The 55,444-nt window shown below is 74.1% G+C and carries 54 protein-coding genes and 6 pseudogenes (1 of these 60 cut by a window edge); 27 read left to right on the forward strand and 33 right to left on the reverse strand.

From position 1 onward, the window contains the following. Both ABZY20_RS29260 and ABZY20_RS29265 read right to left on the reverse strand, forming a co-directional pair. The coding region (locus ABZY20_RS29260) for a maltotransferase domain-containing protein (protein ID WP_356445246.1) at positions 1–746 on the reverse strand (746 nt) is incomplete at its 3' end. Between the two features lie 74 nt (positions 747–820). Continuing rightward, on the reverse strand, positions 821–1,213 hold the full coding sequence (locus tag ABZY20_RS29265) for a DUF5133 domain-containing protein (protein WP_356445248.1): 393 nt from the start codon (positions 1,211–1,213) through the stop codon (positions 821–823). Positions 1,214–1,574: 361 nt separating this feature from the next. On the opposite strand from ABZY20_RS29265, the gene ABZY20_RS29270 reads away from it, so the two are divergent. Further along, positions 1,575–2,087, forward strand: a complete 513-nt coding sequence (locus ABZY20_RS29270) for a pep a2 (RefSeq protein WP_356445250.1) — start codon at positions 1,575–1,577, stop codon at positions 2,085–2,087. Beyond that, complete coding sequence (glgX, locus tag ABZY20_RS29275) at positions 2,084–4,240, forward strand: glycogen debranching protein GlgX (protein ID WP_356445252.1); 2,157 nt, start codon at positions 2,084–2,086, stop codon at positions 4,238–4,240. The genes ABZY20_RS29270 and glgX overlap by 4 nt, the downstream gene beginning before the upstream one ends. Before the next feature lie 61 nt (positions 4,241–4,301). Here glgX and ABZY20_RS29280 read toward each other — a convergent pair whose 3' ends face one another. Then, positions 4,302–5,105 carry a VOC family protein gene (locus ABZY20_RS29280; protein WP_356445254.1) on the reverse strand — a complete coding sequence of 268 codons (804 nt, stop codon included), beginning with the start codon at positions 5,103–5,105 and terminating at the stop codon, positions 4,302–4,304. A 252-nt stretch (positions 5,106–5,357) separates the two neighbouring features. Here ABZY20_RS29280 and ABZY20_RS29285 point away from each other — a divergent pair, with 252 nt between their 5' ends. Then, a complete protein-coding gene (locus ABZY20_RS29285) occupies positions 5,358–5,696 on the forward strand; it encodes an ANTAR domain-containing protein (RefSeq protein WP_356445256.1) in 339 nt (112 codons plus the stop codon). 34 nt (positions 5,697–5,730) lie between these two features. Here ABZY20_RS29285 and ABZY20_RS29290 read toward each other — a convergent pair whose 3' ends face one another. Next, on the reverse strand, positions 5,731–6,522 hold the full coding sequence (locus ABZY20_RS29290; protein WP_356445258.1) for an RNA polymerase sigma factor SigF: 792 nt from the start codon (positions 6,520–6,522) through the stop codon (positions 5,731–5,733). 444 nt (positions 6,523–6,966) lie between these two features. Here ABZY20_RS29290 and ABZY20_RS29295 point away from each other — a divergent pair, with 444 nt between their 5' ends. Next, the gene (locus ABZY20_RS29295; RefSeq protein WP_356445260.1) at positions 6,967–7,488 is read left to right on the forward strand and encodes a hypothetical protein; all 522 of its coding nucleotides are present in this window, start codon (positions 6,967–6,969) and stop codon (positions 7,486–7,488) included. A gap of 24 nt (positions 7,489–7,512) precedes the next feature. Here the strand turns inward: ABZY20_RS29295 and hemC are convergent, their stop codons facing one another. Continuing rightward, a complete protein-coding gene (gene hemC, locus ABZY20_RS29300) occupies positions 7,513–8,448 on the reverse strand; it encodes a hydroxymethylbilane synthase (protein WP_356445262.1) in 936 nt (311 codons plus the stop codon). A 249-nt stretch (positions 8,449–8,697) separates the two neighbouring features. Here hemC and ABZY20_RS29305 point away from each other — a divergent pair, with 249 nt between their 5' ends. Continuing rightward, a complete protein-coding gene (locus ABZY20_RS29305; RefSeq protein WP_356445264.1) occupies positions 8,698–9,084 on the forward strand; it encodes a hypothetical protein in 387 nt (128 codons plus the stop codon). A gap of 80 nt (positions 9,085–9,164) precedes the next feature. On the opposite strand, the gene ABZY20_RS29310 is transcribed toward ABZY20_RS29305, so the two are convergent. The 3 genes from ABZY20_RS29310 to ABZY20_RS29320 all read right to left on the reverse strand — a co-directional run bounded on the left by ABZY20_RS29310 (position 9,165) and on the right by ABZY20_RS29320 (position 12,471). Next, entirely contained in the window at positions 9,165–9,938 is a 774-nt protein-coding gene (locus ABZY20_RS29310) for an NPP1 family protein (protein WP_356445266.1), read from the reverse strand. A gap of 143 nt (positions 9,939–10,081) precedes the next feature. Continuing rightward, positions 10,082–11,062 (reverse strand): non-homologous end-joining DNA ligase, encoded by a 981-nt coding sequence (gene ligD, locus ABZY20_RS29315; protein ID WP_356445268.1) that lies wholly within the window; start codon positions 11,060–11,062, stop codon positions 10,082–10,084. Between the two features lie 251 nt (positions 11,063–11,313). Beyond that, a complete protein-coding gene (locus tag ABZY20_RS29320; RefSeq protein WP_356445456.1) occupies positions 11,314–12,471 on the reverse strand; it encodes an MFS transporter in 1,158 nt (385 codons plus the stop codon). A gap of 90 nt (positions 12,472–12,561) precedes the next feature. On the opposite strand from ABZY20_RS29320, the gene ABZY20_RS29325 reads away from it, so the two are divergent. Genes ABZY20_RS29325 through ABZY20_RS29335 form a run of 3 tightly spaced genes read left to right on the forward strand, consistent with a single transcriptional unit; the run spans position 12,562 to position 14,215 of the window. Next, positions 12,562–13,320: a helix-turn-helix transcriptional regulator gene (locus tag ABZY20_RS29325; RefSeq protein ID WP_356445270.1), complete on the forward strand. Its 759-nt coding sequence runs from the start codon at positions 12,562–12,564 to the stop codon at positions 13,318–13,320. Positions 13,321–13,370: 50 nt separating this feature from the next. Further along, positions 13,371–13,751, forward strand: coding sequence for a DoxX family protein (locus ABZY20_RS29330; protein ID WP_356445272.1), 381 nt, complete (start codon positions 13,371–13,373; stop codon positions 13,749–13,751). After that, the gene (locus ABZY20_RS29335) at positions 13,748–14,215 is read left to right on the forward strand and encodes a peroxiredoxin (protein WP_356445274.1); all 468 of its coding nucleotides are present in this window, start codon (positions 13,748–13,750) and stop codon (positions 14,213–14,215) included. The genes ABZY20_RS29330 and ABZY20_RS29335 overlap by 4 nt, the downstream gene beginning before the upstream one ends. A 165-nt stretch (positions 14,216–14,380) precedes the next feature. On the opposite strand, the pseudogene ABZY20_RS29340 reads toward ABZY20_RS29335, so the two are convergent. Then, positions 14,381–14,603, reverse strand: a pseudogene (locus tag ABZY20_RS29340) (3'-phosphoesterase); the annotation flags it as partial. Positions 14,604–14,688: 85 nt separating this feature from the next. Further along, positions 14,689–15,519, reverse strand: a complete 831-nt coding sequence (locus ABZY20_RS29345; RefSeq protein ID WP_356445276.1) for an aldo/keto reductase — start codon at positions 15,517–15,519, stop codon at positions 14,689–14,691. Between the two features lie 163 nt (positions 15,520–15,682). Between ABZY20_RS29345 and ABZY20_RS29350 the strand changes: the two genes are divergently transcribed. Then, the gene (locus ABZY20_RS29350) at positions 15,683–16,657 is read left to right on the forward strand and encodes a TauD/TfdA family dioxygenase (RefSeq protein ID WP_356445278.1); all 975 of its coding nucleotides are present in this window, start codon (positions 15,683–15,685) and stop codon (positions 16,655–16,657) included. Positions 16,658–16,661: 4 nt separating this feature from the next. On the opposite strand, the gene ABZY20_RS29355 is transcribed toward ABZY20_RS29350, so the two are convergent. The 3 genes from ABZY20_RS29355 to ABZY20_RS29365 all read right to left on the reverse strand — a co-directional run bounded on the left by ABZY20_RS29355 (position 16,662) and on the right by ABZY20_RS29365 (position 19,766). Further along, positions 16,662–18,167: a metallophosphoesterase gene (locus tag ABZY20_RS29355; protein ID WP_356445280.1), complete on the reverse strand. Its 1,506-nt coding sequence runs from the start codon at positions 18,165–18,167 to the stop codon at positions 16,662–16,664. A 66-nt stretch (positions 18,168–18,233) separates the two neighbouring features. Continuing rightward, positions 18,234–19,001 carry a dienelactone hydrolase family protein gene (locus ABZY20_RS29360; RefSeq protein WP_356445281.1) on the reverse strand — a complete coding sequence of 256 codons (768 nt, stop codon included), beginning with the start codon at positions 18,999–19,001 and terminating at the stop codon, positions 18,234–18,236. Positions 19,002–19,145: 144 nt separating this feature from the next. Next, the gene (locus ABZY20_RS29365; RefSeq protein WP_356445283.1) at positions 19,146–19,766 is read right to left on the reverse strand and encodes an L-threonylcarbamoyladenylate synthase; all 621 of its coding nucleotides are present in this window, start codon (positions 19,764–19,766) and stop codon (positions 19,146–19,148) included. 139 nt (positions 19,767–19,905) lie between these two features. Between ABZY20_RS29365 and ABZY20_RS29370 the strand changes: the two genes are divergently transcribed. Beyond that, a complete protein-coding gene (locus ABZY20_RS29370; RefSeq protein WP_356445285.1) occupies positions 19,906–21,399 on the forward strand; it encodes a helix-turn-helix domain-containing protein in 1,494 nt (497 codons plus the stop codon). 225 nt (positions 21,400–21,624) lie between these two features. Here ABZY20_RS29370 and ABZY20_RS29375 read toward each other — a convergent pair whose 3' ends face one another. Genes ABZY20_RS29375 through ABZY20_RS29400 form a run of 6 tightly spaced genes read right to left on the reverse strand, consistent with a single transcriptional unit; the run spans position 21,625 to position 27,192 of the window. Next, positions 21,625–22,851, reverse strand: coding sequence for a cytochrome P450 (locus ABZY20_RS29375; protein ID WP_356445287.1), 1,227 nt, complete (start codon positions 22,849–22,851; stop codon positions 21,625–21,627). After that, the gene (locus tag ABZY20_RS29380) at positions 22,848–24,086 is read right to left on the reverse strand and encodes a cytochrome P450 (protein ID WP_356445289.1); all 1,239 of its coding nucleotides are present in this window, start codon (positions 24,084–24,086) and stop codon (positions 22,848–22,850) included. The genes ABZY20_RS29375 and ABZY20_RS29380 overlap by 4 nt, the downstream gene beginning before the upstream one ends. Then, entirely contained in the window at positions 24,083–24,709 is a 627-nt protein-coding gene (locus ABZY20_RS29385) for an ATP/GTP-binding protein (RefSeq protein ID WP_356445291.1), read from the reverse strand. Before ABZY20_RS29385 ends, ABZY20_RS29380 begins: the two co-directional genes overlap by 4 nt. Continuing rightward, a complete protein-coding gene (locus tag ABZY20_RS29390; RefSeq protein ID WP_356445293.1) occupies positions 24,681–25,043 on the reverse strand; it encodes a DUF742 domain-containing protein in 363 nt (120 codons plus the stop codon). The genes ABZY20_RS29385 and ABZY20_RS29390 overlap by 29 nt, the downstream gene beginning before the upstream one ends. Further along, positions 25,040–25,462 (reverse strand): roadblock/LC7 domain-containing protein, encoded by a 423-nt coding sequence (locus tag ABZY20_RS29395; protein WP_356445295.1) that lies wholly within the window; start codon positions 25,460–25,462, stop codon positions 25,040–25,042. The genes ABZY20_RS29390 and ABZY20_RS29395 overlap by 4 nt, the downstream gene beginning before the upstream one ends. Continuing rightward, positions 25,459–27,192: an ATP-binding protein gene (locus ABZY20_RS29400; RefSeq protein ID WP_356445297.1), complete on the reverse strand. Its 1,734-nt coding sequence runs from the start codon at positions 27,190–27,192 to the stop codon at positions 25,459–25,461. The genes ABZY20_RS29395 and ABZY20_RS29400 overlap by 4 nt, the downstream gene beginning before the upstream one ends. A gap of 341 nt (positions 27,193–27,533) precedes the next feature. Here ABZY20_RS29400 and ABZY20_RS29405 point away from each other — a divergent pair, with 341 nt between their 5' ends. Next, complete coding sequence (locus tag ABZY20_RS29405; protein WP_356445299.1) at positions 27,534–27,770, forward strand: hypothetical protein; 237 nt, start codon at positions 27,534–27,536, stop codon at positions 27,768–27,770. A gap of 141 nt (positions 27,771–27,911) precedes the next feature. Further along, positions 27,912–28,250: pseudogene (locus tag ABZY20_RS29410) on the forward strand (hypothetical protein); the annotation flags it as partial. 68 nt (positions 28,251–28,318) lie between these two features. Here the strand turns inward: ABZY20_RS29410 and ABZY20_RS29415 are convergent. The 6 genes and pseudogenes from ABZY20_RS29415 to ABZY20_RS29440 form a co-directional block, all read right to left on the reverse strand. Next, a pseudogene (locus ABZY20_RS29415) lies at positions 28,319–29,206 on the reverse strand (DUF3696 domain-containing protein); the annotation flags it as partial. Then, the gene (locus ABZY20_RS29420; RefSeq protein WP_356445300.1) at positions 29,199–29,552 is read right to left on the reverse strand and encodes a hypothetical protein; all 354 of its coding nucleotides are present in this window, start codon (positions 29,550–29,552) and stop codon (positions 29,199–29,201) included. The gene ABZY20_RS29420 and the pseudogene ABZY20_RS29415, both read right to left, overlap by 8 nt. A gap of 391 nt (positions 29,553–29,943) precedes the next feature. Beyond that, positions 29,944–30,168, reverse strand: coding sequence for a hypothetical protein (locus ABZY20_RS29425; protein WP_356445302.1), 225 nt, complete (start codon positions 30,166–30,168; stop codon positions 29,944–29,946). A gap of 27 nt (positions 30,169–30,195) precedes the next feature. Continuing rightward, positions 30,196–30,936, reverse strand: a complete 741-nt coding sequence (locus ABZY20_RS29430) for a hypothetical protein (protein ID WP_356445304.1) — start codon at positions 30,934–30,936, stop codon at positions 30,196–30,198. Then, positions 30,933–32,447, reverse strand: a complete 1,515-nt coding sequence (locus ABZY20_RS29435) for a hypothetical protein (RefSeq protein WP_356445306.1) — start codon at positions 32,445–32,447, stop codon at positions 30,933–30,935. Before ABZY20_RS29435 ends, ABZY20_RS29430 begins: the two co-directional genes overlap by 4 nt. An 8-nt stretch (positions 32,448–32,455) precedes the next feature. Continuing rightward, positions 32,456–32,920 (reverse strand): hypothetical protein, encoded by a 465-nt coding sequence (locus tag ABZY20_RS29440; RefSeq protein ID WP_356445308.1) that lies wholly within the window; start codon positions 32,918–32,920, stop codon positions 32,456–32,458. A gap of 325 nt (positions 32,921–33,245) precedes the next feature. On the opposite strand from ABZY20_RS29440, the pseudogene ABZY20_RS29445 reads away from it, so the two are divergent. Both ABZY20_RS29445 and ABZY20_RS29450 read left to right on the forward strand, forming a co-directional pair. Beyond that, a pseudogene (locus tag ABZY20_RS29445) lies at positions 33,246–33,416 on the forward strand (helix-turn-helix transcriptional regulator); the annotation flags it as partial. A gap of 2 nt (positions 33,417–33,418) precedes the next feature. Then, positions 33,419–34,033, forward strand: a pseudogene (locus tag ABZY20_RS29450) (phosphotransferase); the annotation flags it as partial. Between the two features lie 164 nt (positions 34,034–34,197). On the opposite strand, the gene ABZY20_RS29455 reads toward ABZY20_RS29450, so the two are convergent. Beyond that, complete coding sequence (locus ABZY20_RS29455; protein ID WP_356445309.1) at positions 34,198–34,812, reverse strand: hypothetical protein; 615 nt, start codon at positions 34,810–34,812, stop codon at positions 34,198–34,200. A gap of 94 nt (positions 34,813–34,906) precedes the next feature. Between ABZY20_RS29455 and ABZY20_RS29460 the strand changes: the two genes are divergently transcribed. Further along, positions 34,907–36,508: a hypothetical protein gene (locus ABZY20_RS29460; RefSeq protein ID WP_356445310.1), complete on the forward strand. Its 1,602-nt coding sequence runs from the start codon at positions 34,907–34,909 to the stop codon at positions 36,506–36,508. Between the two features lie 299 nt (positions 36,509–36,807). Next, the gene (locus ABZY20_RS29465; RefSeq protein WP_356445311.1) at positions 36,808–38,466 is read left to right on the forward strand and encodes a catalase; all 1,659 of its coding nucleotides are present in this window, start codon (positions 36,808–36,810) and stop codon (positions 38,464–38,466) included. Positions 38,467–38,469: 3 nt separating this feature from the next. Here the strand turns inward: ABZY20_RS29465 and ABZY20_RS29470 are convergent, their stop codons facing one another. Further along, complete coding sequence (locus ABZY20_RS29470) at positions 38,470–39,324, reverse strand: fructosamine kinase family protein (RefSeq protein ID WP_356445312.1); 855 nt, start codon at positions 39,322–39,324, stop codon at positions 38,470–38,472. Between the two features lie 172 nt (positions 39,325–39,496). Between ABZY20_RS29470 and ABZY20_RS29475 the strand changes: the two genes are divergently transcribed. Continuing rightward, entirely contained in the window at positions 39,497–39,820 is a 324-nt protein-coding gene (locus ABZY20_RS29475) for a hypothetical protein (protein WP_356445313.1), read from the forward strand. A 4-nt stretch (positions 39,821–39,824) separates the two neighbouring features. Here ABZY20_RS29475 and ABZY20_RS29480 read toward each other — a convergent pair whose 3' ends face one another. Both ABZY20_RS29480 and ABZY20_RS29485 read right to left on the reverse strand, forming a co-directional pair. Further along, positions 39,825–40,358 carry a hypothetical protein gene (locus ABZY20_RS29480; RefSeq protein WP_356445314.1) on the reverse strand — a complete coding sequence of 178 codons (534 nt, stop codon included), beginning with the start codon at positions 40,356–40,358 and terminating at the stop codon, positions 39,825–39,827. Beyond that, positions 40,355–40,987 carry a hypothetical protein gene (locus ABZY20_RS29485; RefSeq protein ID WP_356445315.1) on the reverse strand — a complete coding sequence of 211 codons (633 nt, stop codon included), beginning with the start codon at positions 40,985–40,987 and terminating at the stop codon, positions 40,355–40,357. The genes ABZY20_RS29480 and ABZY20_RS29485 overlap by 4 nt, the downstream gene beginning before the upstream one ends. A gap of 265 nt (positions 40,988–41,252) precedes the next feature. Here ABZY20_RS29485 and ABZY20_RS29490 point away from each other — a divergent pair, with 265 nt between their 5' ends. From ABZY20_RS29490 to rfaE2, 9 genes are all read left to right on the forward strand, one after another. Further along, positions 41,253–41,780 (forward strand): hypothetical protein, encoded by a 528-nt coding sequence (locus ABZY20_RS29490; RefSeq protein ID WP_356445316.1) that lies wholly within the window; start codon positions 41,253–41,255, stop codon positions 41,778–41,780. A gap of 190 nt (positions 41,781–41,970) precedes the next feature. Next, positions 41,971–42,936: an NAD-dependent epimerase/dehydratase family protein gene (locus ABZY20_RS29495; RefSeq protein WP_356445317.1), complete on the forward strand. Its 966-nt coding sequence runs from the start codon at positions 41,971–41,973 to the stop codon at positions 42,934–42,936. 53 nt (positions 42,937–42,989) lie between these two features. Further along, a complete protein-coding gene (locus ABZY20_RS29500; RefSeq protein ID WP_356445318.1) occupies positions 42,990–44,690 on the forward strand; it encodes a carbamoyltransferase C-terminal domain-containing protein in 1,701 nt (566 codons plus the stop codon). Next, complete coding sequence (locus ABZY20_RS29505) at positions 44,687–45,760, forward strand: glycosyltransferase (protein ID WP_356445320.1); 1,074 nt, start codon at positions 44,687–44,689, stop codon at positions 45,758–45,760. The genes ABZY20_RS29500 and ABZY20_RS29505 overlap by 4 nt, the downstream gene beginning before the upstream one ends. A gap of 94 nt (positions 45,761–45,854) precedes the next feature. Then, positions 45,855–46,928, forward strand: a complete 1,074-nt coding sequence (locus ABZY20_RS29510; protein WP_356445322.1) for a glycosyltransferase family 9 protein — start codon at positions 45,855–45,857, stop codon at positions 46,926–46,928. Further along, on the forward strand, positions 46,925–47,890 hold the full coding sequence (locus ABZY20_RS29515; protein ID WP_356445324.1) for a glycosyltransferase: 966 nt from the start codon (positions 46,925–46,927) through the stop codon (positions 47,888–47,890). The genes ABZY20_RS29510 and ABZY20_RS29515 overlap by 4 nt, the downstream gene beginning before the upstream one ends. Then, complete coding sequence (locus tag ABZY20_RS29520) at positions 47,887–49,164, forward strand: glycosyltransferase (protein WP_356445325.1); 1,278 nt, start codon at positions 47,887–47,889, stop codon at positions 49,162–49,164. The genes ABZY20_RS29515 and ABZY20_RS29520 overlap by 4 nt, the downstream gene beginning before the upstream one ends. A 93-nt stretch (positions 49,165–49,257) precedes the next feature. Continuing rightward, on the forward strand, positions 49,258–49,893 hold the full coding sequence (locus ABZY20_RS29525) for an SIS domain-containing protein (protein WP_356445327.1): 636 nt from the start codon (positions 49,258–49,260) through the stop codon (positions 49,891–49,893). Then, complete coding sequence (rfaE2, locus tag ABZY20_RS29530; protein ID WP_356445329.1) at positions 49,890–51,296, forward strand: D-glycero-beta-D-manno-heptose 1-phosphate adenylyltransferase; 1,407 nt, start codon at positions 49,890–49,892, stop codon at positions 51,294–51,296. Before ABZY20_RS29525 ends, rfaE2 begins: the two co-directional genes overlap by 4 nt. A gap of 91 nt (positions 51,297–51,387) precedes the next feature. On the opposite strand, the gene ABZY20_RS29535 is transcribed toward rfaE2, so the two are convergent. The 3 genes from ABZY20_RS29535 to ABZY20_RS29545 form a co-directional block, all read right to left on the reverse strand. Beyond that, positions 51,388–52,812 (reverse strand): MFS transporter, encoded by a 1,425-nt coding sequence (locus ABZY20_RS29535; protein WP_356445331.1) that lies wholly within the window; start codon positions 52,810–52,812, stop codon positions 51,388–51,390. A 337-nt stretch (positions 52,813–53,149) separates the two neighbouring features. Continuing rightward, positions 53,150–53,713: a hemerythrin domain-containing protein gene (locus ABZY20_RS29540; protein WP_356445333.1), complete on the reverse strand. Its 564-nt coding sequence runs from the start codon at positions 53,711–53,713 to the stop codon at positions 53,150–53,152. Between the two features lie 67 nt (positions 53,714–53,780). Continuing rightward, positions 53,781–54,314, reverse strand: a complete 534-nt coding sequence (locus tag ABZY20_RS29545; protein WP_356445335.1) for a DoxX family protein — start codon at positions 54,312–54,314, stop codon at positions 53,781–53,783. A 607-nt stretch (positions 54,315–54,921) separates the two neighbouring features. Between ABZY20_RS29545 and ABZY20_RS29550 the strand changes: the two are divergent. After that, a pseudogene (locus tag ABZY20_RS29550) lies at positions 54,922–55,239 on the forward strand (serine hydrolase); the annotation flags it as partial. 61 nt (positions 55,240–55,300) lie between these two features. Here the strand turns inward: ABZY20_RS29550 and ABZY20_RS29555 are convergent. Next, a protein-coding gene (locus tag ABZY20_RS29555) for an alpha-lytic protease prodomain-containing protein (RefSeq protein ID WP_356445337.1) crosses the window boundary here: on the reverse strand, positions 55,301–55,444 show its 3' portion. 1,224 nt of this gene lie beyond the right edge of the window; 144 of the gene's 1,368 nt are visible here — the last part of the coding sequence; the start codon falls outside the window, past its right edge — the gene reads right to left on this strand; the stop codon is at positions 55,301–55,303.

Raw genomic sequence — 55,444 nt, forward strand, 5'->3', positions numbered from 1 at the left:
GTGCCGATCGGGTGGATCGGCGGCAGGTACACCACGTCGAACCCCATCGCCGCGATCGCCGGCAACCGCCGGGCCGCCGTGCGAAAGGTGCCGTGGGGTTGCGCCGCGGTCCCCTCGGAGCGGGGGAAGAACTCGTACCAGCTGCCGTACAGTGCCCGCTCCCGCTCCACCAGCAGCGGCAGCGGCTCGGACGTGCTGACCAGGTCCCGCAGCGGGTGCAGGTCCAGGACCTCGTCCACCTCGGGCGCCAGCGCCGCCGCGAGCCGCACCGCCGGGGGCAGCGAGTCGTCGCGCAGCCGCCGCGCCGCGTCGAGCAGCACACCGCGGCCGGCGTCCCCCGGCACGCCGGCCGCCGCCCGCTCGAAGAGGTCGGCACCCTCCTCCAGGACCAGCCCGGGGTCGATTCCGGCCGGGACCTTGATGCCCGCCGCATGACGCCAGGTGGCCACCGGGTCGCTCCAGGCCTCCACCCGGAACGTCCACCGGCCGACGGCGTCCGGGGTGACCTTGGCGCCCCAGCGGTCGCTGCCGGGAGCCAGCTCCCGCATCGGCGTCCACGGACCGGGTCGGCCCTCGGGATCCTTGAGCACGACGTTGGCGGCCACCGCGTCGTGCCCCTCGCGGAACACGGTGGCGGTGACCTCGAACGTCTCTCCCACGACCGCCTTGGCCGGCCGGTTGCCGCTCTCCACGGCCGGGCGGACGTCCCGTACCGGGATACGGCCGATGGCCCGGGTCCTCGTCATGGTCCTCACCTCCACCGTGCTCGGGAACCGGGCCGCACGGCCCGGTTCGGGGACAGTTGCGTGCGGGAAGGGCGTCACCTTCCCGCAGGGGACCGCCGTTCCGCGGCCGGGGCCCTCCGCTCGGCCACCGGGGACAGGCGCTCCGCCGCCGGCGCTCTCCGGGCGATCGCGGCGGCCGCCGCGCGGGGCCGCTCGCCCGGTTCCTGCAGACGGGTGAGCTGCGGCTCCTGGAGGCGGGCGACCTGCGTCTCCGGCAGGGTGCCGGCCGGGTGGGAGCTCAGGTACCGCTCGGCCGCGTCCGCCGCCTCGCGGGCACAGCGCTTGCCCATCAGTACGCAGAGCGTGTAGCCGGAGTCCTCGAACGTGGTCCGCACCGTGCGGTCGTGCGGAGCGGCGAGCATCACGCGTTCCCAGGCCCGGTAACGCCGCAACTGCCGGGCGACTTCGGCTTTGGCGGGTAGCAGCATGGCGCCGATCACCTTTCGGGCTCGAGGGGCACGGTCTCCCGACGGTCGGACGGCATGCCGTGCGCGAACAGCGGCACGGACCCGTGACGGCGATCGAGTTCTTGACACATAGTGCACGGGTGACGACGCAGCGTCTTGTTGGAACTTCAACCATTGGTGGCAGCCGTGCGCCGTTCGGGGCCCGCCGGCCGCTCACCTGTGTGCTCAAGGGCCTCAGGCGTGCGCTCGTGTTGCACGAACGGGCTAGCACCCCCACTCTGAGGGTGACTCAGAAGCGATACACGCTCACGCTCTGTGTTCGGGGCTCGTTCCGCAGACCGCGGACGAGGAGGAGCTGAGCTTCGCGGTGAGGAGCCGACCGATGAAGACCGCAGTGCCCTGCTACTACCACCTCGACGTGGAAGTCAGCCCGGAACGGGTGGGACAGGTCAGCCGCATTCTGGCCGCTCACCTGAGGTTCTGGGACCTGGAGAACCTGGTCAAACCCGTCTGCGGCGGTGCCGAGATGCTGCTCAAGGCCATCGACGAGCACGCCACGGACAAGAACACGTCGATCGAGATGTGGTGGAACGGGCAGCACCTGATCACCGCCATCGGGGACAACGACCGGGCCCTGCGCCCCGACCAGGAGCTGCGCGGCTGCCTGGAGCACCTCGCCGCGATGAGCGACGGCTGGGGATGCTGCGCCACCGAGACGGGCAGCAAGATCATCTGGTTCTCCCAGCGTGCCCGGGCCGGCGAGCGCGTCCCGCTGGTGCCGACCGCGCCCCCGCCGCGCGAGAGCGAGGGCCTGGAGGTGCCCCGCGAACTCCCGGTGGCGCACTTGGCCGCCCCGGCCCTCACCGAGGACGTCCTCCTGGAGGACGCCCGGTGACCCGGCGTCAGACACGGAAAGGGGTGTCCGCGTGGAGCGGGCGCCCCTACCCGCTCGGCGCCGACCACGACGGGGAGGGCACCAACTTCGCGCTCTTCAGCGAGGTGGCCGAACGCGTCGAGCTGGTCCTCGTCGACGACGACGGCACCCACACGCGGGTGCCGCTGAACGAGGTCGACGGCTTCGTCTGGCACGGCTACCTGCCCGGTGTCGGCCCCGGCCAGCGCTACGGCTACCGCGTCCACGGGCCCTGGGCGCCTGCCGCGGGGCACCGCTGCAACCCGGCGAAACTGCTGCTCGACCCGTACGCCCGCGCGGTGGACGGGCAGATGGACAACCACCCCTCGCTCTACGAGCGCAACCCGGACGGACCGGACCCGGCCGACAGCGCCGGGCACACCATGCTCGGCGTGGTGACCGACCCGGCCTTCGACTGGGGCGACGACACCCGGCCCGGCCGGCCCTACGCCGACACCGTGATCTACGAGGCGCACGTCAAGGGCCTGACCCGCACCCACCCCGAGGTGCCCGAGGAACTGCGCGGCACCTACGCCGGGCTCGCCCACCCCGCGATCGTCGAGCACCTGACCTCGCTGGGCGTCACGGCCGTCGAGCTGATGCCCGTGCACCAGTTCGTCCACGACGGGGTGCTGCACGACCGCGGCCTGTCCAACTACTGGGGCTACAACACCATCGGCTTCTTCGCGCCCCACAACGGCTACGCGGCCCGGGGCACGCGCGGACAGCAGGTCGCCGAGTTCAAGCAGATGGTCAAGACCCTGCACGCGGCCGGGCTGGAAGTGATCCTCGACGTGGTCTACAACCACACCGCCGAGGGCAACGAGAAGGGCCCGACGCTGTCCTTCCGCGGCATCGACAACTCCTCGTACTACCGCCTGGTCGACGGCGACTGGGAGCACTACTACGACACCACCGGCACCGGCAACAGCCTGCTGATGCGCCACCCGTACGTGCTCCAGCTGATCATGGACTCGCTGCGGTACTGGGTCACCGAGATGCACGTCGACGGCTTCCGCTTCGACCTCGCGGCCACCCTGGCCCGGCAGTTCCACGAGGTGGACCGGCTCTCGGCGTTCTTCGACCTGATCCAGCAGGACCCGGTGATCAGCCGCGTCAAGCTGATCGCCGAGCCGTGGGACGTCGGCGAGGGCGGCTACCAGGTGGGCAACTTCCCGCCGCTGTGGTCGGAGTGGAACGGCATGTACCGCGACGCGGTCCGGGACTTCTGGCGCGGCGAGGACCACACCCTGGGGGAGTTCGCGTCCCGGCTGACCGGCTCCTCCGACCTCTACGCGCACCACCGGCGCCGGCCGCGCGCCAGCGTCAACTTCGTCACCGCGCACGACGGTTTCACGCTGCGCGACCTCGTCTCCTACAACGACAAGCACAACCAGGCCAACGGCGAGGACAACCAGGACGGCGAGAGCACCAACCGGTCCTGGAACTGCGGCGCCGAGGGCCCGGCCCGGGACCCCGCCGTACGGGAGCTGCGCACCCGCCAGCAGCGCAACTTCCTGGCGACGCTGCTGCTGTCCCAGGGCATCCCGATGCTCTGCCACGGCGACGAACTCGGGCGCACCCAGCACGGCAACAACAACGCCTACTGCCAGGACAACGAGATCTCCTGGATCGACTGGCGGCTCACCGAGGAGCAGCGCGACCTGCTGGAGTTCACCCGGTACCTCATCCGGCTGCGCACCGGGCACCCCGTGTTGCGCCGCCGCCGCTTCTTCCTCGGCGAGACGCTCATCCGCGCCGACCAGCCGCTGCCCGACCTGGTCTGGCTCGCGCCCGACGCCCGCGAGATGACCGACGACGACTGGCAGCGCGGCGACGCGCACTCCGTCGGCGTCTTCCTCAACGGCGACGCCATCGCCGAACCCGACACGCGCGGACGGCCCGTCGTCGACGACTCGTTCCTGGTGCTGTTCAACAGCCACTGGGAGCCGGTCGACTTCCGCCTCCCGGGCGCCGCCTACGGCGAGCGCTGGACGGCGCTGATCGACACCGCGGACCCGGAGGCCACCCCCGACGAGGCGGAGCACAAGGCGGGCACGGGCCTCACGGTCGGGGCGCGCAGCCTGGTCCTGCTGTCCCGCCCCTCGAAGGCGGGCCATGGCCGGGCCGGATGACGCGCACGAAGGCGCCGGCCCCGCGGACCGAGCGGTCCGCGGGGCCGGCGGCTGTGCCCGGTCAGCGGTCGCGGCGCGTCGTCACCGTGAACTGCGCGCCGTCGTGGTCGCGCAGCACCGCCTCGTCGCCCCCCTTGGACAGCACACTGCCGCCGTGCAGCTCCGCGGCCCGGGCGCAGGCCTCCACGTCGTCGACGAAGAAGTGCACCTGCCAGTGCGGCCGGATCGTCGGATCGGGAGCCGCCTCCAGCGCGCCCGACTCGATCCGCGCCACGACGTCACCGCGGCTGCGCAGCACGACCTCGCCGCCCTCGTAGTGGACCTCGCAGCAGCCGTTGCGCTCCGAGGCCCAGTCGAGGACCTCGCCGTAGAAGATGGCCGCGTCGAAGGCGTCGCGGGTGTGCAGCGTGATGAAGGCGGGCTGCGCGGTGCGCCAGGTCTCCCAGTCGGTGAACAGGTCGCCCTCCCAGATCCCGAAGGTCGCCCCGTCCCGGTCCGCGAGCAGGGCCGCCCGCCCGGGCGGCAGCGAGATCGGGCCGACCGCGACCGTGCCCATGCGCTCCTGCACCCGCGCCGCGGCGTCGTCGGCGCTGCGCACGGCGAAGTACGGCGTCCACGCCACCGCCATCTGCCACATGGTCGCCACCCCGGCGATCCCGGCCACCGGCGAGCCGTCGACCAGCGCGATCCGGAAGCGGTCGCCGAGTTTGGCCGGCCGCCATCGCCAGCCCAGTACGGCCCCGTAGAACTCCTCCGTCGCCTCGACGTCCCGGCTGGTCAGACTCACCCAGCAGGGTGCCCCGAACACGGAGTGCGAGGAGAGGACGTCCTTCGTGCCGAAGGAGGTGGGCCTGTCGTGGTTCATGTCGTTCGCGTCCTGATCTCATCGGCCTGGCAGCCACCGGCAGTGTCCTACCAGTGTCCGACCGGAACCGTGGTGGGCGCCTGCCGAGTACCCCGGCGGCGGCGCCGAAACGGGGCGGGGAACCGGCCCGGTCCGCCCCGGTGGCAGCGGGCGGGCCCACTGACGACGATGGAGAGGTCGAACACTGCGTCAGGGCACTCAAGCACTCTGTCACGCCATCGGGACAGCGGCGCACCGGACCGGGAGGTGACCATGCCCACGGACGGGGGCTCGGAGCGGATCCTCGCACTGCAGGAAGAGGTCCAGCAGCTGAAGGAGGCCGTGGTCTCGCACGCCGTCGTCGACCAGGCGATCGGGATGGTGGTGGCACTCGGCCGCATCTCGCCCGACCAGGGATGGGCGGTGCTGAAGGAGGTCTCCCAGCACACCAACATCAAGCTGCGCAGCGTCGCGGAACTGATCCTCGTCTGGGGGCGTACCGGGGTGATGCCCGCGCAGATACGGGCCGCCCTCGAGGACGCCCTCGACCGCACCGGGCCCACGCAGGTCCCGGAGGCGCCCGAGGGACCGGGAGTGCCGCCGGAGCCGTGACCTCCGGCGGCACTGGCCTGCCGGGCTCCGCCCGTCAGCGGGTCTCGGCGAGCAGTTCCTCGCGCAGCTGGGCGAAGCAGCCGCTGAGCAGCCGGGACACGTGCATCTGCGAGATGCCGAGCTGCTCGGCTATCCGGCTCTGCGTCATGCCCTTGAAGAACCGCAGGTAGAGGATGATCCGCTCGCGCTCGGGCAGCGCCTGGAGGCAGGGCCGGACGGCCACGCGGTCGACGACGGTGTCGAAGGCGGGGTCGGGCCCGCCGATCGCGTCCCCCAGGGCGTAGCCGTCCGTGCCCGGCATCTCCGCCTCCAGCGACAGCGCGGAGAAGCACTCCAGCGCCTCCATGCCGGTGCGCACCTCGGCCTCGGTGAGCCGGGCGTGGACGGCGATCTCGGCGACGGTGGGGGAGCGGCCGGAGGTGGTCTGCGACAGCTCCTTGGCGGCCTGCCGCACCCGGTTGCGCAGGTCCTGGACCCGGCGGGGGACGTGCAGCGTCCACATGTGGTCGCGGAAGTGGCGCTTGACCTCTCCCGTGACGGTGGGGACGGCGTAGGCCTCGAAGGCGTTGCCGCGGGCCGGGTCGTAGTGGTCGACGGCCTTGACGAGGCCGAGGGCCGCCACCTGGTACAGGTCCTCCAGGGACTCCCCGCGTCCCCGGAAGCGGACCGCGATCCGCTCGGCCATCGGGAGCCAGGCCTCGACCAGTTCGTCGCGCAGGGCCTTGCGCTCGGGCCCCTCGGGCAGTCGCCTGAGCCGTTCGAACCGTGCGGCGGTGTCGGGCGCGTCGTCGTGGGGGTGCGTTCGGGTGCTGCCGGCGATACGCATGGTGCGCACCTCCCTGAGCAGGTGCGGAAGGGACGGTGACCATGGGAGGCGCGGAGTCGGACCGCGCGGGGTACCCGGGGCACGGCTGACCGGCTCCCACGGACGTGCCTCCTGTCCGAAGCACTTTCCCTGCCCGCCTCCGGACAGGGAACAAGGGAAACAATTCCGACAATACGGCATTCGAGGTGGCTCGGCCCTGCCGTGGCCCCGTCGGCCCCTCCGGGCCCACCCGGCGGGGCGCGCGCCTTGTTGATCTTCACTCCTGGAAGTGATGTGCGGCACGCCCGGGCAAGCGCTTTCTACGTCGGCTGCCGGATAACCGCTGGGCACGGCTTGATCGCCGATCAAAACGGGTGAACTGCCTGGCCACAGCGCATTCTGCGCATTTGACAGTGCGCTGAGACCACAGATAGGAAGCAGCTTCCAGAGGTCGAGAGGTGCAGCGTGTACGAGCCGAACGTGGTCGGGGACTGGCAGGAGTACGACGAGCATGCCGGTCTGCGGGTCCGCGTCCACCGTCTGGAACTGGCGGAGCCGCCCCGGGGGCGCGACGACGCCGCCGAGGGGCTGACCTACTTCTGCCTCCGCGTCACGGTCGAGAACCGCGGCAGCCGGCACCTCGGCGTCCACCTCGAGGACGGCCAGATCGACGTACGGATCGGCCCGGACGGCGAGAGTGCCTTCCTCGACTGGCGCAACTCGCAGTTCATCGAGGGCTTCGACGTCTATCCGCTGCGCCGCGTCACGGCCGTGCTCTACGCGGCCGGCGCCGAGGCGTCCCTGGGTCTGGTGGACGTGCAGGTGCAGTTGCGCGTCGAGGAGGAGTGGACCGGCCGCCGGCTGTGGTCCGGTTCCATCGGCGCCCACGACGGCGCCACCGCGGCCCAGCAGGGCGCCGTGCGCGACAGTCTGGCGCACCAGGTGAGCGTCTTCCTGCGGGACCAGGCGGAGGAAGGCACCGCCTGATCCCGTGTCAGGGCGCCGCGGCGGTCAGTGCGGGATGCCGTCGATGATCTCGCGGGCTCCCTGGCGCAGCAGGGCCACGGCGACGGAGGTGCCGAGCGTGGCCGGGTCGAGCCGGCCCGCCCACTCGTGGGCGTTCAGCCGCGTCTTGCCGTCGGGCGTGAACACGCAGGCGCGCAGGGACAGTTCACCGCTGCGGTCCACCCGTGCGAACCCGGCGATGGGGCTGTTGCAGTGTCCCTGCAGCACGTGCAGGAACATGCGCTCGGCGGTCGTCTCCCGGTGGGTGTCCGGGTCGCCGAGACCGCTCACCGCGTCGATCAGGTCGGCGTCGTCCTCGCGGCACTGCAGGGCCAGGACGCCGGCGCCGATGGGCGGCATCATCGTCTCGGTCGACAGGATCTCGCTGATCACGTCGGTGCGGCCGATGCGCTCCAGGCCGGAGACCGCGAGCAGCAGGGCGTCGGCCTCTCCGGCCCCCAGCTTCGCCAGGCGCCGGTTGGCGTTGCCCCGGAACGGCACGCACTCCAGGTGCGGATGCGTGGCGGCGAGCTGGGCGACCCGGCGCACCGAGGAGGTGCCGATGCGGGTCCCGGCCGGCAGTTCGTCCAGGGTGAGCCCGTCCGGGTGGATCAGGGCGTCGCGGATGTCGTCCCGCTTGAGGAACGCGGCGAACACCGTGCCCGCGGGGAGCGGCCGGTCGGCGGGCACGTCCTTCACGCAGTGCACGGCGAGGTCGGCCTCGCCGGCCAGCAGGGCCGCGTCGACCTCCTTGGTGAAGGCGCCCTTGCCCTCGACCTTGGACAGATCGCCCATCCACTTGTCGCCGGTGGTCTTCACCGGGACGACCTCGGTGCGTACTCCGGGGTGGGCGGCGGTCAACTCGGCCCGGACGCGCTCGACCTGGGCGAGCGCCATCGGGGAGTCGCGGGAGACGATGCGGATCAGTTCGGGGACGGACATGCGGACACGATAGACCCTGCGGCGGGTGCGTCCGTGCCGAACCGTCCCGAACTGCGTCTTGGCGCACGTCAGTTCGGGATCCGTCGCCGGCCGCCCCGCGGTGCGTCGGACAGCCGGGCGCGGCGCCTGTTCCGGGCCTGCGATGCCTGACAGATGTCAGGACCGCCGCCGCCCGGCACTGCCTACAGTCGGGACGGCGACCGGGGAATCCCCCGGGAGCCGACCCGTCACGGCATCGAAAGGAACGCCATGCGCAAGAGGACCGCGGCGGCATGGGCCGCCGCCGGAGCGCTCGCCCTCGTGGTCACCACGTCCCAGAGCGCCGCAGCCGACGGGCACGGCCGTGGCTGGTACGGCGTGTGGGCCGACGGGGTCAACGTCCGCGACAGCAACGAGGGCGACTGCATCCACGCGCCGGGCACCGCCAACTGCCCCACGGTGATCGGCCAGATCAACTCCTGGGACGAGGTGCTGGTGTACTGCCAGGTCCCGGGCCAGTCGGTCGGCGGCAACCCGTACTGGCTGATGGTCCAGCCCCGGGGCTGGGACAAGTACGGGATCATCTCCAGCTACTACGTGGAGAACAGCACCAACTGGATCGACGGTGTGCCCGGCCTGAACGGCTGCGTGATCTAGGCGGCCACGGCCGGCTCCGGGCAGCCGTCCCGCCGGGAGTGCCCGGGCGGCCCCGGCACCCCCGGCGGGGCCGGGCGGGATCAGGCGTACGGGTCGAAGGCGATGCCCGAGGGCTTCGCCTTCGCCAGGTGGTTCGCGAAGTCGCCGTCCTTCAGGCCGAAGTGGGCGCTGCCGAAGTCGTGGGCGGCGAGCTTGTCGCGCACCCCGGCCGGGTAGCCGTTCCAGCCCACCAGCGCCGGGTACTGCCAGGTGCCCTTGTGGTTCTCCGGCGGCTCGTCGCCCGAGCCGGCCAGGCGGAAGCAGTGGGTGCTGATGCCGTCCTTGTGGTAGACGATCTTGGGGTGCTTGCCGTCGAAGCGGACCGCGGACGCCGGGTGCACGTCGAACGAGCCGTGGGCCGAGGTCGACACGTACTTGACCTGGTCGTCCTGCACGAACACGGCGACGTGCTCGAAGTCGTGGCGGTGGCCGCCGATGCTGCTGCCGGCCACGGCCTGGTCCTTCTCGAAGTAGAGCGCGTACAGGATCGCGCACCAGCCGTTGTTGCACTTGGCGCGCGCGTAGCCGTTGGTGTTGTCCAGGTCCGAGGCGTCACGGCAGTTGCCGTTCAGGGCGCCCGTCGGGTTGAGCCCGCCGTTCACCGTGCCGTCCGGGCCGATCGCGGGCGTCGAGTAGCAGCCGTCGGTGTCGTAGTCGTAGGCCGGCTGGTACGTCCGCTCCAGCGCGTCCGCGTTCGCGGGCAGTGCCTGCGGCGGGGCCGCGAAGGCCGTGGCGGGGAAGGCCAGGACGAGGGCCGCGGCACCGGCCGCTCCGGTGAGCCATCTCCTGCTGTGGGTGAACGGGCGTGACGACACTGCGTCCTCCTCATGTCCGGGCGCAGCCAGGCGGCTGTGGGGGAAAGGGAGGTTCAGCTTCCAGGTTGAGCGCGTCCATGCCAAGAGGGGGGCGGGGTCCCAACGGTGAATCACAGCCCAATAGTTGGGGACCCGTCGGCGATTCAGACCAGGTCGTCCGGGATGTCGGCAGCCGCCTCCTCCGGCGCGAGATCGGGGCGCAGCCGCAGCCAGGACGGCTGCCGCAGCAGTCCCTCCCGGGTGCGGGTGCTGTAGCGGACCTCGCCCACCAGCCGGGGCAGCACCCAGTGCGCGCCCGGGGCGCGCGGCGCCGGGTCGAAGGGGCACACGCCGGTCGCCGCGGCCGCCAGCAGCGCGGCCAGTTCCCTGCGTTCGGCCTCGCTCCAGCCGGTGCCCACGCTCCCGACGTACCGCAGCCGCCCCGCGGCGCGCTGTCCGACCAGCACCGCGCCCGGCAGGCCCGTGAGCCGTCCCTTGCCGGGCTGCCAGCCGCCCACCAGGACGTCCTCGGTGCGCATGTTGCGGATCTTGATCCAGGCGCGGGAGCGCACTCCCGGCTCGTACACCGAGTCCAGCCGCTTGCAGACCAGGCCCTCCAGGCCGTGCTCCCGGGTGGCGCGCAGCGCCTCGGCGCCGTGGCCGACGAGCGCGGCCGGGGTCGACCAGGAGGGGCCGCTCAGACCGAGGTCCTCCAGCGCCGAGCGGCGTCGGGCGTAGGGCAGGCGCAGCAGCGACCGGCCCGCCAGGTGCATCACGTCGAACAGCACGAGGTGGGCCGGGACCTCCGCCGCCCGCCGCGCCGCCCGGGCCGGTGCGTGCGCCAGGCCCATACGGGACTGCAGCAGCTGGAAGTCCGCGCGGCCCTGGGCGTCCAGGGCCAGGATCTCGCTGTCCAGCACGGCGGGCGTGGCGCCGAGCGCCGAACCCAGCGCCCGGAGCTCGGGATAGGCGTCCGTGATCTCCTCGCCGGACCGGGCCCGCAGCAGCACGCCGCCGTCCCCGGGGAGGTAGACCACCACGCGCTGGCCGTCCTGCTTGGTCTCGTAGGCCCAGCGCGCGTCCTGCGCGGGCGGCGGCAGGGAGCCGGGCGTGGCGAGCATGGGCGGGATCAGCGGCAGGTCCACGGGTGAGTCTTCGACGGGCCGGGACGCGGTCACGCGCGCTGCCCGGGTCTTTCGCCTGATCGGCGTCCGCACGGCAGCGCCCCGATCTACCCCACGCTGTTCCACCGTATGGTCGACGACTTCCTCGCCCACGCGGCGGACGAGGAGCCGGAGCGGCAGCCGGCGGCCGCGGGCAGGGCCTGAGCCCCGCCCGTCCCGACCGGCGCCGCGGCGGCGGACCGTCACCCGGGCCGCCCCCTCACACCTCCCGGTCACCGCCCCGCCGCGTCACGGGCGTTCCCGCGCCCGACGGCCGCGGTGCCCGGGGGACCCGGCTCCCGCAAGCGGCACAACAGCAGCCGGCCCACCGCGGGCAGGGCGATCAGCGGGAGCAGGGCCGTCCGCAGTGACGTCGCGTCGGCCAGCGCCCCGAGCGCCGGAGCCGCGAGACCGCCCGCGCTCACCGCCAGGCCCAGCGTGACCCCGCTCGCGGTGCCCACCCGCCGGGGCAGGAAGTCCTGGCCCAGCGTGATGTGCAGCGAGAACGGCACGTACAGCCCCGCCGACGCCAGCGCGACGAACAGGAACACCGGCGGACCCGGCACCAGGACCACACCGGCCACCGCCGGAACCGTCAGCGCGTAGGACCGGCGTACCACCGCCGTCCGCCCGTACCGCTCGGCCAGCCGGCCCCCGGCCAGCGTCCCCGCCGCGCCTCCGGCGTACAGCACGCACAGCGCCGCCGTGCCGGCCGCCTCCCCGCCGCCCGTGCGCTCGCGCACGTACAGCGAGACGAACGCGCTCAGCCCCACGAACACGACCGACCGGCAGATCACGGCACCGGAGAGCCGCAGGAACGACGGCCAGTCGTCCCGGCCCCCGGCGGGCGGCACACCGGCCTTCCCGGTCCCGGCCCCCGCCGAGCGCACCGCCGCCGCGCACAGCGCCGCCCCCACCACGGCCGGCACGGCCAGCAGCGGGGAGGCGCCCAGACCGCCCAGGGACATCACACCGAGGACGAGCAGCGGCGCCAGGGCGAAACCTGCGTTGCCGCCGAAGGAGAACCAGCTCATGCCGGTGTGCCGGCCGCCCGCGACGGCCCGCGCCGCCCGGGCGGCCTCCGGGTGGTAGGCGGCCACCCCGGCCCCGGAGACCGCGACCACCGCCAGGGTCAGCGCGTACGAGCCGGTCACCCCGCACAGGCCGACGCCGGCCCCGGCCGCCAGCGCGCTCACGGGCAGCAGCCACGGCATCGCCCACCGGTCGGTGAGGATCCCGAACAGCGGTTGCACCAGCGACGACAGCAGGGAGGCGGCCAGGACGACACCGGAGGCGGCGGCATAGGAATAGGCGCGCTCGGCGACGAAGTACGGCACGAGCGCGGCCACGGCACCCTGGTACACGTCCACGCAGGCGTGTCCCAGGGACATCAGGGCGACGGGCCTTTTGCGGCGGGAAGCGGTCACCCCGCGATCGTCGTCCGCCGCGACCCTGGCCCGCTTCCGATAATCTGCCGGACTGTGCCGAACACCCGCCACTCGTCCACGGCGCCCACCCGGGCCCAGCGGCTCACTGCCGGCGACCGCATCGACGCGCACCGGCACGACGACCACCAGATCGTCTACGCGGGGACCGGAGTCGTCGCCGTCACCACCGACGCCGGCACCTGGTTCGCGCCCGGCACCCGCGCCATCTGGGTGCCCGCCGGCGCCGTGCACGCCCACCGCGCCCACGGCCGGCTCGACCTGCACCTGGTCGGACTGCCCGCCGCCGACAACCCCCTCGGCCTGGACCACCCGGCCGTCCTCGCCGTGAGCCCGCTGCTGCGCGAGCTGATCCTCGCCTACACCCGGGACCCGGCCGACGACAGCCCCGAACGCCGCCGGCTGCGCGCCGTGCTGCGCGACCAGCTCCGCCTCTGCCCGCAGCAGCCGCTGCGCCTGCCCACGCCCACGGACCCGCGGCTGGCCGCCGTCTGCGCGCTCGTGCACGACGACCCGGCCGATCCGCGCACCCTCGCCGACCTCGCAGCCGCGACCGGCGTGGGCGAGCGCACGCTCAGCCGGCTCTTCCGCGGCGAGTTCGGCATGACGTTCCCGCAGTGGCGCACCCAGTCGCGGCTCTACCACGCGCTGCGGATGCTGGCCGACGGCCTGCCCGTCACGACCGTCGCCCACCGCTGCGGCTGGTCCTCGGCCAGCGCGTTCATCGACGTCTTCCGCCGGTCCTTCGGCTACACGCCCGGCGCCGGCCGGCGATCGCAGGGCCCACCGCACTGACGTGTCTACCGTCCAGTAATATCGCGCGGCAGGCCATCTGAGGAGGAACCGTGCCCCGGTCCGAACGCTCGCCCCTGCTGCTCGCCGGCCTGCTGGCCACCGCGGGAGCAGCCCACTTCGCCGTGCCGCGCCAGTTCGACGCGATCGTCCCGCGCAGCCTCCCGGGCAGCCCCCGGGCCTGGACCTACGCCAGCGGAGTCGCCGAACTCGCCCTCGCCGCCGGTCTCGCGCTGCCGCGGACCCGCAGGACGGCCGCACTGGCCACCGCGGCGTTCTTCGTCGGGGTGTTCCCCGCCAACGTGAAGATGGCCGCCGACTGGCGCCACCGTCCCGCACCGCAGAAGGCGGCGGCGTTCGGGCGCCTGCCCCTGCAGGTACCGCTCGTGCTCTGGGCCCGGGGCGTGGCGAAGAACGCGCAGGGCCGGCCGTGACCGCCCGGCCGGAAGCCGGCGACAAGGTCGAGGACTTCACGCTGCCCGACGAGACCGGCACCGAACGGAGCCTGTCCGGGCTGCTCGCCGAGGGCCCCGTCGTCCTCTTCTTCTACCCGGCGGCCCTCACCGCCGGGTGCACCGCGCAGGCCTGCCACTTCCGCGACCTGGCCGCCGAGTTCGCCGCCGCCGGCGCCCGGCCGGTCGGCATCAGCGGCGACGCCGTCGAGCGTCAGCAGGAGTTCAGCGCACGGCACTCCCTCGGCATGCCGCTGCTGTCCGACGCCGACGGCTCGGTCCGCGAGCGCTTCGGCGTGAAGCGCGGCTTCTCCCTGGCGCCCACCAAGCGCACGACGTTCGTCATCGCGCAGGACTTCACCGTCCTGGACGTCGTCCGCAGCGAACTGCGCATGAACGCCCACGCCGACCGGGCGCTCGCCGCCCTGCGTGCCCACCGGAGCTGACGCCACCGGGAGGCGCCGGTGTCCGAGGGCCGCGCCGCCGCCCTCCACGGCCGACGTCCCGGCCGCCTCCGGGGCGATCCGGGCGAGGGTGCGGCCCGACCCGCGGCACGGGCCCGGCGGGGGCCGGGGGCCGCCGTGCCCACGCCTTCCGGCACCGGCACGTCCCACCAGCAGCCACGTCTCCTCCTCGGTACCGCCGCCGCGGAACCGGGTCAGGCGCAGTCGCCGCGCAGCGCGGACCCGTTCAGCCGGAACGTGGGGTGGTGCCCGCGCCGCAGCGGCTCCGCGAAGCCGGCCGTCCGGCGGGGTCGTGGCTCAGCGGCTCGTGCGTGCCGCGGTCCCGGACGATCACGGTGCCGCCGCCGTAGCCGGGGCGGGGGATCACGCCCCCGTCGGGATCGGCCAGGACGTCAGGACGCCGTCGGCCTGGAGGGGTGAGGCGAGGTGCGTCGGCCGCCGAGGGCGGCCATCCGTCAGAACTCCTCGTGCGCCTCGGGGTCCCCGCCGAGCCGCCGGTGCGCCCGGTCCGCGACGGCCCGCATCTCCTCCTCGCCCAGCTCGAACCCGAAGACGTCGAGGTTGGCGCGCTGCCGCTCGGGGTTCGCCGACTTCGGGACCGGTACTGCGCCCAGCTGGACGTGCCAGCGCAGCACGACCTGACCGGGCGACACCCCGTGCCGCCCGGCGATCCGCGCCACGGCCGGGTCGTCCAGCAGCGCCGAGCCCCGGCCCAGCGGGCTCCAGCTCTCCGTGCGGATGCCCTTGCCGGCGTGGAAGGCGCGCAGGTCGTCCTGCGGCAGCAGGGGGTGCAGCTCGATCTGGTTGACCGAGGGCAGCACACCGGTCTCCCGCTCCAGCCGCTCGATGTGCCCGGCGGTGAAGTTCGAGACGCCGATCGACCGCACGAGCCCCTCCTCACGCAGCTTCACCATGGCCTTCCAGGAGTCGGCGTACCGGTCCACGCGGGGCAGCGGCCAGTGGATCAGGTAGAGGTCGACGTACTCCAGGCCCAGCCGGGTTCGCGACTCCTCGAAGGAGGCCAGCGTCTCCTCGTAGCCGTGGTGGCGGCCCGGGAGCTTCGTCGTCACGACGATCTCCTCGCGCGGCACGACACCGGCGGTCACGGCCCGGCCCACCCCGGTCTCGTTGCGGTAGTTCGCCGCCGTGTCGATCAGGCGGTAGCCCGCCTCCAGGGCGGAGAGCACCGCCTGCTGCGCCTCGTCGTCGCCGAGCGGCCAGGTGCCCAGACCCAGGGCGGGCAGCGAGGTGCCGTCGTTGAGCGTGTACGCCGGAATGCTGATCACGAGGGGGCCTTCCGTTGACTGTGTCGTCCCCCCAGCGTCACCGACAGGGGCAGCGGTGATCAACCGGACGGCCCGGGGGCGAGGACACCCGCGTGGTCGCCTCCGGCGGGGATGACTGTCACGATCTCCGGGAAGGACCACGCCCACGACCAGCGGAGTGCTCATGACGACGGACAGCCGCACGACGGACGAGGCCGCGCGGGACGCCGGAGTGGAGGTGAGGCCGGTCGCCGGGTTCATCGGCGCCGAGATCGGCGGGGTCGATCTGGCCGCGGACCTCGACGACGCCGTGGTCGCCGCGATCCGTGCGGCGGTGCTGCGGTGGAAGGTGGTGTTCTTCCGGGGGCAGCGGCTGGACCACGCCCGGCACGTGGCGCTCGCGCGGCGGTTCGGCGAGCCGGTCGTCCTGCCGCGCCGCGGCAGGGCCTCGCCCCCGGACGTCCCCGAGATCGAGACCACCGCCGACCGGCTGGAGCTGGGCGGGCGCTACGGCATGGAGCACGACGAGTGGCTGCGGCGCCGCCGCCACACCCTGCTGCGCGGCTGGCACTGCGACCACGGCGCCCGCGTCGACCCGCCCGCCGCGACGATCCTGCGCGCCGAGACGGTCCCGCCCTACGGCGGCGACACCACCTGGTCGAACCTGGCGGCCGCCTACGCCGGACTCTCCGCGCCCCTGCGGACGTTCGCCGACGGGCTGCGCGCCGAGCACCGGCTCGGCGTCGGCTACCAGCCCCGGCCCGGCGACGACGCCTACGCGCGCCACCTGCTGGACCGTCAGGTCGCCACGCTGCACCCCCTGGTGCGCGTCCACCCCGAGACGGGCGAGCGGATCCTGTACGTCAACGGCTACTACGTCGAGCAGATCGCCGGCCTCTCCCGGCCCGAGAGCGGCGCGATCCTCCAGTTGCTGCTGGAGCAGGCGGTCCGGCCCGAGTACACGGTCCGGTTCCGCTGGGAGCCGGGCAGCGTGGCCTTCTGGGACAACCGCGCGACCATGCACCTGGCCCCCGGTGACACCGCGCACCTGGACCACCCGCGCGTCATGCACCGGGTGATGCTCGCCGGGGACGTGCCCCGCGGGGTGGACGGCACGCCCTCCGAGGCGATCACCGGCAGCGCGCCCGGGCAGTGGTGACCCGTCAGCGCAGCGGGATCGTCACCTCGTCCTCGACCGGCGGGTCCAGCTCCTGGGCGCGGTTGCCGGTGGCGGCGTAGCAGCGCAGCCGGACGGACTCCGGGGAGACGTCCAGGCGCAGGAAGCACTTGAAGAACGGCGGGCTGTACGTCGCCGACCCCGGCGAGAACAGCGACGTGTAGATCTTCCGCACGGGCAGCCGAAGCCGCCTGGCCCGGTCGGGCCGGCGGCCGGTGCCGAGCAGCCCGGCCACCAGGCGCATCCGCCGGGTCACCCGCACCGGGCCGCCCGGGGCGCGGGTCGGCCCGATGCCGAGGCGCTCCGCGATCACCGCGGTCGCCTCGGCCTCGGTCAGGGCGAAGAAGCGCGGCATCCGCAGCCGCCGGCCGTAGAGCCGGCTGTAGAAGGCGAGCGAGTCGCCGCGCAGCGGATAGCAGCGGAAGTCCTCCTCGGTGACGTGGGCGACGTCGACCCGGGGGATCGTGTGGGTGGCGTGCGTGAACGCGCCGCCGCCGCCCGCGACGACGTACTGCAGGGTGCGCCCGTCGTCCAGCCGGACCGGGTAGCGCTGGTAGTTGTGGATGTCGCCGCCGATCGCCGCCACGTAGTGGTGCGCGGGGTCGCGGACGATGTCGTCGACCGTACCGCCGCCCTCGACGGCGCACGGCTTGCGCCTGCCGTCCACGTACAGGGGCGAGCCGGTCACCAGGATCTTCGGGCGCGGCCCCCGGGAGACCTCGCGCAGCCAGGCGCCCTGCTCGGCGTCGACCGTGCCGAGCAGCCCCGTGTCGATGCCGACGATCCGCACCGGCCCGGCGTCCACCGCCCAGTACGGTCCCGGCTGGACGGCCTGCTGGGCGGGGGAGGAGCGCAGCTTGCGGTGCTCGTCGAGGTCCCGGCCGTCGTCCGGACGCGGCCGGTGCCACAGCAGGGAGCGCAGCCACGCCCGGGTCAGGGGCCGTGGCCGGGGCTCCGGCGGCAGGGGCGGGGCGTCGTCGCAGAAGACGCGCATGAAACCGCCGAGGTCCTCGTACCAGTCGTGGTTGCCGGGGATCGCGTAGACCGGTGCCGGGTAGTCCCGGTAGGGGCGGAAGAACTTGGTGCCGTAGTCGTCCGCGCTGCCCACCGGGTAGATGACGTCACTGGCCAGGATGGCGAAACGGGTGTCCTGACCGGCCTTCAGCAGGCCCGGCACGACGGCGTACTGGGGGTCGTCGCCCTCGCCCGTGTCGCCGATGACGAGGAACGAGAACCGGTCCGGGTCCTCGCGCCGGATCACCTTGTCGGCCGGGGCGCCCGCGGCCTCCCGCTGCGCCACCCAGCGGCTGCGGATCCGGCCGGTGGGATCCCCGAAAAGGGACGCCAGCACGCCGTTGCGGGCGGCCCACAGCATCCGCGGGTCCAGCCAGGAGATCTTCTCGGTCTTCGGCGGCATCAGCCGCTGGTACGCACCGCGTTCGGCGGTACCCCAGCCGGCGCCTTCGGCGGTATCACGTGAGGACTCGGACACCGGTGCACGGTAACAATCCGTCAGGAGAGCGTCGGCGGGCGGGTTCCCCCCACCGCCCGGGCGAGATCACCCCCCGTGCGGGAACGTGCGCCGCAGCAGGCCGAGCAGCGCCGACCAGTGCCGCTCGTCGCCCTCCTCGTGGTACGCCGCCGTGTCGGCCTGCGTGAAACCGTGCGGCGCCCCGGTGTACACCTCGCACCGGTGGCGGACGCCGGCGGCGGTCAGGGCCCGCTCCAGGCGGTCGATCTGCTCCCGCGGCAGCGAGGGGTCCTGGTCGGCGTGGCCGAAGTACAGCTCGGCGGTGACCCGGCCGGCCACCAGGTGCGGGCTGTCCGGCGCGTCCGTCGCCAGCCGTCCGCCGTGGAAGCCGGCCGCGGCGGCGACCCGCTCCGGGTACGTGCCCGCGGTCAGCAGCGACAGCCGGGCGCCCATGCAGTAGCCGGTCAGCGCCACCGGCCCCGGCGCCACCACGGGCGACCCCGCCAGCCAGTCCAGCCAGGCACCGGCGTCGGCCATCGCCCGCTCGTTCGTCAGCTCCCGCATCATCGGCGTGATCCGCTCGAAGAGCTCCGGCCGCGCCCCCGGGTCGATGAGCTCGGGCAGGTCGACCAGCGGGGCACGCCCGTGCCGGTGGAACAGGTTCGGCACCAGCACCGTGTAGCCCTCGCCGGCCAGCCGGTCCGCCATGGACCGCAGCCGCGGACGCAGCCCGAAGGCGTCCATGAACAGCAGCACGCCCGGGCGGGCGGCCCCGTCGGCGGGGTGGGCCAGGTAGGCGTCGGCGGTGCCGTCCCCGGCGGGGACGTCGACGGCGGTTCCCTGTACGGCGGTCATGGCGGCGCTGCCTCTCTGCGGGGCGGGGACCGGGAACCGGTCCGCGTGACCGGGCGGATCACGGTCATCGTGACACGCCCCGTCCCGCGGCGTCCGGCCCGCCCCTGCGTACGGGGCGGCCGTGAACCCCCCTTGGCCGGCGCTTTACTCGAACCGTGAGGTGTCGCCCGCGCCGTGCCGCACGATCTCGGCCTCCCCGCCGGAGAAGTCGATGACGGTCGTCGGTTCCGTGCCGCATTCGCCGGAGTCCACCACTCCGTCCAGGACGTGGTCGAGCTCGTCCTTGATCTCCCAGCCCTGTGTCATCGGCTCCTCCTCGCCGGGCAGCAGCAGCGTGCTGGACAGCAGCGGCTCGCCGAGCTCCGCGAGCAGGGCCTGGGTGACGACGTGGTCGGGGATGCGCACCCCGACCGTCTTCTTCTTGGGGTGCTGCAGCATGCGCGGCACCTCCTTCGTCGCGGGCAGGATGAACGTGTAACTGCCGGGCGTCGACGCCTTGATCGCGCGGAACACGTCGTTGTCGATGCGTACGAACTGGCCGAGCTGCGCGAAGTCCTGGCACACCAGGGTGAAGTGGTGCCGGTCGTCCAGCTTGCGGATCGCCCGGATCCGTTCGATGCCGTCCCGGCTGCCCAGGCGGCAGCCCAGTGCGTAGCAGGAGTCCGTGGGGTAGGCGACAAGAGCGCCCGCGCGGATGCTGTCGGCGATCTGGCCGATGGTGCGCGGCTGGGGGTTGTCGGGGTGCACGTCGTAGTACTTCGCCATTCACCGAGCTTATGCCGCCCGGGCGCGCCGGGTGCGCAGGGCCGGGTGCCGGGCCCGCGGGCGGCCGACGTGGGACGTCTGGGGTAACGTCCCCGACCGGTGCGCCGAAGACGGTGCCAGGAGGGAGGGGAAGGCCGAGGTGGCTGGCCGAGAGGACGGGAACCGGCAGCAGGAGACGCCCGCGGGAGCGAGTCCGGCGTGGGAGCGGGAACTGCTGGAGCATCTGCGCCCGGCCGGGCGCGACGTGCGCAGGGTCGTCGACTGGCTCTCCGGCGCCGTGCGGGCCGCGGTGGCCCTGCAGGACGCCGCCGGGAACCTCGTCGCCGGCACGCGTCTCCCCCTGGACGAGGACCTCGTCGCGGACATCACCAGCGGCCGGATCGCCTCCGCCGCCTGGCAGAGCCGGGAACGCCACCTGCGCCTGGTCCGGGTGGAACACCCCTCGCGCGCCTGCGTCCTGGCCGTGTCCCGCGAGGCCCCCTTCGACCGGCAGGCCTCCGACGTCGTCACGCACACCGCCCAGGTCGTGGAGCTGCTGCTGACGGCACGCGAGTCGACCGCGGCCGGGCACCGGCTCCGGCGGGCCACCTCCGACCTGCGCCTGGCCATCCTGCAGTTGCTGATGGTCGAGGACACCATGGCCGCCCGCCGCGTGGCCGCCGGGCTCTGGCCCGGGCTGCTCGACGCCGACACCGCGTGCGTGTACGTCGTCGAGTCCGCGCCCGCCGTACGCGACCGCATCGCCGAGGAGTGCCTGGACCGCACCCGGGAGGACGCCCTGGTGGTGCGCTGCCCCGCCATGGACGGGCACGTGATCGTCGTCGGCCCGCGCGACACCACCGGCGAGGCCCTGCGCTCCCTGGTCGCCCGGCACTCCGGCCTCTTCCTCGGCGGCAGCGTCCGGCAGAGCCTCGCCCGTACCGCCACCGCCTACGGCCAGGCCGTCAGCGCCCTCGCCGTCGCGCACTTCCGGCCCGACAAGACCGCCGTCTACGCCGAGCGCACCCACCCCGAGCGCCTGATGGACCCGGCGGCGCTGCGCGGCTGGACGGCCCGGCTGCTGCGCCCGCTGGACACCCTGGCGCACCACACCCGGGCCGAACTCCTCGCCACCAGCCGGCTGGGCCTGGAGTTCACCGCCGTCAACGCCGCCAAGGTCCTCGGCGTCAGCCGCAACACCGTCCGCGCCCGCATGGAACGCGTGGAGGCCCTGCTCGGCACGGACTTCGCCGACCTCACGGTGCGGGCCGTCGTCCATCTGGCGCTCAACACGCAAGTGGGCCTGCCCGACGCCCACTTCGCCGGCGACACCGGGCGGCCCGGGCCCCGGCTCCCCGACCTGCTGTCCGGGTCCGCCGTGCGCACCTGGGCCGAGGACCTGCTCGGGCGGCTGGACGCGGACGCCCGCAACCCGCGCCGGACGCTGCGCACCTGGATCGCCGCCGGCGGCAACGCCGAACGGGCGGCGCAGGACCTCGGTGTCCACGCGCAGACCGTGCGCGAACACGTCCGCAGCGCCGAACCGGTCCTGGAACGCCAGCTGCTGGCGGGCGGCACCGACCTGTACGAGGTCGTGCTCGCCCACCTGGCCGTCGGCGACCTCGGCCTGCCGCGTTTCCACTGCGACGACTGACGGTTTTTTGCCTCAGGGGCAACCGGTCAGGCGGGTCCGGGGCGGGACGAATGCGGGCCATTGGGACTCAGCTGTGCACGGGTGAGCCCTGACCGGCGCACAGCGGGCATCGACACGATTCACAAGGCCGCCACCGCCGACGTAGGTTCTGTGAACCGCGGGAGCACGACCGGAACGGGGGACCGGTCGGGCTCCCGCGCACCGCCCGGGCCGTCCGCGTCCCGCTCAGCCCCGCAGCCGCACCGGGATCTCCTGCCAGCCGAAGGCGATGAAGGACGGCACCTGGCGCAGGCCCTCCTCGCCGGCGGCCAGGCGCAGGTCCGGGAAGCGGTCGAAGAGCGCGGGCAGCGCGGTGAGGGCCTCCAGCCGGGCCAGCGGCGCGCCGATACAGCGGTGCACGCCGATCCCGAACGACAGGTGGTCGTCGGCGGCGCGCGTGGCGTCGAAGACGTCTGCGTCCGGCCCGTAGCGCTCGGGATCGAGCCCCGCGGCGGCGAACGTCGTGATGATGGCGTCGCCGGCCGGGATCCGCACACCGCCGACGGTCAGGTCGGTGACGGCGAACCGCAGCGGCAGCGAGGCGATCGACGGGTGCACGCGCAGCGTCTCGTCGATCACGGCGTCCCAGCCGGTCTCCCCGGACCGCACGGCCGCCAGCTGCCCGGGGCTGCGCAGCAGGGCGACGACCGCGTTGCCCACCAGGTTGACCGTGGTCTCGTACCCGGCGCCGATGACCAGCAGCAGCGTGTACAGCAGTTCCTCGTCGCTGAGCCGGTCGCCGTCCTCGTCCCGGACGCGGATCAGCTCCGTGGTCATGTCGTCGCCGGGGTGGGCGGCCTTGTGCGCGATCAGCGCGGGCAGCACCGTGCCGATCTGCCGCTGGACGGACGCCGCGTGCTCCGGGCTCGGGTCGGTGGTGTCCATGATGGCCGCGACCAGCCGGCCGGTGGCCTCGCGCAGGTCGTCCGGGACGCCGAACAGTTCGCAGATCATGCGCATCGGCAGCGGGTGGGCGAAGCGCTCCTTGACGTCGACGACCTCCTCGCCCGCCGCGTCGAGCGCGTCCAGCAGCTCCGCCGTGATCGCCTCCACCCGGGGCCGCATCGCCTCGGTGCGCCGGTGGGTGAAGCTGGGCGCCACCAGTTTGCGCAGCCGCGTGTGGTCGGCGCCGTACGTGGAGAGCATGTTGACCACGCCCACCCAGCCCAGGATCCACGCCCAGGACGGGTGGTCGCCGATCTCGGGCCACAGCCGCCAGTGCAGCCGCGGGTCCTTGCTGACGTTCGGGTCGAGGATGAGTTCCTTGAGCGTGTCGTACCCGGTGGGCGCCCAGGCGGGGATGCCGCCGGGCAGCTCGACGGGGACGACCGGGCCGAGGGCGCGCAGCCGGGCGCTCTCGGCGGCGATGTCGGCGCCGAACGGGTCGAGCGCGATGCGGTCGGTCACGGTCACGGGCGTCCTCCTGGCTGGTCGGGGGAGCGGGGGGTGAAACGCACGGGCAGTGCGGTCAGCGAACGGTGGAACGGCCCGGGCCGCCAGGTGAGGCGCTCACGGGGCAGCACCGGTTCGAGGTCGGGCAGCCACTGCGTGAGCCGCTCGATCGCCTCGGTGGCGATGAGCATCGCCTGCTGCCGGACGGGGCAGGCGTGCGGCCCCGCCGACCAGGACAGGTGGGAGACGTCGCCCGGGTGGCGGTCCGCGCCGCGCTCCTGCTCGGCGGCGTGCGCGAGGGCCCCGTAGCTGATCACCACCGGCACCGCCGCCCGGATCCAGGTGCCGTGGAAGGTGAGGGGCGTACGGGCGTAGTGGATGCCGTAGTTGGCGAGCGGCGTCTCGTGGTGCAGGACGTCCAGCACCGCGTCGGTGACCGGGCGGGCGCCGCTGGTCAGCGTCGAGTAGAAGGCCGGGTTGCCGAGGATCCGCGACAGGGCGTTCGCCACCAGGTTGGCCGTCGGCTCGTGGCCCGCGCCGAGCGTGAGGAACACCTGCCAGGTGACCTCCTCGTGGGTCAGTTGCGCCGGATGGTCCAGCAGCCGGCTCGCCAGGTCCTCCCCGCGCTGCTCGATCTTGGCGGCGATGAGCTCCAGCACGTACCCGGCGTACTCGGCCTCGCCCTGCGCCGCCTGCGCGCCGCCCTCGATGATCTTGCCGATGGCGGCGTCCAGCCGGTCGCTCGCGCTGTCCGGCAGCCCGAACAGGCTGTTGAAGATCAGCGCCATCAGCGGCCTGGTGAACTCGCCCACCAGGTCGGCCTCGCCGCGCGGCCCGAACCGGCTCACCAACAGGTGCACCGCCGCGTGCACCCGGGCCCGCAGATCGTGCGGCTCCACCAGGTCGAAGGCGTCCACCAGGGAGGTGCGGTAGCGGATGTGCGCGGCGCCGTCGGCGAACAGCAGGTTGGGCCGCCACCGCATCATGCCGAGCACCGGCGAGTCGTCGGGGACGGTGGCCTCCCACGGCCGGGGATCGTGCGAGAACGCCTCCGTGTCGTGCAGCAGGTCCAGCGCCGCGCGCCGGTCGGTGACGACGTACGCCGGGACGCCGGGGGCGAGTTCGGCCCAGCCGACCGGGCCCTGGGCGCGCAGGGCCGCGTAGTACGCGTAGGGATCGCGGGCGAAGCCGTCCTCCCACAGGCGGACGGGCGCCGCGAGGGAGAAGGCCTGCTCAGCGGGGGAGGGGTGGGTCACCGGGGCTCCGGGGGGTGGTGGTCGATCAGGTGCTGCACCAGCGCGAGCAGGGCGTCGACGGAGGAGTCGGCCTCCCGCGCGTCGCAGGTCACCATCGGGGTCGTCGGTTCCAGGTCCAGGGCGGCGCGCAGCTGCTCGGGGGTGTGGTGGCGGGGCGCGTCCGGGAAGGTGTTGAAGGCGACCGCGTACGGCAGTCCGGACTCCTCGACCAGCCCGAGCACGTCGAACGAGGCGTCGATACGGCGGGCGTCGACCAGGACGAGCGCGCCGAGCGCCCCGTAGGCGATGTCGTCCCACAGCTCCCGGAACCGCTCCTGGCCGGGCGTGCCGAACAGGTACAGCACCACCCCGCCCGGCAGGCTGATCCGGCCGAAGTCGATGGCGACGGTCGTGGTCGACTTGTCGCGCACCCCGGCGAGATCGTCCACCTGCGCGGACGCCTCGGTCAGGAGCTCCTCGGTGTGCAGCGGGCGGATCTCCGACACCGAGCGGATCAGGGTGGTCTTGCCCACCCCGAAGGGTCCCGTGACCAGGATCTTCACCAGGTCGCGGGCGGTGTCGGGGAGATGGATGTCCGCACCGCCGGTCCGGGCGTCAACGGTGCTTGAGGTCGCGGAGGCCATCGGCCACTCTCTTCAGCAGGTCGGGGTCGAAGCGCCGGGCCGGCGGGATGGGCGCGCGGGCCAGCACCAGATCGCGGTCCAGGAGGCCGGCGGCCAGCACCAGCACGGCGGAGACGGGCAGCCGCAGCAGCGCCGCGGCCTCCACCACCGTCAGCGACCCGTACTCCAGTTCCTCGAGCAGGGCCGCCTGGGCGGCGGGCAGGTCGGCGGGGGCCGGCTCACCGCTGCCGGTGAGGACCGACAGCCGCTCCAGGTGGGTCCGGCTGGGCCGGGCCACACCGCCGGTCGACAGATACGCGGGAACCAGGGGACGGCCGCCTCGGCGACCGGTCATGCCGGTGCGTCGCCGTCGGTGCCTCGTGGACCGGCGGCCATCGCCTTCTCGCCCAGCCGTGCCACCTGCGAGTGCACCCGGTGGGCGAGCAGGTCCAGGCGCACTTCCGGATCGCCGTACGCGGCCACGCAGGTGCCGTGGTCCGTCGGCACGATGAGCACGTAGCCGTGGTCCGACTCGATGACGACCTGCCGGACGTCCGCACGGTCCGAGTCGGCGAACGCCGCCGCCGCGGTGCGGCAGGCGCCCTGCACCGTGCTGGTGATCGCCGCGACCCGCTCGGCCGACGGCTGCGACAGCGCGTCGGTGTAGCCCGTGACGAGCCCGTCCCGGGTGAGCAGGACGGCGGCCACGGTGTGCGGCACCTCCAGGACCGGATCGAGCACCCATGCCGTGTCCCCCGTCGCGTGGCCGCTCATGGCGCCGTTCCCCCTTCGTGATCGTTGCTGTCGGTGTCGTCGGTCGCTGTGTCGTCGGATGCGGTGCCGGCCGGCGCCGTGGCCGGGGCACTGTCAGGTACGGCCGGGAAGGCTCCGGTGTTCGACCCGGCGGCGGACCGTGCGGCCGCCGTGCCGGACTGCAGGGCGCCGAGCGCGGCGGCGGCCTCCTCGGGGCGCCGCGGCGCGCGCCTGGGGGCGGGGGCGGCCACGTCCGCGGCGGCGGGAGCACCGGGGGCACCGGCGCGGCTGCGGCGCCGCCGCTGCGGGAGGCCGCCGCTGTCGCGCGGACCCTGGTGTCCGGGGGCCGGGGCGGAGACGTGCTCGTCCTGGTCGGCCCCGTAGTCGTGGTCGCGTTCGCCGTCCGGGCCGGTGGGACGGGCGCCGGGGTGCCGGGGGGAAGCGGGCGCGGACTCCCGGGGCGGCGCGTCCGGGCCCGGCTCGCCCACGGCGGCGACACCGGCCGGAGCCGGGCCGGGCCCCGGGGCCGGGCCGGATTCCGGGGCCAGGTCGGATTCCGGGGCCGGGCCGGGAGTGGCCGGTTCCGGCCGCCGGGGCGGGGACGCCGGTGCCGGGTCCGGGCCGTCGGCCGCGCTTCGGGCGGCGGCACGCGGAGCACCCGCCGTGTCCCGCTCCGGCCTGCGCGTCGAGCGCGGGGCACTGGCCGCCGGGGGAAGCTCCTCGGGGTCGATCCGCGTCAGCAGGTGGCTGTCGACCCGCAGCACCGCCCGGACGCCCCCGTACGGCGACGGGGAGGACAGGTCCACGCCCAGATCGAACTGCCGGGTCAGCTGGCCGATGGCGGCGAGGCCCATGCGCGGCGGGTCGCCGAGCTCGGTGAGCAGGATGGGCTCGGAACCGCCCACCAGCCTCTGCGCACGGGCCCGTTCCTCCTGCGTCATGCCCAGCCCGGCGTCGTCGACGGTGACGCAGACACCGTGGTGGACGGCCTCCAGGTTGACCACTACCTCGGTGTCGGGCGCGGAGTGCCGCAGCGCGTTGTCGAGGAGTTCGGCGACGATGATCGCGACCGGCTCGACGGCGTGGGATACCAGGGCCGTCCCGGCCGCGAGGTGGTTGTGGACGCGCACCCGCTGGTAGCCCGCGAGCCGGGCCTGACCGCCCGTCACCGCGTCGACGAGGTGGGACTCCTCCCGGGCGAGCCCCACCCAGGCCCCGCACACCACCGCCGCGACCTGCGCACGGCGCAGCGACTGCTCGTTCTCGTGGTCCAGCTCGAAGAGGGTCTGCGCCAGCTCCGGGTCGTCGTAGCGCTGCTGCAGCCCGCGCAGGGCGTCCTGCAGCCGGTATAGCGCCGCCTGGATCTCCCGGGTGGCCCCGCGCATCCCGGCCTGCGCGGCCGCGTCGATCCGGGTGCGCTGCGCGGCGAGTTCGGCGTGCAGCGCCTTCAGCACCTGCTCCAGCGCCAGTCCCAGGGGCGAACCGGCGAGCTGCGGGTTCAGCGGGCCGGGCACAGTGACGTGCGGGTGCGCGGTCTGCCGGGCCGCGGCGGGCAGGCGCCGCGCCGCCAGGTGCTCGACCTCGGCCGCGAACGCCCGTGAGGTACCGTCGAGTTGCGCCCGCAGCGCGGCCGTCTTCGCGCGCTGTTCGGCCAGCTGCCGCCGGGAGCGCAGCAGCCCGCCGCCGAGGGCGAACGCGGACAGCGTGCCGACGGCGAGACCGCCGGCGACCAGGTCCGGTATTTCGATCATCGAGTCGATTCCAGTGGGGAGTCGGGCAGGGCGGAGTCCGAGGTCCTCGGGCGGACCATCCGGCCATCCGGAGCACAGTACACACCGTCATCGCCTGATCTCGCACGGTGGGAGCGGCACTTCGTTTCGAAAGTGATCGCCGTCTGGTCGCATCTGTGGCAACTGTCGGGATTGCCGTCCGGGGGAGAGGAGTTGGCGCTGCCCGCGGACCCGCCGGGTCCGCCGGGAGGGGCGTGACCGGGCCGCCGCCGAATGGCACCGCGAAGGCCTGTGTGCCACCTCGGCGGGCGGGTACCCGACCGTCGCCCTGAAGAGGCCCGCTCCGCGAGAAGGAGGTCCGAATGACCAGCGAGACCGAGACCGGCGGCGCAACCGGTACGCAGGACAAGGACTACAACCTGATCTGGTACGTCGAGGCGTGCCTGAGCAACGCCCTGCGCCTGGAGAGCTACATCCAGGACGCGGAGCGCGCCAAGGACACCGAGGTCGCCGACCTGTTCCGCAAGGCCCAAGCGGACAGCCGCAAGGGTGCGGAACTGGGCAAGGGACTCCTGCGGGCACGCCTCGACGGCGGCTGAGGCCACCCGGCCCGCCCGGGCCCGGACTCCCGCCAGGCGGGGTCCGGGCCTTTCCGCGTGCTGCGCGGGTCGAGTGCCTTCTGGCCGACGCGTCGTCAGACGGACCGGCGGGAAGGGAAGTTGGGCAGTCAGACGTCGGGCATCCTCCCGCCCGCCGCCGGTCCCGTCTACCGTTGCCCCCCGGCAGCCACCACGACGGAGATCACCGAGGAACTGATCCGGGACCTGCTGCGTGACCAGCACCCCGATCTGGCGGACCGGCCCCTGCGGCTCGGGGCGCGCGGCTGGGACAACCAGGTGTGGCGGCTCGGCGACGACCTCGCCGTGCGGCTGCCCTGGGCGACGGGGTCCGCGGACGCGCTGCTGCGCAAGGAACACCCCTGGCTGCCGCCGCTCGCACCGCGCCTTCCGCTGCGCGTGCCCGTGCCGCAGCACCTGGGCGAGCCCTCCTCGCGGTTCCCGAGGCCCTGGCTCGTCAGCCGCAGTCCATTGAGTACGTGGTCGCTGTGCGTCTCCATCACGATCTGCACCCCGCTGGCCGCCGCGGCGCTCGCCAGGTACGCCATCCAGGTCTGGCCCTGCGGGTGCGGGTGCGCCTCCGGGTTCTCCAGCAGGATCAGTGTCCCTGGCTTGGCCGACAGGCAGGCGACGACGATCGGCAGGACGTACGTGAGTCCGAAGCCGATGTTGGTGGGCCGCTGTTGGAGGCCAACGCACCGGAGCCGAAGCGGTGGCTGAGGCGGACGGCATCTGTGCCGGCGATGTCCTCCGCCTTGAGAGCCCCCCCGGGCAGAGCTGCTGCATCCATGCCTGGGTCTGCCCGAGGAGGCTGTTGGAAGAGGCGTCCGGGAGGATGAGCGAGCCCGCCGCGACGGGTTCATCGTGGTGAAGGCGCAGATAGTTGACTGTGTGCTCGCCGTGCGCGCCGAGGAATCCGCGGGTGTGACGGCGTGATGCGAACGGGGGAAACTGACCTGCGGCGAGACCCGGTCCGCCTTGGGGTACTGGAAGCCCGGCCCGAACAACGTCGGCAGCAGCACGGCCGGTTCGACAGACGCCTCGAGGATCTGCCCGTCCTCTTCCCGAAGCAGCTTCAGGTGGTCGGCCTCACGCTCGTAGAGCGCCGTCCACTGCTCCGCCGCTCCGCCTCCCCGTACTGTGAACGCGATGTGCGGCCCCGTGTCGTCGTACGACTCGTGCCGCACGTCCTGCCCGGTACCGAGTTGCACAAGCTCCTCGTTGAGGAGCAGCCCGGCGTCACGGTCGCCGACGGGGGCGAGGTCGCCCGACTCGTACGACTGCCGGAGCAGGGCGAGGGACTGGAGCACGGAGCTCTTGCCCGACGAGTTCAGCCCGGTCAGCAGCGTGAAAGGGGCGAGGCGCAGTTCCTGGCGGGCGAATGCCTTGAAGTCGGTGAGGGTGAGCGACTCAAGCATCCGTGGACTCCAACACCTCGCGAAACAGCTCCTTCATGGACTGGAAGCGGTAGTTGATCTTGTTGGCGTCGCCGGTGCCTGAGGAGATGGCGTCGTAGAAGGCCGGGTCGTCCATCAGCTTCTGGAACTTCTCCCGGAGGACCGGTGCCCGCGCGCACAGGATGTCGATCTCCTCGGAGTCGCACCGCTCCACGATCACCGCTTGGGTCCTGAACAGGGCCTTGTTGATGGGGTACCGGCGGCTGACGCCGCTGAACTGCTTGCGGAACCCCTGTCCCTGGTCTCCGAAGATCCGTCCGCAGTCCACCATCGCGAGATAGAAGCGCCGCTCCAGCTCTGTCAGCAACTTCAGCCGGCAGTGCGTTGATGCGGTGCATGGCTTTGCGGAGGAAGCCGTCGAAGTCCTGCGTGACGTACCGCTCGGGCGGAGTCATCGCGAACGCGAGGAAGCGTAGACACAGCGGCCAACAGCAGAGCTGGGAACATCCACCACCACCGCATGGCCCTCCGCCCCGAAGGCCCCAGCCACAGCGCCGCCGCGGCCACGGCGGCGGCGATGGTGACGACGCACGACAGAACGATTCCGCCATACGCGTCGTCGTCCCAGGTGCCGGACGGGGTGATGGTCCATGCCGTCCAGCAGAAGTACGCGGCGATGAGGGTGAGCAGGGTGAGGGGCACAGCGAGGACCACACGGAGGCAGCCGCGGTCGTCGTCCCAGTGGGAAGGGCTGATCATCAGCGCAGTGCGTTCCTTGCCTCGTCCAGATTGTTCGCGAACCCAGGCCCGTAGCCCTGGGTGTCGTCGGTCTGCCAGGACGGCCTGCCGTTGTAACGCGCGGCGAGTTCCTGGTACTGGGCCGGTGTCATCTCCTCGGCCGGCACAGCGGCGAACTCACTCTCCGCCTTGAGTTGGGCCAGGTACTCCGAAACGATGAAGATGTTCTGCGCAGGATCCTGCAAGGCGGTTTCCAGTCACCGACGAGGCCCTTAGTCTGCCGATGCCGATGCCGATGCCGATGCCGATGCCGATGAGGACGGGGTCGCCGGAAGAGGGCTGATGCCAGGTTCGAAGTGGGCGCGGAGGTAGATGCGGGTGCGCTTCGGCGAGTACTCGTGTGCGTACAGACGGACGCAGCGCTTGTCTGACGTGTCGTACGCGTCGGACGTGCCGTACGGGTTGTCGGGGGTTCCGGAGGTGCCGGGGTCCTCGGTGGCCTTGGCGGCGGCGGGGCAGACGTAGCCGTAGCGCATGCCGTCCTTGAACGTCTCGGGTTCCGGGAGCCCGAGGTGGGCGAAGTCATGGGGAGTGACGTCGGCCTGCGTGGACGAGGGCTTCAGCCACTTGCCCTCCGCGGGATGCTCCTTAAGGTAGGTCTCCGCCTCGGACCTCGTCAGCGTGAAGGTGAGCAGGCCCGTGTCGAAACGGGAGGTGACCTCGTACGCGGCCTGTGGGGACCGGGCCGTGACCGGGATGTCAAGGCCCATCTGCTCGCTCATCCACTCCGACGAGATCCCCTCGGCCCACCTCGCGTCCGCAGCTTGTTCCGCCACGCGGCCGTCGGCGCCGTCGCCGCCCTGGTCGGCGAGGAGCCACGCCCCTGCGGTCACGACGCCCGAGAGGGCCAGTACGCCGGCGGTCACGCCTGCGATGAGCCACCAGCGGCGGCCACCACGACCGCCGTTGCCGCCGCCTTCCTCGGGTGCCCGGTACGCGTAGACGTCGTTCATCGGCCGTCCGCCCTCTCCGCCGCCCTGCCGGTCGTACGGTCCTGCTGTTGCTCTCGGCCGGGATTCAAGCGTCCGTCCCTGCTGTCGTCGGGACCCGGTAGCGGGTCGTCGTTGGGCTCCGAGGAGCCGAGATCGTAGTTCTTGACGCTGCTACTGCCCGTCATGTCGAACTCCTGGGCGAGGCCTACCCGGTGCAGCTTGGCCATCTCTCCGTCGGGGATGTCCAGCGGGCCGACGTTGACGCCCTTGCCCTCGTCCCAGTTGTAGCGGTCCCAGACGTTTGCCTGGTAGTCGATGCTGATCTTGGGGTTGCCATTCACATCCGGAACGGCCGTCACCACGCCGGTGACGTTGGTATTGGCGCCGCCCACCGCGTAGTACCAGTTGGGATCAACCTGCTGAGTGAAGTAGAAGCCCTCGGGTTGCTTCGCCTCGACCGGGAAGGCGACCGGTTTTCCTCCGTTCTTCTCGAACTCCGCGAGAGCCTGCTTGCGCCAGTCGTCCTGGTTCAGCCGGACGATGTCGTCGACGTACGTCCTGAAGGCGGGGACGTCCGTCATCATCTTGTCCACGGGCAGGTTCATGACGCTGCCGCTGTTTCCCAGGAAGTGGGCCATGTGGCGGGACGCGTCCGTCATGCCCTTCCAGTCGGCGCCCTCCGTCAGCAACTCCATCTTCTGCTTGGTGGTCCACTCGTCGAAGCCTGGTGACTCGGACCCGTGTCTTCCCGAGCCCGCGTCCGCCGCGATCTGCGGCATGGTGGGGCTGAGAATGCCTGCGGCCAGCAGGTCGTCCTTCTGCGCCAGCCAGAGCTGTGCCCGTGCCTCGGGGCTCAGGGACTCCCACAGGCGCCCCAGTTCGGCCCGCTGCTTCGGGCTCGCGTCCCCGCCGAGCGCGGCCAGTTCCTTCGCGCGCGGCAGTTGTTCCTCGTCAAGGGAGGTGTACCGGGCATGGCCCGCGTTGTGCGGGTCGTTGCCGTGGCTCTTGCGCAGCGCGCGTACTGCCGCCGCGTCGACCTCGGCGGCGTGCTGGACGATTCCGGTGAGAGTGTCCGCGTACCACTGGATCCGGTCCTTGGTGCGCTGGTCGGGGCCGTCGGGAGTGCACATCGCCTCCGAGACGCGAACCGTGCCGCCCGGACCGTCGAAGACGAGGAGGCCTGGGTCCGGCGGTTCGTGGGCCGGGTCGCCCTTGCGCGCCGAATCGCTGAGGCTCTGTGCCTGCTTCTGGTACCGCGTCAGCTCGGCGTGGGCGTCGCCGAGGACGTTGGCGATGCTCTCGGCCTCTGTCTGGAGGTCCGTGAACTCTGTGGCCGTTTTGCGCACGAAGTCCTTGGTCACGCCGGCGTTGACGCCCTCCCAGCGGGCGCCGTCGGACTTCTTCGTCAAGCCGTCCCGTACGTCGGTCGTGAGCTTGGCCAGATCGCCGGCCATCGTTCTCCAGTCGGACGCAGCCGTGCCCAGCTTGGTGAGGTCCAGGGCCATGAGGTCCGAGTACGACAAATCTCCCATGACGCGACCTACTTGAAGTAGTCGTTCAGCGCTGAGACGGGCAACGATCCAGTACGGCCCCGGATCTCGGCTGCGATCCCGGCGTCCTCCCGCGCATACAGCTTCTTGCTGTAGTCGAGGTGGTTGGAGATGTGCGCGCAGGCTTGGAGGACGTGCTTCACCTGCGAGGTCCAGATCTCGACCGTCGACTCCAGTTCCGCACCGAGCCCGAGGTTGTGGCTCTTGAGCGCGGCGGCCGCCTGCATGGTGGACCCGGATCCGTTCTTGTCCACGCCCGCACCGGCGACGTCGGCCTTCTTCTTCAGCTCGCTGTGGAGTATGAACGCCTCGTGACCGACGGCCCCGAGGTCGTCTCGGTGCACCACGAGATCCGAGTCGCCGACACCTGCCGCCCCGGCCTGATTCAGCCGCATCCGCACAGCCTGGCCCTCCGACGCCGCAGCCTTGGCCCTCTCCCACTCTTCCCAAGCCACTTCGGTCCCCCGTCCCGTCCCCGGTCATGCTTCGGCGAGCCGTGCAATGGCTGCCGCCCGTCGCTCACGCAAATCTATCAACCCCGTACATGTGAGCAGCCGTTCAGCTTGACCTGCGACTCGGCTACTCGGCCGGGATTGCCTGGAACGGCATGGTCGCCACAAGGCCGAAGGGGCTCTCTCGGCTGCATGAGCACTTGTTCTGGTGAACTTTCGAGGTTCGGAGGCGTGGTCGGCGCGTGCTTCCTGGCGTGGGCAGCGGTCGGTACGGGTAGTGGAGGTGAGCGGGCGGGTGAGCGAACTGGTACGGCAGCCGGATGAAACCGTGGCTGCGGACACGGGCTCGGAGGGCGAGACGGAGGCTTCGGGGGCGCCCGAGCCGGGGTCGGGCATCCTCCGGGTTTTCGGTCGGCAGCTGAAGCGGTTCCGGCTGCGGGCGGGGCTGGAGCGGGCCGAGTTCGGGTCGCGGACCGGGTACTCGGCCTCCACGATCGCGCCACCTGGGTGCCGGGCGAGCCCGCCGACCGCGCCCCCGTCACGCGCGCCGCGGAGGCGGCCGACGCCCTGGCCGGCTTCCTGACGGCCCTTCACCGGCCCGCGCCCGATGGGGCACCCGAGGGCCGGGATCGGGGCGGACCGCTGTCCGGCACCGCCGCACACCTCACCCGGCAGCTCGCCCCGGCCGCCGAGCGAGGGCTGGTCCACGACCCGGACGCCGTCCGCGCGGTCTGGGAGGACGCCGCCGCCCCCGACTGGACGGGCCCGCGACTCTGACTGCACGGCGATCTGCACCCGGCCAACGTGCTGACCACCGACGGCCCCCTGTCCGGGGTGATCGACTTCGGGGACCTCTTCGCCGGCGATCCGGCCTTCGACCTCGCCGCCGCCTGGATCCTGCTGCCGGACGGCGCCGTCGACCGCTTCCACGCCGCCTGCCGGCCGGCCCCGGACGCGGCCACCCTGCGCCGCGCCCGGGGCCGGGCGGTGCTGCTCGCCCTGGCCTGCCTGCACATCGCGGACGCCGGCGTCCACGGCCGCCCCGGAGGCAAGCCGACCTGGGGCCCGCCCGCCCGTGCTTCCCTGCGGCGCCTCACCGCGACGCTCCGGCGGTGACCGGGCGGCCCGGGGGTGACTGGGCGGCCCGGTGGTGACCGGGTGCCCCGGCAGCGACTCGGCGGCCCAGCGGTGGCAGGACGGCCCGGCAGTGACTGGGCGGCCCGACGGTGATCGGGCGGCCCGGCCGTGACGGGCGGCCGTCGCGGGTCCGCCGGGCCGGGTCAGAGCCCGAAGACCTCACTGACGCACCGGGCCAGCCGGTCCTCCGTCATCGTGCGGTCCACGGCGACGGCGGGCAGCCCCAGGCGCGCGGTCTCCTCGCGGAGCCGCCCGGTGAACAGGTCGTCCCGCACGGCCAGGTTGCGTTCCGCCCGCTCCGGGTGGCCGGTCCTCGCCGTGAACCTCGCCTCGTGCCCGGCCCGGCTGCGGAAGGCGGCCTGCCGGAAGCCGGGCGTGGGCAGCAGCCAGACCGCGTGCCGCCGGTCGGGCAGCAGCGGCTCCACGAGACGCGGCAGCAGCCGGAAACCCTCGACCACGACAGGCGGCTCCGACGGCATGCGCAGCAGATCCTCGACGATCAGGCCGAACGCCTCCCCGTGGAACCAGGGAAACGTCTCCAGCATCTCCTCGGGGGACCTGTTCACCCAGCGCTCGTCCATGTCCATGGCCAGGAACGCGTGCAGCAGGGGCGCGTCCCGGGCGGTGGTCCGGCGCGCGTGATCCGCCATCACGTCGTCGGTCGCGTAGACGCGCCAGCCGTGCCGCCGCGCGAGCCGGCGGGCGATGGTCGACTTGCCCGCGCCGCTCCCGCCCCCGATCCAGTGGACGTGCCGCACCTGTCCGCCCCTCCCGTGACCGAGTCCGACTGTCAGTGGCGGATGCCACCATGCCGCAGTCCACCATGGCATCCCGGGACGAGGGGGAACGATCGTGCGCAGGCCGGTCGACGGAGAGGTCCACGTGCACTACGGCCAGATCCACGTCGAGAGCGATCCGGACGGCGACGGCCCGGGCCTCGCGGAGGCGTTCGCCGGGCAGAGCGGAGGGCTGTGCGGGGCGGCCGCGCCGGGCACCCTGTGGCTCCGCACCGGCCTGCACACGGGCGGCGTGGGCTTCACGGTCGAAGTGCACGAACAGGCCCCGCCGCTGGACCCGGAATGGGAGGACGTGGTCGAGGTGTCCTTCCGCCCGCTCTCGACGGACAGCATGCTCGTCCAGTGGGCGGGAGAGGCCGCCTGGCCGCTCGGCCTGGAGGAGACCGGGTACCGCGTGCGGTACTGCGCCCAGGGCATGGACCGGGCGCACCACGAGGACACCCGCCTCGGTGAAGAACCCCAACTGGACCGCTATCTGCTGCAGTTCTGGCCCGCCCCGCCCGAGCCGGACCGCGTCCTGAAGCAGACCTCATGGATCGCCGCGCACTGCCACGCCTACGCCCGGGACCTGCCGCCCCCGCCCACCCCGGCCGAGCGCGCCGAGACGGAGCGCAGGGCCCGCCTGGCCCGGGAGACCGCGGAACGGGAACGTTTGCTCGCCCTCGAACGCCGGGAATGGGGCGGGAAGCCGCCGAGCGAGGCCCTGCGCGGCCTCGGAGGCGACGTCAGAGGGCTGCGCGCCTTCGCCCCCGATCTCCTCCACGCGCTCGACGCGGCCGGCCCCGCCACCCGGCGCGCGGTGGCGCTGCTGGCGGCCCGCCGGGCCTGCGAGGTCGCCGGGCTCACCGCTCTCGACTGGGTCGCCGACGCGCTCACGGCCCTCGACGAAGGCCGCCCGCTGCCCCCGCCGTTCGGCGACGACACCCGCATGTGGCAGACACTGGCCTCCGACCCGCGCCTCCCGGACCGGACGGTCGGCCGGGCCGTCCCACCCGGGCCGCCCCCCGTCCGGCAGACCGGTTCCCCGTGCACCGCAGCCCTGTCCGTCGACGACGCGGCGGTGCTGGTGACAGGACCCGCCCGGGGCGCCGCGCGGCCGCCGGACCTGTCGGAGTCGGGGGAGTCGGCGGAGCCCGCGGACTCACCCGAGCTGGCGGACCTGCCCGAGTCGCCGAACCTGCCGGATCCGGGGGAGCCGGCGGACCTGCTGGACCCGCCGGAGCCGCCTGAGCCCGCGGACTCGCCCGAGCCCGCGGACTCGCCCGAGCCGCCGGATCCGCCGGAGCCCGCGGACCCGGTGTCGCGGGGCCTCGGCCCCGCCGTCACCTTCGGCCCGCTGGACCCGGGGGAGCCGGCGGACCTGCTGGACCTGCCGGAGCCCCCTGAGCCCGCGGACTCGCCCGAGCCGCCGGACCCGCCGGAGCCCGCAGACCCGGTGTCGCGCGGCCTCGGCCTCGCCCTCACCTTCGGCGTGCCGGACCCGTCCCTCCGGTACTCGCAACCGCACATGGCCCTCCCGGCGGTGACGGCGGCCGCCGCCCCCGACCCGCTGGCGGCCGCCGTCGACGCGGTGTACGCGGCCATAGGCGCCTACGGCGAGCACTGGCCCGCCCTGCTCGCCGAGGTCAGAGCCGTCTGCGCAGGCCGGAAGGCGTAGTCCGGAGGCGGTCCTGCCCGGGGCGGCCGTCTCCCGCACGCCGCGGCAGGCCGGCGCCGCCCGGCCGGGCCTCCCCGTCGCGGGCCGGTGCGGGCCGGTGCGGGCCGTCGCGGTCGGTGCGATCCGTTGCGGAAGGGAAGACCGCGGCACCGGATGGGCCGCTCGGGTGGATGCGTCCGTCCCACGTGACTGACCCCGCCCCACCGGGTACCCGGGCGTTCCTGCCACGACCGGCCGGACGGCTGTTCGCGGTGCCGTCCCGGGCGGCCGCCGGCCCCGAGTCGAAGGAGCTCCCGCTCATGACGGACGTATCCGGCACCGGTCCCGCGCCGGGCGACGACCGCAAGGTCCTCACCAACCGCCAGGGCCATCCGGTCCACGACAACCAGAACCAGCGCACCGTCGGTGCCCGCGGCCCCGCCACGCTGGAGAACTACCAGTTCCTGGAGAAGATCAGCCACTTCGACCGGGAGCGCATCCCCGAGCGTGTCGTGCACGCCCGCGGCGTCACCGCCTACGGGCACTTCGAGGCCTACGGCACCTGGGGCGACGAGCCCGTCAGCCGCTACACCCGGGCGAAACTCCTCCAGGAGCGCGGCAAGCGCACGGACGTGGCCGTGCGCTTCTCCACCGTCATCGGCGGGCGCGACTCCTCCGAGGCCGCCAGGGACCCGCGCGGTTTCGCCGTGAAGTTCTACACCGAGGACGGCAACTGGGACCTGGTCGGCAACAATTTGGGCGTCTTCTTCATCCGTGACGCCATCAAGTTCCCGGACGTCATCCACGCCCTCAAACCGGACCCGGTGACCTTCGAGCAGCAGCCGAACCGCATTTTCGACTTCATGTCGCAGACGCCCGAGGCGATGCACATGCTGGTCAACCTGTTCAGCCCGCGCGGCATCCCGGCCGACTACCGCCACATGCAGGGCTTCGGCGTCAACACCTACAAGTGGGTCAACGCCGAGGGTGAGACCAAGCTGGTCAAGTACCACTGGATGCCCAGGCAGGGCGTGCGCAGCATGACCGAGGAGGACGCGGCCAACGTCCAGGCCGACACCCTGGGCCACGCCACCAAGGACCTGTACGAGGCGGTCGCCCGGGGCGAACACCCCGAATGGGAACTGCTCGTCCAGATGATGGACGACCACGACCACCCGGAGCTGGACTTCGACCCGCTGGACGACACCAAGACCTGGCCCGAGCAGGACTTCCCGCCGAAGCCGGTGGGCCGGATGGTGCTCGACCGGATGCCGGAGAACTTCTTCGCCGAGAACGAGCAGATCTCCTTCGGCACCGGCGTCCTCGTCGACGGCCTCGACTTCTCCGACGACAAGATGCTCGTCGGCCGGACCTTCTCCTACAGCGACACCCAGCGCTACCGGGTCGGCCCGAACTACCTCCAGCTCCCCGTCAACCAGGCCAGGAACGCCGACGTGCGCACCAACCAGCGCGACGGGCAGATGGCGTACCACCAGGACGGCGGCGGCGAGAACCCGCAGGTCAACTACGAGCCGTCCATCACCGGCGGCCTGCGCGAGGCCCAGTACCCGACCCATGACGAGCAGGGCCCCGAGATCACCGGCCGGCTCACCCGCAAGCGCATCCCCCGCACCAACGACTACCTCCAGGCCGGTCAGCGCTACCTGCTGATGGAGGACTGGGAGCGCGACGACCTGGTGAAGAACTTCATCGGTCAACTGTCCCGGTGCGACCGGGCCGTCCAGGAGCGCATGGTCTGGCACTTCCTGCTGGTCGAGAACGACCTCGGCCTGCGGGTCGGCGAGGGTCTGGGCATCACCCCGGAGGACGTGGCGGGCCTGGAACCGCTGGCGAGCCAGGACCTCACGGACGACGACCGTGAGCGCCTGTCCAACCTCGGCCGGAACAAGCCGCGCGACGTCGAGGGACTCACCATGACCCACTGCGTCCCCGACGAGCGGCACGTCGTGACGCGCTGACCGTCACCCCGGCAGGGCCGTACGGGCCACCGCGAGGGCCTGTTCCGCGTAGCCGCGGCCGAACAGCACGGCGTGCACCAGCAGCGGGAACAGCTGGTGCACGCCGACGCGTGCGGTCCAGCCGTCGGCCAGCGGGGCCCGGTCCTGGTAGCCGTCGAGCACCTGCTCCAGATGGGGACAGCCGAAGAGCCGCAGCATGGCCAGGTCCGTCTCGCGGTGCCCGCCGTGCGCGGCCGGGTCGATCAGCCACACCCGTCCGTCCGTTCCCCACAGCACGTTGCCGTTCCACAGATCGCCGTGCAGCCGCGCGGGCGGCTCGGCGGGTCCCGCGAGGTCCGGCAGCCGCGCGCACAGCCGTTCCACGACGGTCGCCTCGCCCGGGTGGAGCGTGCCCTGGTCGACGGCGCGCCGCAGATACGGCAGCACGCGGTGCTCGGCGTACCAGCCCGGCCAGTCGGTGCCGGGCTCGTTGCGCATCGGAGCGAGCCCGATGCGGGCGTCCACGGGCCCGTCGGGCGGCGGCGCCCCGAACGCGGGCGCCCCGGCGGCGTGCAGCGCGGCCAGCTCCCGCCCGAACCGGAACGCCGCCTCCCGGCTCGGCCGTCCCTCCGCGACCCGGTCGAGGACCAGCCAGCCCTCGTCCCGGCCGTGCACCCGCGGCACCCGCACGGTCCCGGCCTCGGCCAGCCACCGCAATCCGGCGGCCTCGGCCCGTGCCGCCCGCGCGTCCTCGGCCCGTTTGACGACCACCACCCGCCCGTCGTCGAGACAGACCTCGGTGAGCGCGCCGGACAGGGGGCGTTCCCCGCCGGTCCTGCGTCCGGTGAGCCGGGCCACGACATCCGCACGGTCGGTCATACGTGTCTCCTCTCCCTGCCGCGGTCGGTTCCGAGTGTGGCGTGCCCCGGGCCGGCGGGCGTGAAATTCCGTACGCGGACGGCACATTCGGCGGCACGTGCCGGTCACGCGGGACGGTGAAATGCCGCCGCGCACCGACAGAACGGCCCGGCGCCGGGGGAGCAGTCGGGGCATGACGACTTCATCGTTCCAGCGCACCATCGCCCTGCCCGCCCCCGTGTGCGAAGAGGCCGCCCAGCATCTGGAGCAGGCCGCGCACCGGGCCATCGACGGAGCGGGCGTCCCCCTGAAGGCGTTCCGCGCGGCCGCCGACAGCGACTTCGTCCTGCCCGTGTCGGTGGTGGAGCAGGCCGCGGCCTGCCTGCTCGTCCTGGCCACCGAGACGGCCCAGTCCGTACCGCCCTCCGCGCTGCGCGCCACCATCAGCGTCGCGCTGCGGCTGCGGGACGCCGTGGAGCTGACCCACCAGCCCGCGCTCAGCAGCCGGTTCTGGTAGGCCCTCAGGCGGGGCGGAAGGCGGCCTCGGCCTGTGCGCGCCGCAGTTCCTCCAGCGTGTCGAGCTGGCGACCGGCCCGGGCGAGGAGTTCGTCGAGCTGTCCCGCGTCCAGGCGGGGGTCCGTGGCGGCCAGGTCGCGCAGCGTCCGCCAGCCCGCCGTCTTGCCCTCCACCCCCAGCCGCAGCCCTTCCAGGTCCCACAGCGTGCTCAGCGGCGACCGCCTGATCAGGCTGCCGTTGCCCTTCAGGCGCCCCACCTGCTCGACCGCCCGGCCCGCGTACACCTTGTAGCGCCGCACCGGCACGTCGAGCCGCCGCAGGATGCCGATCAGACTCTCCCGGTCCTCCGCGATCCCCGCGGCGACCGGGGCCAGCGCGTCGGCGAGGGGCGTGTCCCGGCACGCGCGCAGCACGGACCGCGCCCGCGCGGTGGCGGCGGTGGCACCGGCGAGATGGTCGTTGAGGTAGATGCCGAGCAGGGACATGTCCGTGGCCGGGGCACGCCCGGTGCCCGGCGCGTCCGCTCCCTGATCCGTCATGACGCTGCTCCTGTCGTACTCGCGTCCCGTGCCACGGTCACGGTGGTGGTGACCCGTACGAGGCTGGGAGGGCGGGGTGCCGAGCCGGACCCGAACCGTACGGGCGGCTCCACCGGGGCCAGTCCGCCGAGGTCGCGGCCCTCGTGGACGGCCGTGGCCGAGACGACCGGGTGCAGGTCCCGGGCGCCGTACCACTGGTGCCGGCCCGCGCGGGCCGTGGCATGGGTGCGGGCGCCCAGCAGCAGCCGGGCCGGCCGGTCCCACAGCGCGAGCCAGCCCGGGCTGACGGCCAGCGGACCCGGCACGGCCCGCAGGGCGAGGCCCGTCAGGTTCCTCCGGCCGGTGCTGAAGCGGAGGTCGAGCGGCGGGGCGGAGACGGTCCAGTGCCGGCGGCCGGTGACGCCCACCCCGACGGGCACGACACGTACCTCGTCGAAGAGGTAGGTGGCGGCGACGAAGTCCGCGACCTGCCGCGAGGGCGCCAGCAGCAGACGGTGCCCGTCCGGCCCCTCGACCATCACGTCGCTGAACAGCCCGAAGGGCGACCCCGGCCAGTGCCCGAGCACCAGCCGCGTACCGGACGCCGTGCCGAGCCCGGCGATCCAGCCGTCGAAGCGCAGCGACAGCAACGGCGGCCGCTTCCGGGCATACCGGCCGGGGCCTGCGGTTTCGGGTCTGGGGAAGCGCACGCCGGGCGGGTGCCCGGGGCTCTCGGGGCGAAACGGCAGCCACCTGCCGCACGTCCCGATGTCGCGCGCCGGTCCGGCAGCCGCCCCGCGCGATGTGGCCGAAGCCACGTCACCTTCGAGGTCCCGGTCACGTCGGGGCCGGGGCGGTGGCCGTTACCGTCTACGACCAGATCCCGCCCCCTCCCCTCGGACGGACGGCCCGGCAGTGCCAGCAGATCTCTCCCCTGTCATCGCGGCGACCGCGCAGTGGCTGACCCGTGCCTTCCCCGCTTCCGGCGGCGCGCTGGCCTCTGCCCTGTGCGAGGTGCAGGCCCGGCAGGCGGTGACGGTCGCGGCGTGGCTCCGGTACCCCACGGAGACGGACGCCGCCCTGCTCGGCCTGCTCGGCCCCGGCGGCGCGGCGCGGCTGGACTGGATCACCGGCGCGGACGCGGCCGCGGACGACGACCCCGACGCACACGCCTGGCGCACCTGGGTGGACGAGGTCGTGGCGAGCTGGGCGGCCGGTCTGCTCACCGACCCGGAGCTGGCCGCCCGGGCGGTGGCCGCCGTCGCCGCTGACGGCCACGGCACCGGCACGCCCGCCGAGTTCCGCCGGCTCGTCGCGCCCGACGACGGCGACCGCCGCGCCGCCGCGCTCCTGCGCCACCCGGACCTGCTCGCCCCCGTGACGGAACTCCACCGGGCCGAGCTCCTCGACCGGCTGCACCCGGGGCGCACGCTGATCGCCTGACGCGGTTCCCTCCCCGCCTCCGTGACCGGCCCGTGGTCATCGGCCGCAGAGCCGTCATGAACTGCGCCGACGTCCCCTCGCGCACCCCTCGTCACTCTCCGTACGTCACCGGTTTGCCGTAGGCGACCGTGCCCCCGGCCCGCCGCCGACGGACGCTGAGTGCCGTGACGCCGACGGAGGAGAGACCGACATGACCACCGCCTTCTCACGGAACTGGGAACACGCCGTCGTCACCGGCGGCGCCGGGTTCGTCGGCTCCCACCTGTGCGCCGCCCTGCTGGACGCGGGCGCCGCCGTCACCTGCGTGGACGACTTCAGCACCGGCCGGCCGGAGAACATAGCCCCGCTGCTCGAACAGCCCGGCTTCACGCTGGTGCAGGCCAACGTCACCGAGGGGATGCGGATCAAGCGCCCGCCGGACCTCGTCCTGCACTTCGCCTCCCCGGCGTCCCCGGCCGACTATCTGCGGCTGCCGCTGCACACCATGGAGACGGGCAGCCTCGGCACCCGCAACGCCCTGGAACTCGCACACTCCGCCCGGGCCCGCTTCGTCCTCGCCTCGACCTCCGAGGTCTACGGCGACCCGCAGCAGAACCCCCAGGACGAGCGCTACTGGGGCAACGTCAACCCCGTCGGGCCGCGCAGCGTCTACGACGAGGCCAAGCGCTTCGGCGAGGCCCTCACCACCGCCCACGCCGAGACCCACGGTACCGACACCTGCATCGTGCGGCTGTTCAACACCTACGGCCCCCGGATGCGCGGCCACGACGGACGCGCGGTGCCGACCTTCGTACGGCAGGCCCTGGCCGGCGATCCCCTCACCGTGACCGGCGACGGCCGCCAGACCCGCTCGCTGTGCTACGTCGACGACACGGTCCGCGGCGTCCTCGCGGCGGCCGCCCAGGGCATGCGCGGACCGGTCAACATCGGCAACCCCTCCGAGATCACGATGCTCGACCTGGCCCGGCTGGTCGTCGAACTCGCCGCGTCGCCCTCGGAGATCCGCTTCATCGAACGCCCGGTGGACGACCCGGCCGTGCGCTGCCCGGACATCACCCTGGCCCGCGACAAGCTCGGCTGGGAGCCGCGGGTGCGCGCCGAGGAGGGACTGCGGCGCACGATCGCCTGGTTCCGCCAGGACGCGACGGACGGCTGACCCCAGCCGCCCGCGCCCGGTTCGCCCCCCACCGCCGAAAGGCCCCCACCCCCATGCGCATCCTCGGAATCAACGCCCTCTTCCACGACCCCGCCGCCGCCCTGGTGATCGACGGGAAGACCGTCGCCGCCGCGGAGGAGGAACGGTTCTCCCGGCGCAAGCACGGCAAGCGGCCCCTGCCGTTCTCCGCGTGGGAACTGCCCGAGAAGGCCGCCGCCTGGTGCCTGAAACGGGCCGGGCTGCGCCCCCAGGACCTCGACGCCGTCGCCTACTCCTTCGACCCGCGGCTCGCCCGCCCCGCCGACGCCATGGGCCTGGACGACCCGTGGGACCACCTGCGGCTGACCTACGCCCGCGAGGCCCCCGGCTTCCTGCGCACCGCCCTGCCCGGCCTCGACGCCGGCACCGTCCGCTTCGTGCCGCACCACATGGCCCACGCCGCCTCCGGAGCCTTCGCCGCACCCGACGCCGGCGACTCCTCCGTCCTGGTCCTGGACGGCCGCGGCGAACGCGCCTCCCACCTGGCCGCACGCCGGGTGGGCGACCGGTTGGAGGCCCTGCACGCCCAGGACCTGCCGCACTCGCTCGGCCTGGTCTACGAGGAACTCACCGAGCACCTCGGCTTCCTGCGCTCCTCCGACGAGTTCAAGGTGATGGCGCTCGCCTCCCACGGCAGGCCGCGCATGCTCGCCGCACTGCGCCGCCACGTGTACCCCACCGGCGACGGCGGCTTCCACGCCACCGGCGTGCCGTGGTCCGAACTGTGCGCGCCGCGCGGCCCCGACGAGCCCTGGAACCAGGACCACGCCGACGTCGCCGCCAGTGCCCAGGCCGTGCTGGAGGAGACCCTGCTCGACCTGGTGCGCTGGCTGCACGGACGGACCCACGACAGCGTCCTGACCCTCGCCGGCGGCGTCGCGCTCAACTGCGTGGCCAACTCCCGTATCGCCCGCGAGGGCCCGTTCTCCCGCGTGTGGGTGCAGCCCGCCGCCGGTGACGCCGGGACCGCGCTGGGCGGCGCCCTGCTGCTGTCCGCGGCCGAGGGCGACGAGCCGGAGCCCATGACCGGCGCCGACCTCGGCCGGGACTGGTCCGACGCGGAACTCGGCGCCTGGCTCAAGACCGCCGCCGTCCCCTTCGAACGGCCCCCGGACATCGCCGGGACCGTCGCCCGCGCCCTGGCGGACAACCAGATCGTCGCCTGGTTCCAGGGGCGCTCCGAGTACGGCCCCCGCGCCCTCGGCCACCGCTCCCTGCTGGCCCACCCCGGGCACGCGGGCAACCTGGAGCGGCTCAACGACGTCAAGGGCCGCGAGCAGTTCCGGCCGGTCGCCCCGATGGTGCTCGCCGGCCGGGCCGCCGAGATCTTCGACGGCCCGCTGCCCAGCCCGTACATGCTGTTCGTGCACGACGTCGCCCCGGCCTGGCGCGACCGCATCCCCGCCGTGGTGCACGTCGACGGCACCGCCCGCATCCAGACCGTCGACCCGGACCGCGAGCCGCTGGTCGCGAGCATGCTCGGCGCGTTCGAACGGCTCACCGGGCTGCCCGTCGTCGTCAACACCAGCCTCAACACCGCCGGGCGGCCCATGGTCGACGACCCGCGCGACGCGCTGGAGTGCTTCGGCTCCTCACCCGTGGACCTGCTGGCCATCGGCCCGTACGCCGTCCGGCGCGGCGGCCTGTTCCACGCCGGGGCGGACGCCGGCCCGCACGGCGACGCCCTCACCGACGACGCCGGAGGCACCCGGTGACCGGCTCCGGCACGCCCGCGCGCACCGCCGAGTACGCCGTCGTCGTGCCGACGCTCGGCCGGCCCAGCCTCGGCGCCTGCCTGCACGCCCTCGCCGACGCGGCCGGGCCCCGGCCGGTCCGCGTGGTCCTCGTCGACGACCGGCCCGACGCGGACCGCAGGCCCCTGACCGCCGACGTCCCGCCGGCCCTGCGCGCCCGCACCATCGTCGTGCCGGGCGGGGCGCGCGGTCCCGCCGCCGCGCGCAACCTCGGCTGGCGCGCCGCCGGTGACGTGCCCTGGATCGTCTTCCTCGACGACGACGTCGTCCCCGGACCCGCCTGGGGCGACGACCTGGCCCTCGACCTCGCCGCGGCCTCGGACCGGACCGCCGGCATCACCGCCCGGATCGAGGTGCCGCTGCCCGCCGACCGCCGCCCCACCGACTGGGAACGCAACACGGCCGGGCTCGCCGGTGCCCGCTGGATCACCGCCGACATGGCCTACCGCAGGGCCGCCCTGGTCGCCGTCGGCGGCTTCGACGAGCGGTTCCGGCGGGCCTTCCGGGAGGACGCCGACCTCGCCCTACGCGTGCTCGACGCGGGCTGGAGCCTCACCGGCGGCCGCCGCACCACCACCCACCCCGTACGGCCCGCCGGGCCCCTGGTCTCCGTCCGGATGCAGGCCGGCAACGCCGACGACGTCCTGATGACCCGGCTGCACGGCCGCCACTGGTGGCGCCGGGCGGAGGCGCCGCGCGGACGACTGCCCCTGCACCTGGCGATCACCGGGGCGGGCGTGACGGCCGCGGGCTGCGCCCTGCTCGGCAGGCACCGCCTCGCCGGTGCCTGCGCCGCCGCGTGGCTGGCCGGCACCGCCGAGTTCGCTTTGGCCCGTGTCCTGCCCGGCCCCGGCACCCGCGACGAGGTGCTCACCATGGCCGTGACCAGCGTGCTCGTCCCGCCCGCCGCGACCTGGCACTGGCTGCGCGGGCGGCTGGCCCACCGCGGGGCCCGGCCGCACACCCCGCTAGGGCCCGCGGAAGCGGCGCCCGCGCCCCGCCCGGCGGTCAGGGAACGGCTGCGGTCATGACCGGGCGGCTGCCTTCCGGGACGCGCGGTCCCACCGGCGGGCCGCCGTCCCCGCACGCCCCGGAACGCCGGCTTCCGCCGGGGGAGGTGCCGGGATGACCCTCTTCCCCTCCCGCCGCCGCCCTCCGCGCACCCTCGTCGTCCGTCTCGACAGCGCGGGCGACGTGCTCCTGGCGGGCCCCGCCGTACGCGCTGTGGCGGCCGGGTCCTCGTACACCGCGCTGCTGTGCGGACCGCAGGGCGCGCCGGCCGGGCGGCTGCTGCCCGGCGTGGACGAGGTGCTCACCTACGACGCCCCGTGGGTCGGGCTGGAGCCGCCGCCCGTCACCCCGGCCGCCACCCGGCGCCTGATGCGGGCCCTCACCGCGCGCCGCTTCGACCGGGCGCTCGTGCTCGTGTCGCACCACCAGAGCCCGCTGCCGGTCGCCCTGCTGCTGAAGCTGGCCGGAGTCGGGCGCGTCGCCGCCGACAGCGAGGACTACCCGGGCGCGCTGCTCGACCTGCGCCACCACCGGGTGCCGCACCGCCACGAGGCCCTGGCCGCGCTCGACCTGGCCCGGGCCGCGGGCTTCGCCCTGCCGCCCGGCGACGACGGCCGGCTGCGCGTCACCCCGCCGCCGGACACCACCCGCCTCACCGGCCCGGGCCCCTACGTCGTCGTCCACCCCGGTGCCGCCGTGCCCGCCCGCGCCTGGAGCCCCGCCCGGGCCGCGCGGGCCGTGGCCGCGCTGTCCGCCGAGGGCCACCGGGTGGTCGTCACCGGCGGCCGTGCCGAACGCGAGCTGACCGCGCGGGTCGCCGGGCGGCACGGCCTGGACCTCGGCGGCGCCACCGGCCTGCCGGAACTGGCCGGAGTCCTGGCCGGGGCGCGGGTCGTGGTGGCCGGGAACACCGGACCCGCGCACCTCGCCGCCGCCGTGGGCACCCCCGTCGTCAGCCTCTTCGCGCCGGTGGTGCCCGCCGAGCGGTGGGCCCCCCACGGCGTCCCGCACCGGGTGCTCGGCGATCCCGCGGCCCCGTGCGCCGGCACCCGGGCCCGGAACTGCCCGGTCCCGGGACACCCCTGCCTCGACGGCATCGGCGACGCCGAGGTGCTCGCGGCCGTGGCCGCCCTCACCGACGACCCGGCCGGCCGGGGAGAACACACGGAGCGAGGAGCGACCGTATGAACATCCTGCTGTGGCACGTGCACGGCTCCTGGACGACCGCGTTCGTCCAGGGCCCCCACACCTACCTCGTCCCCGTCACCCCGGGCCGCGACCCGGACGGCCTCGGACGGGCCCGCACCTTCTCCTGGCCCGCCTCGGTCCACGAGGTCACCCCCGGGGAACTCCGCGACACGCCCGTCGACCTGGTCGTGCTGCAACGGCCCCACGAACCGGAACTGGCCGAACGGTGGCTCGGCGGACGCCGCCCCGGCCGGGACGTACCCGCCCTGTACCTGGAGCACAACGCGCCCGACGACGACGTACCCCGCACCCGGCATCCGTTCGCCGACCGCGCCGACCTGACGATCGTGCACGTCACGCACTTCAACCGGCTGTTCTGGGACTGCGGCACCACCCGCACCGCGGTCGTCGAGCACGGCATCGTCGACCCGGGCCACCGCTTCACCGGCCGGCTCGCCCGCGCCGCCGTCGTCGTCAACGAACCCGTGCGGCGCGCCCGGTACACCGGCACGGACCTGCTGCCCGCCCTCGCCGAGGCGGCGCCGCTCGACGTGTTCGGCATGGGCACCGAGAACCTGGCCGGGCACCTCGGCCTGCCGCCCGACCGGTGCCGCACGGCCGACCTGCCGCAGAGCGACCTGCACGCGGCCCTGGCCGAACGCCGGATGTACCTGCACCCGGTGCGCTGGACCTCCCTCGGCCTGTCCCTGCTGGAGGCCATGCACCTGGGGATGCCCGTCCTGGCCCTCGCCACCACCGAGGCCGTCGAGGCGGTCCCGCCCGGCGCCGGCGTCCTCTCCACCCGCCCCGGCGTGCTGGCCCGCGCCGCCCGCCGCTACCTCCACGAACCCGAGGCCGCGGTCGCGGACGGGGCCCGGGCCCGGCAGGCGGCCCTCGAACGCTACGGGCTCAAGCGCTTCCTGGCCGACTGGGAGCGCCTGATCACGGAGGTGCGCTCATGACCCCGTCCCTCAGACCCCTGCCCGCCGGACCGTTCGGCGGCGACCCCCTCGACCCGGGCGTCCTCGCCGTCGCGCTGGTCTCCGAGCACGCGAGCCCCCTCGCCGCCCTCGGCGGGGTCGACGCCGGCGGGCAGAACGTGCACGTCGCCTGCCTCGCGGGCGCCCTCGCCGACCGGGGCCACCGCGTCACCGTCTACACCCGCCGGGACGCACCCGGCCGGCCCTGCCGGGTGGAGCTGCGCGACGGCGTCGAGGTGCACCACGTGCCCGCCGGCCCGGCCGAACCGCTCCCGAAGGACGCCCTGCTGCCGCACATGGGCGAGTTCGGCCGCTACCTCGCCCGCTGCTGGCGCACCCGGGCGCCCGACCTCGTCCACTCGCACTACTGGATGTCGGGCCTGGCCGCCGTGCACGCGACCCGGGTGCGCGGGCTGCCGCTGCTGCACACCTACCACGCCCTCGGCACGGTGAAGAGACGGCACCAGCGCCTGACCGACACCAGCCCGCCCGAACGCATCCCCGCCGAGATCGAGATCGGGCTGGGCTGCGACCAGGTCGTCGCCACCTGCCGGGACGAGGCCGCCGAGCTGGCCCGCATGGGCATCCCCCCGCACCAGGTCACCGTCGTGCCCTGCGGCGTCGACACCGACCGGTTCACCCCCAGGGGCCCGGCCGCACCCCGCGGGCCGTACCCGCACCGGCTCGTGCACCTGGGCCGGCTCGTGCCGCGCAAGGGCGCCGCGGTCGCCGTCGCCGCGCTGGCCCGGCTGCCCGGGACCGAGCTGCTCGTGGTCGGCGGCCCGCCCGCGGACCGGCTCGACGACGACCCGGAGGTCCGCCGGCTGCGCGCCGCCGCCCGGGACGCCGGTGTCGGCGACCGGGTCCGCTTCACCGGGGCCGTGCCCGGCGAGCGGGTGCCGTCGCTGCTGCGCTCCGCCGACGTGGTGGTCTGCCCCGCCGACTACGAGCCCTTCGGTATCGTCCCGCTGGAGGCCATGGCCTGCGGCGTGCCCGTCGTGGCCAGCGCGGTCGGCGGGCAGCTCGACACCGTCGCCGACCCCGGCACCGGACGGCTGGTGCCGCCCCGCGACCCGGAGGCCCTGGCCCGCGCCGTCGCCGGACTGCTCGCCGACCCGGCGGCCCGCGCGGCCTGCGGGGCGGCCGGCCGCCGCCGCGTCCTGAGCCGGTACGGCTGGGACCGGGTCGCCGCGGCCACCGAGGCCGCCTACTGCGCGGTCCTCGACGCCGAACCCGCCAGGACCGGCACCGGCTGACCCGGCCGGCCCCGCCCGCAGCAGCCGACGCCCGACGACCGAAGGAGGTGCGGGCCCCGCCGCCGTCCCCCGGGCGCGGCGGGCCCGATCCGCATGAGCGAACCCTCTGCACACCCCGCCCTTGACGCCGCGCGTCTGCACTGCCGGTCACTGGAGGAGGCCCTCGGCAGGTTCCGCCGGCACGGCGTCGACCGGATCGCCGACTGGGGCACCCGGCTCGCCGACGTCCTGGCCGGCGGCGGCCGGCTGCTCGCCGCGGGCAACGGCGGCAGCGCCGCCCAGGCCCAGCACCTCACCGCCGAACTCGTCGGCCGCTACCGCAGGGAACGCCCCGCCTACTCCGCGCTCGCCCTGCACGCCGAGACCTCCAGCGTCACCGCCATCGGCAACGACTACGGCTTCGACCACGTCTACGCCCGCCAGGTCACCGCCCACGGCCGGCCCGGGGACGTCCTGCTGCTGCTCTCCACCTCCGGCCGCAGCCCCAACCTCGTCGCCGCCGCCGTCACCGCCCGGCAGGCCGGACTGCGGGTGTGGGCCCTCACCGGACGCGGCCCCAACCCCCTCGCGGAGGCGGCCCACGAAGCCCTCTGCGTCGACGCCGGCAGCTCCGCGAACGTCCAGGAGACCCACCTCGTCGCCGTCCACCTGCTCTGCGAGTGCTTCGACACGGCCGTGTCCACACCCCTCGCACGACGCACCGTCCTCACCCGGGGGAGCACCTCATGAGCGGCCCGAATCCCCTCGCCGTCGTCGGGGACGTCCTCCTCGACGAGGACATCGAAGGCGTCTCCACCCGGCTCACCCCGGACGCCCCCGCGCCCGTCGTCGACGTCACCGGCGACCGGCGGCACCCCGGAGGAGCCGGACTGGCCGCCGCCCTCGCCGCCCGCGGCGGCCGGGACGTCGTACTGGTCACCGCGCTCGGCGACGACGACGCCAGCGAGGCCGTACGCCGTGCCCTGCACGGCCGCGTCAGGCTGCTGGAGATCCCCCTCAACGGCACCCTGCCGGTGAAGACCCGCGTCCTTGCCGAAGGCAGGCCCGTCGTCCGCATCGACCGGGGCGGCGGCACCCCCGGCGAACCCGGCGCCGCCGTGCGGGAGGCGCTGGCGCACGCCCACGCGATCCTGGTCGCCGACTACGGCCGCCACACCGCGGGCGCCCTGCGTCCCCACCTCGAGGACGCCGCCCGCCGCACCCCCCTGGTCTGGGATCCCCACCCCCAGGGCGACCCGCCCGTGCCCGGCGCCCGTCTCGTCACCCCCAACGCGGCCGAGGCACAGGCCCTGCACCCCGGATCGGGGGAGACGTCCCTGGGCGCGTACGCCGAGCGCGGGGCGCGGCTCGCGGAGCGGTGGCGGGCCGCGGGCGTCGCCGTCACCCTGGGCGAGCGCGGCGTGCTGCTGGCCCGGCCCGGCTCGGGCACACCGATGCTGGTGCCCGTGCCCTACCGGGCCGCCGGAGACCCCTGCGGCGCGGGCGACTGCTTCGCGGCCACGACCGCGGCGGCCCTCGCCGACGGGCTGCTCCCCGAGGAGGCGCTGCAGCGGGCGGTGGCCGAGGCGGCCGCGTTCGTCGCGGCGGGCGGCGCGGGCAACCCGGCGCTGTGGCGCACCGAGCCGGTGCCGGGGCCCGCGGACGACCCGGCGACCGACGCGTTCGGCCTCGCGGAGAGCGTGCGGGCCCGCGGCGGTACCGTCGTCGCCACCGGCGGCTGCTTCGACCTGGTGCACGCCGGGCACGTCGGGCTGCTGGAGAGCGCCCGGCGCATCGGCGACTGCCTCGTCGTCTGCCTCAACTCCGACGCCTCCGTCGCCCGCCGCAAGGGCCCGGGCCGCCCGCTCAACCCGGCGGCGGACCGCGCTCGGGTCCTCGCCGCGCTCGGCAGCGTCGACGCGGTCGTGGTCTTCGAGGAGGACACCCCGGAGGCGGTCCTGGCCCGGCTGCGGCCCGACGTCTGGGTCAAGGGCGGCGACTACTCGGTCCAGGACCTGCCCGAGGCGGAGGCGCTGCGCTCCTGGGGCGGTCAGGCCGTGGTCCTGCCCTACCTGGACGGCCGCTCCACGACCCTGCTGACCCGCAGGGCCGCGAAGGCGGCGACGAGGGCGCTGCGCCCGTCGGGTTCGTGAGCCGGCGTACGGCGCCGCCCGGCGAGCCGGGTCGCGTCGGTACGGCCTGCGGAGTCCTCCGGCGATCCAGGGCCGGGTTCCGTGAACCCGTTCAGGCCGCCTTGCCCAGTGCCGGCCGTCCCGTGATCCCGCCCTCCTCCGCGCGCAGCACCACGGGCGCGGGCACCCGGCGCCGCCGCAGCAGATGGCCCGCCCCGATCGCGCCGGCGATGAGCAGACCGCCGGTGACGAGGGCGCCACGGGCCCCCGCCAGCTCCATCAGCAGGCCGAGCACCGGCGGGCCGCCCAGGCCCCACACCGTGCCGATGCTGCCCCACACGCCCAGCACACGACCCCGCAGACGGGCGGGCGGGTCGGTCTGCAGGACGGCCGTGCCGGCGGTGTCGGACACGGACTCCACGACGGCCATCGGCAGCACCAGCACGATCAGTACCGCGAGCGACGGCGACAGCCCCGCCACCACCTGCAGCAGCGCGCCGCACGCCGCCAGCGCGCCCACGATCCGCACCGAAGGGCGGCGCAGCCGGGCGCCGAGAACGGCCCCGAGGATGCCGCCGACGGCGAGCACGGTCGACACGGTGCCGAAGGCCCCGGCACCGCCCCCGAGCGGCCCGGTGACGAGCACGGCCAGGGTGAGCTGGTAGTTGCGGCCGAACACCGCGCTGATCCCGGTCACACCGGCGAGCGCCATCAGCCGCGGCCGGCGTGCGAAGAAGGCCAGCCCCTCCCGCACGGTCATGGCGGAAGCGTCGGAGGAGCGGGAAGCGTCGGTGGAGCCGGACGCATCGGTGGAGCCGGAAACGTCGGAGGACCCGGAAGTGCCGCAGGATGCGGAAGTGCCGGAGGACCCGGGGCCGACGCCCGCGCGCGCCGGACCGGCCGCGGCCTGCCGCACCGCCTCCGCCGCCGGGCGCAGGAACGGGATCACCGAGGCCACGAACAGGAACGACAGCCCGTTGGCGAAGTACGCGGCGGCCGTGCCGAAGAACCCGACCGCCACACCGGCGCAAGCCGCCCCGACGAGCCGGCCCGCCTGGTGCACCAGGGCCCCGACGCCGATGGCCGAGGGCACGTCCTCCGCCGGGACGAGGTCGTTGCCGAGCAGCGCGCACGCCGGGTTGTCGACGGTGGCGACGACGCCCGTGACGGCGGCCAGCACCAGCAGCGAGGTCATGTCGAGCCGGTCCAGCGCCACGAGCACGGCCGTCGTGAAGGCGATCAGGCCGAGCAGCGCCTGGCTCACGGCGGCCGTCAGCTTGCGGGGCCACCGGTCGACCGCGGCCCCGCCCAGGACGCTCATCAGCAGGGCCGGAGCGGCCTGCACGGACATGGACAGCCCGGTCGCTGCGGCGGAGCCGGTGATCTGCAGGACCAGCAGGTTCTGCACGGTGAGCTGCATCCAGGTACCGGCGTTCGACACGAAGTTCGCGACGGACCACCAGCGCATGCTGCGGTACCGCAGGGAACGCCAGGGCGACCGTGACGCGGGCGGGGCAGGGGAGGGCGACGAAGACACAGGACGGCACTCGCAAGACGAGTCGGACGACTCAGCAGGAGGGGGCGAGGGGAACGGGAGGCACCGGCCGCGCTGCACGGTGGGTCCCTTCGCCGGTACGGCGCGGACCATCGTGGCAGAGCCAAACCTCGGGCCGGTCCACCACGCCCCGCTCCGCTGCCGCCGGATGTCTCAAATGCCCGTGCCCCGGCGACCCTTGAGGTCGCGAGTGTGGTTGATCACAGCCGCCGGTCGCGGTCCGGGCGCGTGACGGCCGCCACAGGCGGGAGGCGTCCGGGCACGCGGAAGGGCCCGTCGCCGCGGCGACGGGCCCTCGGGTGCGCGGCGGCCTGCCGCGCTAGTCGAACGTGCCCCGGCCGGTCAGCGCGTCGCGCAGCCGGTCGACCATGCCGGCCCCCGGAGCCAGGAGCTTGTTGGCCGGAGGTTTGTCGGGAGCGGCCGGATGGGGCCGGGTCGGAGCGGTCTTCTTCGCCTTGCGGACCTTGTCGCCCAGCTCGTTCAGCGTGTCCATCGGGCAGGCCTGGCGCAGCGCCGGGAAGAGGTTGCCCTCCTCGTCGGCGATGTGCGAGCGGATCTCGCCCATCAGCGTGCCGACCAGCCGGTCGAACTCGGCGTCGCCCGCGTCGCAGCCCTCCAGGTCCTTCATGATCTGCTCGGCCGTGGCGTGGTCCTGGAGTTCCCGGTCGGCGAGGGCGTCCCCGCCCGCCACGTGTTCGCGGACGGCCGGGTAGAGATAGGCCTCCTCGGCGACCGAGTGCCGGACGAGCTCCATCGTGACCCGGTCCGCGTACACCTTGCGGTCCCGGTGACCGGACGGCAGCGACTCGATCCTGCCGAACATCTCCTCGACCTCGCGGTGATCGGTCACCAGCTCGTCGATGACGTTTCCTCCGTGTCCCATGTCCTTCACCTCCAGCCCCCGGGTCCCCCCGGCCCTCACCGGCTAACGCCCGGTCCGGGCGACGGGCTCAGGCGGGGAGCTTGGCCCGCACCCGGGCGGCCGCGGCGGCGGGGCGTGCGGTGACCCGGACCGAGCGGCGCACCAGACCGGCGTCGTGCCGCAGCCCGCGGGCGGCATGGGTGCCGCGCCACACCAGCGAGGGGCGCGAGCCGGTGTCGTCGGCGGCGATCAGCAGCCCGCCGAGCATGGACAGGTTCTTGAAGAAGTGGATGCGCTGCTGCGCCCGCTCCGAGGGGTCCTCCACCTCCCAGAAGCGGTGCGCCGCCAGCGTCGTGGGCACCAGCGTGGCGGCGATCGCCAGCGCGGCCGGGCGCGGCATGCGTCCCGTGGCCAGCATCAGGCCCGCCACGACCTGCACGGCGCCGCTCAGGCGTACGGCCTGCTCGGTGCTGTCCGGCAGCGCCGCGACGCGATCGGTGACGGGCTGGACGACGGGCTCGGCGATGTCGGCGACCTCCTTGGGGTTGCGGACGGAGTTCATTCCGCCGGTGAGGAACATCGAGGCCAGCATGGGCCGGCCGAGGACGCGCATCAGACTCATGGCCCTCTCCAGGGTGTCGGTGGTCAGGCGTGCGGTCCGGGTTCCCCCGCCGGGGCGGTGGCACTCACCCGGTTCGCGCCGCGTGGTGCCCGGCCCACGCCTCCTCACGCAGTCCGGGTGACGCCAGGACGTCGTCGGCGGTGCACGCGAGGGCCTCGGTGGCGGCGGTCAGCACCTCGCGGTCCCGGGGCGGGCACCGACCCGGCGGACAGCTCCGGCACGGCGGCCTCCGCCAGCGCGGCCCCGAGACCGGCCGCGGCGAGACGCGGCCGACGTCTCCGTGCGGACGGTGCGGTGGTGGCCCGCGGGGCGACCACTCGCCCCTGAGATGTTGAAAATGCTATTTAAGTGAATTCAGGAACTGACCGGCGTTCAGAGCGTCGGCATCGAGGCGGCACTCGACCCGGCCGAACTCGACGGTGTCTACCGCGACAGCCGTGAGTGCGCCGCACTGGCGCTGGCCCACTCGACCAGCAAGCTGCTGCTGTCGCCTCCGACCCCGCGCCCGAAGAAGGGCTAGCGACCGACGGGAGTAGTCAATGGAGCAGTCTGGCACTTCGACCGTCTTGCAGGGCGCGGTGCAGGACCTCGCCTCCAGTGTGGTCAGCTCACGTTCCCCGAAGCCCACCTGGACCCCGGCGGACCGCCGGGCGCGCCGCCGCACCTGACCGCCGCCCTGCGCACGATGCGCCGGCCGGTGCTCCGGCGCGGCCTCGGGCACTGGCACGTGCACACCCTCGCCTGGTTCCGGCATCCCACCGACGGCGGGCCGATGTACTTCCACAGCGGCGCGACCCTCGGTCAGCAGGCGTTCCTGGGCTTCCGCCCCGACACCGGCACGGCCCTGGCCGCCGTCTGCACCCGCCGCTTCCGCGGCCACGACCCGTTCGTGGCCACCGCGTACGCGCTGCTCGCGCAGGGGTGACCCAAGCCGCCCGGCGCCGGCGGCACGCTCCGCGCCGGCACCGGACGGCTCTGACTTCTCGTCACATCCGCTGCCACAGGGCGGGCGTCTGCGCCGGCACCCAGGGTCCCTGCGCCTGGTGGGTCTGCAGGCACTGGTAGCGCACGCCCGCGTGGGTCACCGTGGCCCCGGCCTCGTAGACCCGGCCGGCGGCCCACGCCTGCGC

It is taken from the genome of Streptomyces sp. NPDC006624, assembly GCF_040611555.1.
Classification (GTDB): Bacteria; Actinomycetota; Actinomycetes; order Streptomycetales; family Streptomycetaceae; genus Streptomyces.

Bases quoted from the DNA above. Each gene is read 5' to 3' on its own strand.
- ABZY20_RS29265 (WP_356445248.1), bottom strand. From the start codon at position 1,213: ATGCTGCTACCCGCCAAAGCCGAAGTCGCCCGGCAGTTGCGGCGTTAC.
- ABZY20_RS29270 (WP_356445250.1), top strand. From the start codon at position 1,575: ATGAAGACCGCAGTGCCCTGCTACTACCACCTCGACGTGGAAGTCAGC.
- ABZY20_RS29280 (WP_356445254.1), bottom strand. From the start codon at position 5,105: ATGAACCACGACAGGCCCACCTCCTTCGGCACGAAGGACGTCCTCTCC.
- ABZY20_RS29285 (WP_356445256.1), top strand. From the start codon at position 5,358: ATGCCCACGGACGGGGGCTCGGAGCGGATCCTCGCACTGCAGGAAGAG.
- ABZY20_RS29290 (WP_356445258.1), bottom strand. From the start codon at position 6,522: ATGCGTATCGCCGGCAGCACCCGAACGCACCCCCACGACGACGCGCCC.
- hemC (WP_356445262.1), bottom strand. From the start codon at position 8,448: ATGTCCGTCCCCGAACTGATCCGCATCGTCTCCCGCGACTCCCCGATG.
- ABZY20_RS29305 (WP_356445264.1), top strand. From the start codon at position 8,698: ATGCGCAAGAGGACCGCGGCGGCATGGGCCGCCGCCGGAGCGCTCGCC.
- ABZY20_RS29320 (WP_356445456.1), bottom strand. From the start codon at position 12,471: ATGTCCCTGGGACACGCCTGCGTGGACGTGTACCAGGGTGCCGTGGCC.
- ABZY20_RS29350 (WP_356445278.1), top strand. From the start codon at position 15,683: ATGACGACGGACAGCCGCACGACGGACGAGGCCGCGCGGGACGCCGGA.
- ABZY20_RS29360 (WP_356445281.1), bottom strand. From the start codon at position 19,001: ATGACCGCCGTACAGGGAACCGCCGTCGACGTCCCCGCCGGGGACGGC.
- ABZY20_RS29365 (WP_356445283.1), bottom strand. From the start codon at position 19,766: ATGGCGAAGTACTACGACGTGCACCCCGACAACCCCCAGCCGCGCACC.
- ABZY20_RS29385 (WP_356445291.1), bottom strand. From the start codon at position 24,709: ATGGCCTCCGCGACCTCAAGCACCGTTGACGCCCGGACCGGCGGTGCG.
- ABZY20_RS29390 (WP_356445293.1), bottom strand. From the start codon at position 25,043: ATGACCGGTCGCCGAGGCGGCCGTCCCCTGGTTCCCGCGTATCTGTCG.
- ABZY20_RS29395 (WP_356445295.1), bottom strand. From the start codon at position 25,462: ATGAGCGGCCACGCGACGGGGGACACGGCATGGGTGCTCGATCCGGTC.
- ABZY20_RS29400 (WP_356445297.1), bottom strand. From the start codon at position 27,192: ATGATCGAAATACCGGACCTGGTCGCCGGCGGTCTCGCCGTCGGCACG.
- ABZY20_RS29405 (WP_356445299.1), top strand. From the start codon at position 27,534: ATGACCAGCGAGACCGAGACCGGCGGCGCAACCGGTACGCAGGACAAG.
- ABZY20_RS29430 (WP_356445304.1), bottom strand. From the start codon at position 30,936: ATGAACGACGTCTACGCGTACCGGGCACCCGAGGAAGGCGGCGGCAAC.
- ABZY20_RS29435 (WP_356445306.1), bottom strand. From the start codon at position 32,447: ATGGGAGATTTGTCGTACTCGGACCTCATGGCCCTGGACCTCACCAAG.
- ABZY20_RS29465 (WP_356445311.1), top strand. From the start codon at position 36,808: ATGACGGACGTATCCGGCACCGGTCCCGCGCCGGGCGACGACCGCAAG.
- ABZY20_RS29470 (WP_356445312.1), bottom strand. From the start codon at position 39,324: ATGACCGACCGTGCGGATGTCGTGGCCCGGCTCACCGGACGCAGGACC.
- ABZY20_RS29475 (WP_356445313.1), top strand. From the start codon at position 39,497: ATGACGACTTCATCGTTCCAGCGCACCATCGCCCTGCCCGCCCCCGTG.
- ABZY20_RS29480 (WP_356445314.1), bottom strand. From the start codon at position 40,358: ATGACGGATCAGGGAGCGGACGCGCCGGGCACCGGGCGTGCCCCGGCC.
- ABZY20_RS29495 (WP_356445317.1), top strand. From the start codon at position 41,971: ATGACCACCGCCTTCTCACGGAACTGGGAACACGCCGTCGTCACCGGC.
- ABZY20_RS29500 (WP_356445318.1), top strand. From the start codon at position 42,990: ATGCGCATCCTCGGAATCAACGCCCTCTTCCACGACCCCGCCGCCGCC.
- ABZY20_RS29510 (WP_356445322.1), top strand. From the start codon at position 45,855: ATGACCCTCTTCCCCTCCCGCCGCCGCCCTCCGCGCACCCTCGTCGTC.
- ABZY20_RS29515 (WP_356445324.1), top strand. From the start codon at position 46,925: ATGAACATCCTGCTGTGGCACGTGCACGGCTCCTGGACGACCGCGTTC.
- ABZY20_RS29520 (WP_356445325.1), top strand. From the start codon at position 47,887: ATGACCCCGTCCCTCAGACCCCTGCCCGCCGGACCGTTCGGCGGCGAC.
- ABZY20_RS29525 (WP_356445327.1), top strand. From the start codon at position 49,258: ATGAGCGAACCCTCTGCACACCCCGCCCTTGACGCCGCGCGTCTGCAC.
- rfaE2 (WP_356445329.1), top strand. From the start codon at position 49,890: ATGAGCGGCCCGAATCCCCTCGCCGTCGTCGGGGACGTCCTCCTCGAC.
- ABZY20_RS29540 (WP_356445333.1), bottom strand. From the start codon at position 53,713: ATGGGACACGGAGGAAACGTCATCGACGAGCTGGTGACCGATCACCGC.
- ABZY20_RS29545 (WP_356445335.1), bottom strand. From the start codon at position 54,314: ATGAGTCTGATGCGCGTCCTCGGCCGGCCCATGCTGGCCTCGATGTTC.